Origin of the sequence: Rothia koreensis, from assembly GCF_052232265.1 — a bacterium.
In the GTDB taxonomy this organism is placed as follows: Bacteria; Actinomycetota; Actinomycetes; order Actinomycetales; family Micrococcaceae; genus Rothia; species Rothia koreensis.
Window position 1 is genome coordinate 576715 of the sequence record NZ_CP197643.1, and the last position, 57671, is coordinate 634385.

Here is a 57671-nt window from a genome sequence, read left to right on the forward strand (position 1 = left end):
TCGAAGGCCTGGCGCAGGCCGACATTTCCATTGGCGCCCGATTCGCCGAACGAGGCACGTACAAGGCCAAGGGCCCCCGCCGGTGGGCCATGGGAATGCTCGCCGGGATGTTCTCCCGCGTGGCCAAGACCCGACTCACCGACGTCACCAGCGGCTTCCGGGCGGCCAACCGCCGCGCGATCGCCCAGTACTGCCGGTATTTCCCCGCCGAATACCTCGGGGACACCGTCGACTCTCTGGCCATGGCCCTTCGCGCCGGCCTATCGGTCACGCAGGTCCCGGTCGAGATGAGGGAAAGGCAAGCCGGAACACCGTCCAACAACCCGTGGAAGTCCGCGATCTACCTGGTCAGGTCGATGTTCGCGTTCTTCATCTCGATGACGCGCAAACGTATTTCCCTGAACGACGCCGAGGGAGGCCACGAGTGAATACAGCATCCATATTCTTCCTGGTTCTCGGGCTGATCCTCGTCATCGCCGTGATCCGCCTGGTCAGGAACCTCAAGCTGCGTGAGAAGTATGCGGCCCTGTGGCTCCTCACGGCGGTCGTGATTGCGGTCCTGATGATTTTCCCCAGACTCCTGGACTCTCTCGCCTCGCTCGTGGGCGTGGTAACGCCCGTGAATCTGCTGTTCCTCATCGGACTGGTTCTGCTCCTGGGGGTGTGCCTGCACCTCTCCCTCGAGATCTCGAGGCTCGAGGACGAGACCCGGGTCCTGGCCGAGGAGGCCGCGATCCAGCGTTCCCTGCTCAACCGCCAACTGGAGAACGTGGAGAGGAATCGCAACCCGACGTCGTCGATGCCGATCATCCAGGTGGACGCCACCGGGGAGCCCCACACGATAGAGACCCACGGGTCCAGCGCGGCTGGGACCGATGGCCGGAGGGACGAGAACGCGCGTCCTTCGGAACCAAAGACTGACCACCGGATCACCGGAGAACCCCACGACCCGACGGAGAAGCCATGACCGTTGACATTCTGTTCCCCTACTACGGAGACGTCGCCCTGATGAAGCAGGCCGTCCGCTCCGTGCTGCACCAGACCAACACGGACTGGCGGTTGATCGTCGTCGACGACGGCTACCCCGACGACTCGATCCCCGGCTGGTTCGAGTCCCTGAACGACGACCGCGTGACCTACATGCGCAACGAGAAGAACCTCGGAGCCAACGGGAACTACCGCAAGTGCCTGGGCTTCGTGGAGAACGAGCTCGTGGTGGTCATGGGCGCCGACGACGTCATGCTCCCGAACTACATCGACTGGTTCGTGCACGCCGCGGAGGCCCACCCCGAGGCGAATATCTTCCAGCCCGGGGTCTTCGTGATCGACGAGAACAACGCGCCCTCGAACACCATGGTCGAGAAGACCAAGGCGTACTACCGTCCTGACCAGACCACGGTTCTCGACGGGGAGGGCCTGGCGGTCTCGATCCTGCGCGGCGACTGGCTGTATTTCCCCTCGCTCGGGTGGCGTGCGGAGACCATCGTGGGTCTTGGCTTCCGCGAAGGATTCGACGTCGTCCAGGACATGTGCCTGGTCATGGACGTTGCGATGACCGGCGGCGCGCTCTTCTACGACGAGACCGCGGCCTTCATGTACAGGCGCCACAAGGCATCGGACTCCTCCTGGCGCGCACTGGACGGCACCCGCTTCGACGAAGAGCGCCGATTCTTCGAGACCATGGCCGAGGAAATGGGCGCCATGGGTTGGTCCAAGGCGGCCACCGTGGCCCGCCTCCACGTCTCCTCGCGCCTGCACGCGGCGAGCCTCTTGCCGAAGGCGGCGCAGGCCAAGAACTGGGGCGGAGTCAAGAACCTGGCATCCCACCTGGTCAAGTAGGGCATTACATGGTGCGTGCAGGTGAGGGCGAAGCGCCCGAGGTCAGCGGACTCGGTTCGGAAGTCACCGCGGAGAACACGACCGGCCAGAGGTCGGTGACCAAGAAGGAATCCACCGGAATCCTCCTGGCCTCCATGATCTCGGCGGTTTCGGCGTTGGGTGCCACTTTCATCGCCAAGCACGCGCTCGCGGGCGAAGAAGTCACGGAATTCCTGGTCTTCTGGTCCACACTCTTCGGGATCTACGGGATCGTTGCCGGCCTCCAGCAGGAGACGACGCGCGCGGTCGGGGCCGCACAATTGCACGCCGGCGATGCGCGACCCTCACGCCCCGGGGCGCGGGTCATGGCGGTCGCGGGCGGATTCGGCGTCGTCATCGCTCTGCTGGTCGCCGTCACCTCTCCGGTCTGGGCGCATGGGCAAGTACCCACCGGCACCGGGTTCGCCGTGGCCATGCTCTGCATCGGACCGTGCCTGTACGCGATGCACTCGGCCATGAGTGGTGCCGCCGCCGGGCGCGACCAATGGTTCCAGTTCTCCGCCCTGGGCGGCGGTGAGGCCGGATGGCGTCTGGTCGCCATGATCGCGGTGGCCCTGATCGCCGGGTCGATCGGCGGGCTCGAGGCGGCCGCAGTCTCCCCGGTCCTGCTGTGGATGATGATCGCCGCCTTCACCTCCGAAGGCCGCAAAACGTTCTCGGCGAGGGCCGACGTCGGCGTCGGCCGCTTCGTGCAGAACGTCCTGTTCGCGATGGGCTCCTCGGCCGCCTCCGCGGTCCTGATGGTCGGACTGCCGGTGGTCCTGAAGGCCAGCGCCGGCGCGGATGCATCGACGTACACGAAGATCTCCATGGGTGCGCTGATTCTTGCGATCTCCATTACGCGCTCGCCGATCATGATCCCGTTGCAGGCCTTCCAGGGCGTCGCCATTTCGGCCTTCCTCAAGCAACGGCATCGTCCCGTGGCCGCCATGGTCAAACCGTCGGCGGCACTGTTGGGGATCGGCCTCTTCGGGGCGGTTCTGGCCTGGATCATCGGGCCGTGGCTGTTCTTCCTCATCTACGGTCCCAAGCCGGAGGAAGCGGCCGCGTACCACGACGTCATCCACGGATGGCTGCTGGGTACGCTGACTTTCGGTTCGGCGATCATGGCCTTGCTGGTCCTCTCCGGGACGGCCATCCTGGCCCTGAACGCACACCGCATGTACATCTTGGGGTGGGTCGTGGCCGCCGCGATCGCCGTCGGCCTGCTGTTCCTGCCGGTGGGCCTCGTGCCGCGCACGATCATCGCCCTCTACGTGGGGCCGGCCTGCGGGTTCGCGATCCACCTGGCCGGCATGGTCGTGGCGTCGCGGAAATACCGGCTCGAGTGAGGCCGCGCGGGGCGGCGTGTGTCGCCCACGCGTGCCGGCGTGCGTGCGCGAGTGCCGGCGTGCGTGAGTGCCGGCGAGGTGGCAGTTTCGTGCGGAATTCGCGGCCAGAACCGCACCAATGTGCCACCTCGCGGGGGCGCTGAGGCTCGTGGCGCACAAAATTGCCACCTCGCGGGGGTTGTCGACGACGTCGTGCGCCGCCACGGTTCCGTTGGGTGGCGGTTGCCCGATTGGGCGGGGTTTGCCGGCGACGTCGTAGCCCTGAAAGCCTGCCGCGCGGTTCTGTTGGGAGGCGGTTACCCGATTGCGAGGAGTTTTCCGCCGTCAGGTGGTGGTTGAAACCCCACCTGACGGCGGTAACGTCTGCCGAATCGGGGAACCGCCACCTCACTCGGTCGCCCCAGGTGGGGCGCTCGCTCGCCGCAGGTGGGACGCTCGGTCGCCCCGGGTGGGACGCTCGGACGCCGCAGGAACCGGTCATCCATAGGCTTCCTGGTGTGCCTTCCGGAGTCGTCGATACGTTTCGTTGGTCCGGGCCGTGTCCCAAGCCTTCTTGAATATGCGTGCCGACTCCGCCTTCTCGGGGTCCTCGGGGGAGGGTTCCCGCTGCTCACGGCCATGCGCTCCGCTGACGCCCTTCTTGTCCTCCGGCACGGGTCCCTTGTACTTCTTTCCGCCGGGATACTTGGCGTAGCGCCGGGATCGCGTGTAGCCCATCTGCAGGAACTTGCGGGCCATGTCGGCGCCGACGATGTCCTTTTGCTCGAGGTAGTCCTCGAACATGCCGAGGATGGTTGAGCTGGATCTCTCGGCGTCCTCGGGCGTCGCGAATTTCCAATGGGGGAGGATCTCGGACTTGTAGGGTTCGACCTTCAGGACACCCTGCTCGCCCCGACCGATGCGGTACAACTCCGGGTTCTTCCGGAGGTCTTCCTTCTCGACGTCGATCGAGTCGTCGAATCCACGTGCGTTCACGTTGTTTATCCTAGCCACCCGCAGGGTGCCGGTTGGAATGGGCTGGCGGGCGAGGCGGTCGTCGTCGTCCTTGCCTCACCCACCGATCAGGGCGACGCCGGCCACCACCAGCAGCGCCCCGAGCAGGCGCCGCCCCGGTCGGGACTCCTTGAAGACCACCCAAGCAAGCAACGAACCGACCACGATGCTCGTCTCCCTCAAGGGGGCGACCAAGGAAACGGGTTCGCTCTGCATCGCGGTCAGCACGAGGAAGTAGGCCGCCGGCGAAAGGACTCCGATGCTGACGATCACGGGCCAGTTCGTCTTCACCGAATCCCTCATGAGACGACGACGCGAACGATTCAGCCCAAAGGTCATGAAAATCGCCTGGTAGACCGCCGACAGTGAAAAATACGGGATGGGCGATTGTGCCAGAGCGGTGACGGAATGGTCGTCCCACAGGGTGTAACCGGCAATGAATGCCCCAGTGAGGATCCCCCAGCCGAGGCCGGCGACCAGCCGCGACCCGTCCACGGCCCCCGGACTCCTGCCTGGTGCGGCCGTCACCACGATTCCGCCAACGATCACGAGAGCACCCGCCAGCGCCCACCACCCGGGCCGCTCGGACAAGAAGGCGACGGCGACGATCATCGTCAGTATCGGGCCCGTTCCGCGGGCGGCGGGATAGACGACGCCGAGCGGGGCGCGATCGTACCCTGTCTGGAGTGCGAGGTTGTAGCCGATGTGGATGACGGCCGAGACCGCCGGGGCCCAGACGAGTGCGGGACCGTAGGCGGACCAGCCGCCGTGCTGGACGACGCACACGATCCCGACCGGTGCCGTGACAAGGGCCGTGACCACCGCATACCACCAGACGAAGGTGTACGAATCGCCATGCTTCGCCTTCGCGGCAAGATTCCACACGGCGTGGAGCACCGCGGCAGAGAGAACCATGGCCAATGCAGCTGCGCTCATCCGACCAGTCTAAAGAGAGGGAGGCCGGTCCTTCGTGAGGCGTCGGGGCGGGCTTGTTGGTGGCGGGGTTCCCGGGGTGTCCGGGGGTGGGTTCCGGGGTGTCTGGGTGTCCGCACGAGGGTTCCGGAGGGCCGTCCGCACGTGGGTTCCAGGGGCCGTCCGCACGCGGGTTCCCGGGGGAGTCCGCTCGAGGTGGCAATTTCGTGCGGTTTCTCCGCCGAGGTGGCGGATTTGTGCAGGTTTTGGCCTGTTTTGTGCACGTGAGTGCCACCTCGGGCGGCCAGGCGCACGTGGTTGCCACCTCGCGGGGGTGGCGGCACATCATTGCCACCTCGCGGGTCCGGAGCGGGGGCCGACGCCGCCCGACCTCGTCCCACCCCGCGTCGCTTCGCCCGACGACGCCGGAACTCGGCCGCCCCAGCCCGCGAGGTGGCAACCACGTGCGCCGTGCGTGCCGAGGTGGCAACCACGTGCGCCGTGCGTGCCGAGGTGGCAGTTTTGGGACCGAAATCAGCAAAATCAGTCCCAAAATTGCCACCTCGGCGGAGAAGACGCACGTGATTGCCACCTCGGCGGAGAAACCGCACGAAACTGCCACCTCGGCGAAGGAGGTCGCTCGAAATTGCCACCTCGCGCCCGCCTCGCGCCCACGAGGCGCCCACGCGACGCACACACCCCGAGGCGGACCATCCACCGGGCAGGACAACAAATGTTGCCCAGAGCAAAACTCGCCCCGGGCCAGGCTGAATTTCCGGAGGCGGGATGAGTATCCTTGGTCAGGTAAAGACGACCACAACGAGGTGGTCCAGTCTTCCGAGGAAGGTAATTGACGTGCCCTTAAACCAGCAGTCCGATCCCACCGAACCCGAGTCCGCGAGCCCCACCGGCTCGAAGGGGACGCACGGAGCAGACGGAGGGGACGGAGAGTCCTGGATCTCCACGTACTATCAGCACGCAACCCGAGACGATGTCGCCGAGTTCAGCGAGGCCGAACTGGTCGAACGGGCGGAACTGCACCGCAAACTGGCCGAGACCCGCGAACCGAATGGCACCAACATCGAGGTCATCCACCACGGAGCCTCGTGGATCCTCATGGTCGTCACCGACGACATGCCATTTCTCGTATCCTCGATCACCGCAGAGATCGCTGCTTCCTACGGCGGCTCAAACGCACTGTTCCACCCCTTGTTCCTGGTCCACAGGAACAAGGAGACGGGCGTGATCGAGAGTCTGCGGGGTCTGAACCTCAAGCAGCAGGTGGCCAGCGGTGACACCGCCGTGTTGCCCAGCCTGGGGTCTGCCGCCGGTCGCGAGAGCGCGATCGAATCCTGGATTTCGGTGGAACTGCTCGGGTGCGATGACGAAGCCACGGCGCAGAACGTCGTCGAGAGCGTGAAATCCGTTCTGAGGGACGCCCGCCATGCGGATGCCGACGCGGAAGCCGTGCGCGACAAGGTCCTGAACCTCTCCGAACGGGTTGGCAACCTGCCGGTACCCGGTCGGGAGAATTCCCAGAACACCCCCGATGCGGCGGAACACCCCAAGGTGGTCCAGGAGTTCCTGAACTGGGTCGCCCGGGACAATTTCTTGTTCTTCGGGTACAAGGAACGCGACCTCAAGGACGGACCCGACGGTCTGACCATCTCCGACCGGCCGGGCACGGGTCTCGGCATCCTCTCCGATCAGCACGACGACGCCGAGGAATCGGTCCACCACCGGGTCAAGCACCTCACGGGTCTCTCGCAGGACAATGCGCGCGATTCCAAGATCGTCTACGTGACCAAAGCGAATTCCCGGTCGACGATCCACCGCCACGAATACCTGGATTACATCGGGATTCGCGACTTCGACGCGAATGGGCGCGTCGTCGGCGAATACGTGATCCTGGGGCTGTTCTCCCTCCAGGCCTATTCCCTGCCGGCCACGGAGGCCCCCTTGATGCGTGAGAGGGCCCGGGTGATCCGGAACCGGTTGGGATTCCAGCCGGGATCGCACTCGGACAAGACGCTCACGGGCATGATCGAGGACTACCCGCGCCTCGAGATGCTCCAAGCCGATCAGGACTCCCTCACGGAGACCTTCGCCGGGATCATCGGGCTCGAGGAACGACGCCGCACCAGGCTGTTCCTCCGCCCCGACGAGTTCGGGCGCTTCGTCTCCGCCGTCGTGTTCCTGCCCCGCGACCGGTACAACACGGGTGTTCGCATCCGCATCGAGAACGTCCTCCGTGAGGCCATGAACCTGGCGTCGATCGACTTCGAGGTCAAGCACTCGGCGTCGGCCCTCGCGCGCCTCTTCCTGCGCCTGCGCCTGTCCGAGCCGAACCAGATTCCGGACATCGACGTCGCCGAGCTCGAGAAGAAGCTGCAGGACGCGACCCGCTCCTGGCCCGAATCCCTCGAAGCCGCCCTGGGAGGCCCGGGCGCGGCCATCGCCAAGCGCTGGTTGGACGCCGCCCCGGTCACTTACCGTGCCGACTACGAAATTTCCGAGGCCGTCGCCGACGCCGGGATCTTCGAGTCCCTCGAGACCTCCGGTCCGGAGCGCCCGGCCGCTGTGCGCATCGGCCGCCCTCGCGCGGAGTCGGACGGCAACGGCGTCGAGAAGGAATACCGCCTCAAGACGTACCTGCGCGAACCGAAGACGCTGACCGAGCTCCTGCCGATCATGCAGAATCTCGGCCTGACCGTGATCGACCAGAAGCCCTACGACCTCTCGACCGCGGACGGAAGCGACTTCCTCCTGTACGACTTCGGGGTGACCTTCCCCGCCGGCGTGGACCCCGAGGACATCGGAGAGCTCTACGAGGACGCCCTGTGCGCCGTGCTCTCCGGGCGCGCCGAGTCCGACTCGCTGGACCGCCTGGTGCTCGCGGAGAAGCTTCCGTGGCACACGGTGGCCGTGTTGCGCGCGTACGTGCGGTACCTGGTCCAGCTGGGGACGGGGCTGTCCCACGCCTTCATGGCCGACACGCTCCTGGCGAATCCCGGTGTCACACGCCTGGTGGTGCGTCTCTTCGAGTCGAGCTTCGATCCGTCCACGGGGGAGACCGTGGAGCAGCGCAAGGCACGGCGCGCAGAGATCACGGAGGAAATCGAGGCGGCCCTGAATGAAGTGCCCACGCTCGACGCCGACAAGATGCTCCGGGCCCTGGCGGAGGTCGTGGCGGCGACCGTCCGGACCAACGCGTACCAGCAGGGTCCGGCGATCGCCTTCAAGCTCATGCCCCAGCAGATCACGTCGGCCCCGCTGCCGCGGCCCAAGTACGAGATCTGGGTCTACTCGCCCCGAGTCGAGGGCGTGCATCTGCGCTTCGGCGACATCGCCCGCGGTGGCCTGCGCTGGTCGGATCGTCGCGAGGACTTCAGGACCGAGGTGCTCGGCTTGGTCAAGGCCCAGATGGTCAAGAACGCCGTCATCATCCCGACCGGGGCCAAGGGCGGATTCTTCGCCAAGCAGCTGCCCGATCCCGCGGCGGACCGCGAAGCGTGGATGACCGAGGGTCGGGCCGCGTACAGTCTCTTCATTCGCTCGCTCCTGGACGTCACCGACAACCTGGTGACCGCGGCGAACGGAGAGGAATCGGTCGTGACGCCGGAGGGCGTCGTCGCACTGGACGGCGACGACACCTATCTCGTGGTTGCCGCCGACAAGGGCACCGCCGCGTTCTCGGACCTCGCGAACTCGATCTCTCAGGAATACGGATTCTGGCTCGGTGACGCGTTCGCCTCGGGCGGTTCCGTGGGCTACGACCACAAGGCCATGGGCATCACCGCCCGTGGGGCGTGGGAATCGGTCAAGAGGCATTTCGCGGAGCTGGGCATCGACTGCCAGAACGAGGAATTCACGGCCGCAGGCATCGGCGACATGTCCGGCGACGTCTTCGGAAACGGGATGCTGCGCTCGGAACACACGCTCCTGGTCGCCGCTTTCGACCATCGGGACATCTTCATCGACCCGACGCCCGACGCGGCGTCGTCCTTCGCCGAGCGTCAACGGCTCTATGACCTTCCGCGCTCCTCGTGGCAGGACTACGACAGGTCCCTGATCTCCGAAGGGGGCGGGGTCTTCTCCCGGTCCGAGAAGTCCATCTCCCTGACCCCGGAGATCCGGAAGGTCCTGGGGCTGGACGAGAGGGTCACCCAGCTTGCCCCGGCCGACCTGGTCTCGGCCATCCTCAAGGCCCCGGTGGATCTGGTCTACAACGGGGGCATCGGCACCTACACCAAGGCGTCGACCGAAACGAATGCGCAGGTCGGGGACAAGGCGAACGACGTGCTCCGCGTCAACGGTGCCGATATCCGTGCCCGCGTGATCGGTGAGGGCGGCAACCTGGGCCTGACCCAGCTCGGACGCATCGAGGCCGCTCGCCAGGGTGTTCTGGTCAACACGGACGCGATCGACAACTCGGCCGGCGTCGAGACCTCCGACCGCGAGGTCAACATCAAGATCATGGTCGACCGCCTGGTCTCCCGCGGATTGTTGGACCCCGGTGAGCGGGCGTCGTTCATCGAGGCCCAGACCGACGCCGTCCGCAACCTTGTCCTGGAGACCAACCGGGAACAGAACGGCTTGTTGCAGGCAGAACGTATGGGCACCATGCCCACGACGGCGACCGCCGCCCGCCTCATGGATCATCTCGAGGAAGCCGCGGGGCTCAATCGTGCGATCGAGTTCCTCCCGACCGACGACGAGTTGGAAGAACGCGTCGCCGAGGGGTGGGGGCTCACCGGGCCGGAACTGGCCGTGCTCACCGCGTACGTCAAGATCGACATTTCCGACTCGCTGCTCACCAGTGGGTTCGGCAACGATCCGTGGCTCTCGCAGATCCTGGACGAGTACTTCCCGGAGGCCGTGACCGCACGGTTCGGCGAGCAGTTGGACGACCACCCGCTGCGTCGGGAGATCATCTGCACCCGAGTCGCCAACGAAATGGTCGACCTGGCGGGGATCACCTACGCCTACCGGGCGGTCGAAGAAACCGGCGCCTCCGTGGCGACGGTGGCCAGCGCCTTCCTGGTGACCCGCGAGCTCTTCGACATTCGTGATCTCATGGCGGCCCACCGGGAACTGCCGGCGAACATCGAGCCGACCGCTTGGCGTTCCATCGCCCGGGAGATCCAGCGCGTCGTCGACCGCGCGACCCGCTGGCTGATCAACGAAGGCTCGTTGGCAACCGGCGATCTGCGCACCGAGGTCCCGGAGAACCTGCAGATCAAGGCCGTGATCGACCGGTACGCACCAGCGCTCGCGCTCGCCCCGGAGGTCCCCGAGCTACTCGGTTCGAGCGCCCGGAAGCGCCTGGACGAGCGCGAGGAACAGGCCCTGTCCTGGGGGATTCCCGCGGACTTTGCCGCCCGCTGGGCTCGGTTGCTCGACGTGTACCCGCTCATGGACATCGCGACCCTCAACGAGGAGACCGAGTGCGACCTCCGCGAGTCCGCACTGTTGTACTACGCCCTCTCGGACCGGTTCGACATCGACCGGTTGCTCGTCGCCGTCTCCAAATTGTCACGAGAGGATCGGTGGGAGACCCTGGCGCGTTCATCGTTGCGGTCGGACCTGTACGAGACGGTCGCGGCGCTCACGGTCACGGTGTCCCGGGAAGTCACCCAGGGAGAACTCGGCGGGGGAGCCGCGTCGTCGTGGCCAGCGGACTCCGTTGCGGCGAGAAGACTCGTGGACGCGTGGGAGAGCGAACACCCGGTGCACTCCTCGCGGATCGAGCGCCTCATGGGCGAACTGGACCAGGAGCTCGGAGCGGAATCCGCTCCGCGCATGTCGACCCTGTCGGTCGCGGTGCGCACCCTGCGCGGCCTGATCTAACGTCACGGGCGCCCGAGTGGTGCCGCGGGTGCTGCGGGCGCCGCTGGTGCCGTGGGTGACCGAATGGTGCTGCGGGTGCCGAGGTGGCAGTTTTGAGCGGCCGGCCTCGCGAGGTGGCAGTTGTGAGCGGCGGCCCTCGCGAGGTGGCAGTTTTGGGACGCAATCGCGAAGATTCGGTCCCAAAACTGCCACCTCGGCGTGAAGGACGCACGGGATTGCCACTTCGGCGTGAGGGACGCACGGGATTGCCACTTCGGCGTGAGGGACGCACGGGATTGCCACTTCGGCGTGAGGGACGCACGGGACTGCCACCTCGGCGCGAAAGATCAGCCGCGCGTGATCACCACGATCGCGATGCCGGCGAGCGATAGACCCGCGACGGCCGCGGCGGTCGAGAGCACGGCGACCGGGTCCGCCGACAGGCTCTCGTGGCGCACTCCGCGGGAGTGGCGGCCGTAGCGGCGTCGTTGGGTTGCGTGGATCGCGGCGGCGATGACCCATGCGAGAACGGTCAGAAGGACCACCCACCAACCGAAGTGCGGCAGCCACCGCAGGAATCCGGCGCCGACGACGCCGACGGCCAGGAGCGTCCGTCCCCATGACAGGACCGTCCGTTCCGGTTGCAGGCCGGCGTCGGCTGGGGCGTCGGGATGGGGGCGATCGTGAACGCTCACCCCAGGACCATCCCGAGAATCAGGCAGGCCGCCACCGCGCCTCCGAGGCTCAGGAGCGGAACAATCAGGGGCAGGGTCAGAGGCTTGCCTCGTCGAAGCCGATTTTCGGTCTTCCACCACCGAACGGCGGCACCCAGGCTGATCAGGAATGCGATGGCAATGACCAGGATCGACAGAGCGCGGTGGACCCCTTCGGGAAAGACGCCGTCGCCAATGGTCTCCAGGGCGATGCCCCCGGCCAGGAAAGCCAGAGAAGTCCGGATCCACGCGAGAAACGTCCGCTCGTTGGCGAGGGTGAACCGGGGGTCCGGCTCGGAACCACCAGGGAGGACGGTGCGGGAGGCCCAGTCACGGTCCTTGGCTTCTTCGCTCATACATCCTCCGGATCGACGTCGTTCCCACCATATATTGCCCCGTGTGACCCGTCACCGAAACCGGTGGCGGCGTCATGAAATGCACCGAACCGAGGTCGTCTGCGAGCTCACCCACGGGCCCACGGGAGACATCCGCAGCCACGAAGACCAATACTGAGCCTGCGTAACCTCTTTCCACATCTTGGGCTGAGATCCTCAGCAGACCGTCATGGGTCCTAACCTTGGGAAAAAGTAACTTGAGCCATGTTCATGGCCGAAGACCGGAGGGAAGGGGGAGTCGGATGGCTCACCACGAGAAGGCCGAAACCACAGTTGATCGTGTGCGGTACGAGCTCCCGGAGGAGCAGGTCGATGCCTCGATCTTGAAGGACCTCGCGGAAGCGGGCCCCGATCGTCCTGCCGCGACCCGACTGTTCCGCCCTTCGGCGGACGACGACCAGAACAGAATCGCCGAGAAGGAAGTTCGCCTTCGGGTCTACCTGCGTGAACCGCGAGCCCTGTCCGATCTCCTGCCGATTCTGCAGAATCTGGGGCTCCACGTGGTCGACCAGATTCCCTATGACGTGCACACCAAGGACGGCGCAACGTTCGCCCTCTACGATTTCGGGGTCGTGTTCCCCGACGGCGTGGACGTCGACGAAGTTCTTCCCCTCGCCGAGGATGCCCTGTGCGCGGTGCTCGCCGGGCGTGCCGAACCCGGTGCGGCCAACCGGCTGGTCCTGTACGAATCCCTGCCGTGGCGAACTGTCGCCGTACTGCGCGCGTACTGCCGGTATCTGTTGCAGCTCGGAACCGAGTACAGCCGCCCCTTCATGGCGGACACCCTGGTCCAGAATTCGCTGGTGACCAAATTGCTCGTGCAGCTGTTCCGCGTGGGGTTCGACCCCGAGTGGGAGCAGGGGGCGTCGGCCGAGCGCCGCCGCGAAAAGCAGGAGGAAGTTCGGGGAGAGATCCGCGCGGCTCTCGACGACGTCGCCGATCTCTCCCAGGACCGATTCCTGCGGACAATGACGGAGGTCGTGTCGGCCACGGTCCGCACCAATGCGTACCTCGGCAAGGAAACCATTGCCCTCAAATTGCTGCCGCGGAAGATCGAGGAAGCGCCGCTTCCGCGACCGGCCTTCGAAATCTGGGTCTATGCGCCGCGCGTCGAGGGCGTCCACCTGAGGTTTGGCAAGGTAGCTCGCGGCGGGTTGCGGTGGTCCGACCGTCGCAACGACTTCCGCACGGAGATCCTGGGTCTGGTCAAGGCCCAAATGACCAAGAACTCCGTGATCATCCCGACCGGTGCGAAGGGCGGATTCTTCCCCAAGAACGCCCCGGGTCGCGATGAGGACCCGGAGGGTTACCAGAGGGAGGGCGAAGAGTCCTACAGGCTGTTCATCCAGTCCCTGCTGGACGTCACCGACAACCTGGTGACCACGGACAAGGGCGAGCACGAAGTGGTCTCCCCGGAGGGCGTGGTCGTGCTGGACGAGCCCGACCACTACCTCGTGGTCGCGGCAGACAAGGGCACGGCGACTTTCTCCGACTTCGCCAACTCGATCTCCCAAGAGAACGGTTTCTGGCTGGGGGATGCCTTCGCCTCGGGTGGTTCCGTGGGCTTCGATCACAAGGACATGGGCATCACCGCCAAAGGCACGTGGGAGTCCGTCAAGCGGCACTTCGCGTCCCTCGGGGTCGACTGCCAGAGTGAGGACTTCACGGCCATCGGCATCGGCGGCATGGCCGGAGACGTGTTCGGCAACGGCATGCTGCTGTCCGAACACACCAAACTGGTCGCGGCCTTCGACAGCCGCCACATCTTCCTGGATCCCAATCCCGATGTGGCGACGTCCTTTGCCGAACGACGTCGGTTGTTCGGCCTACCCCGGCCGTACTGGACCGACTACGACGCGTCGCTCATCTCCGAAGGCGGCGGGATCTACAAGCGAAGCGACAAGGCGATCGTCATCACACCGCAGGTCCGTGAGGCCCTCGGCCTGAAGGACGAGGTCGAGCGGCTCTCACCCGCCGAACTCGTGTCGGAAATACTCCGTGCCCCGGTGGACCTGCTCTACACGGGCGGGGCGGGAACTTACGTCAAGGCAACCGCAGAAACCCATCAGGATGCGGGAGACAAGGACAACGACCCGCTGCGGATCGATGCTTCCGAGCTCAGGGTCAGGGTCGTCGGCGAAGGCGGAAACCTCGGACTGACCCAGCGGGCCCGGATCGAGGCCGCCAGAAACGGGGTCCTGGTCAATACGGATGCGGTCGACAACTCGGCCGGCGTCGAGACCTCCGACCGGGAGGTCAACCTCAAGATTCTGGTGGACCGTCTGATCGAGCACGGTCACATCGACCGTGAGGAACGGGCCGGATTCATCGAGGAGCAGGTCGAAGAAGTCTCCGACCTGGTTCTGCGCAGCAACCGGGACCAGAACATTCTGCTCCACGCCGAACGGCTCGGAACCCGGCCGACCAATAGCAGCGCCTCGCGGTTCATTCATTTCCTCGAAGAGCATGCCGACCTCAACCGTGAGGTCGAGTTCCTGCCCTCGGACAAGGAACTCAGGAAGCGCCGTGAGAACGGGGAGAAGCTGACCAGCCCGGAACTGTCCGTGATGACGGCCTATTCCAAGATCGAGCTGACCCACGCACTCCTGGATGCAGGATTCGGCGACGACCCCTGGTTGGAGGAAGTCCTCCACGAGTACTTCCCGCAGCCGGTCACGGAACGGTTTGCCGACTACTTCGGGGAGCACCCGTTGCGGCGCGAGATCATCTGTACGCGGGTGGCCAACGAGATCGTGGATACCGCGGGCATCGTCTTCGCCTACCGCGTCATGGAGGAAACCGGTGCGTCCGTCCTAACGGTCGCCCGCGCCTTCCTCGTGATCCGGGAACTGTTCGATCTGAGGGGCCTCCGGAAGCTCCACCGGGACATCCCGGCGGATGCCGACCCCGAGGCCTGGAGGACCGTCATCCAGGACATCCAGCGGTTCACCGACCGTGCTGTGGGTTGGGCCATCCGCCACGGCGTCGTCGCGCGCAAGGACGAGTCCGAGGGCGGGGACATCATCGCCGGCGCCATCGAGGAGCTCGCTCCCGGTGTGGCGCTGCGGGACGACGTCGCGAGCCTGGTCGGGCAGAAGTCCGAGGCCTCGATCCGCCGGCGTCTCGAACAGGCCGAGGAATGGGGCCTGCCTGATGAGCTGGCCCGCACCTGGGCGCAACTGTGGGAGTCCCTGACCCTGTTGGATGTCGACGTCGTCGCCGAGGAGTCAGGGCTGGCGCCCCGCCAGGCGGCCCTGATGTACTTCGCCGTGGTGGACAGGTACGCGGTCCACGAGCTGCTGGCCGCGGTGACGGAGTTGCCCCGGGTCGGTCGTTGGGAATCCATTGCGCGGGCCTCCCTGAGGTCCGATCTGTACAAGGCCAGCGAGGAGTTCACGAAGCGTGTGCTCAAGGACCTTCCGGACTCCGAGAGGCCCCAAGATCCGGCCGAGGCACGGTCGGCTCTACTCCAGTGGGAGAACGAGCACCCGGCCTATGCTCCGAGCATCGCGCGTCTGACCGACGAGATGAACCTCGAGATCCAGGGCTACTCGGGCGGCTCGCAGCCCGTCGATCTGGCGACCCTTTCGGTTGCCGTCCGGACGCTGCTCCACCCGACGGGAGAGTTCTAGAACACCCCGCCGCGGGGCGCCCGGCGAGGGCACCCCGCGGCCCCAAACAATCAGGAGAGGGCCAATGACGACCCCGCACACAGCCACCGCCAGCGTCGAGCCATTGCGGCAACGTTTGGGGAGCCGGTTCCTCACGTCCGCCGAGGCTCTCCGAGACTTCTCGGAGGACCGGTCATTGGCCGTGGCCGAGGGCCAGCCCCTCGGGGTGGTCCTCGCGGAATCCGCCGACGACGTCTCGGTTGCCCTGGCTTGGGCGAACGAGACGAAGACCCCGGTGTCGGTCCGGGGCGGCGGCTCGGGGCTGTCCGGCGGCGCGGTGTCTTATCCCGGCGGACTCGTGGTGTCCCTGGAGGCGATGAATCGCGTGCTGGACATCGACGTGGCGAACCGACTGGCCGACGTCGAACCCGGAGTCGTCACCTCCGACCTGGACGAGCACGCCCGGAAGCACGGCCTGTTCTTCGCTCCTGACCCGTCGAGCGCCCACCTGTCCACGGTGGGCGGCAACATCGCGACCGACGCAGGCGGCCTCCGGTGCATCGCCCACGGGACCACCGCGGCCTCGGTCGCGGCGCTCGACGTCGTCCTGGCCGACGGAAGCATCATCCATACCGGGGCCAGAACCATCAAGAACGCCACCGGGCTCAACATGACGCCGCTCTTCGTGGGTTCGGAGGGCACACTGGGCGTCATTACCCGGGCGACCGTTCGGCTCAAACCGGTTCCGGAAGGAACCCCGAGGACGTTCTGCGCGAGCTTTGACACCGTCGAGGCGGCCGGTCGTGCCGTGACCTCGATCGTTTCCTCGAATCCGCGTCCCGAGGTGCTCGAATTGATCGATGCAATCTGCGCCCGCCTCATCGAGGAGTTCGAACCCAGTGGTCTTCCGCAGCCCGAGGCGGCGTTGCTCCTGGGACAGACGGTGGGGCCCACGGCGCAGCGGGACGCGGAGATCCTGGTGGCCGCGTGCGAACGCATGGGCGCCACCGTGACCCGGATCCAGGAAGGCAACGACCTGCTCGAAGCCCGGAGGATCGCCAACGGCGCGCTCATGGCGGGCCGCTACGCGGTCCATTGCGACGTCGGGGTGCCGGTCGGGAATCTGGTCGAAATGATGCGGGGTGTGCAGGCCATTTCCGAAGAAGCGGGCCGGGGCGTCTCCATCCTGGCCCATGCCGGCGACGGCAACCTGCACCCGGCTGTCGAGTCCGACGAAACGCCCGAAGACCGCGCCGCGGCCGAGAAGGTCGTGGACCGCATCACCGAACTCGCGATCAGCCTGGGCGGCGTGATCACGGGGGAACACGGCATCGGATCCCTCAAGTATCGCGAACTGCCCCTCCAACTCGACGAGCCGACCCTCCGGGCGCAACGAGCCCTCAAGGCTGCGCTCGATCCGCACGGCATCCTGACGCCCGGCCGCGGGATCTAGCCGGGGTCTCTTGGTGGCTTCCGGCGGCGGGCCAGCGGCGGGCGGCGGCGTCCAACGGCGGCGTCGGTAACCGCCTCGAGGTGGCATTCCTGTGCGTCTCCGGGCCCGAGGTGGCAATCTTGTGCGGTTTTGGCCCCGATTTCCGCACGGAATTGCCACTTCGCGGGAGGAATCGCACGAGAATGCCACCTCGACGGGACGGGACCCTGAGGTGGCAATTTTGTGCAGGAGCGGACCTTCGAGGTGGCAGTTTCCGTCGTTGGGTGGGGGCTAGAGTGCCGCATGTGGTCGGGAAACGCCTCCCCATCGGGCAACCCCCTGCGTAACGGCGTCGTTGAGGGCCATGACGAGCGACGGCGGCGTCGGTAACCGCCTCGAGGTGGCATTCCTGTGCGTCTCCGCGCCCGAGGCGGCAATCTTGTGCGGTTTTGGCCCCGATTTCCGCACGGAATTGCCACTTCGCGGGAGGAATCGCACGAGAATGCCACCTCGCCACCTCGTGCCGCATAGCCACCTCGTGCCACCTCGCCGCCTCGCCGCCTCGCTGCCACACCACCTCGCCACCCCCGGGTGGTGCTAGCCGAGCCGCTCGGCCGCGCGTTCGGCGATCATGATCGTCGGTGCGTTGGTGTTGCCCGTGGGGATCGTCGGCATGATCGACGCATCGACGACGTGCAGCCCCTGGGTTCCCTTGACGGCGAACCGGTCCGGGTCCACGACGGCCTGCGCATCGGTCCCCATCGCGCACGTTCCGACCTGGTGGTGATACGTGACCACCGAGTCGCGGACGTACTCCTCCAGGTCGTCGTCGCTGACGTCGGGGCCGGGCCAGATCTCCTGGGCGCCCCAGGCGTCGGCCAGGGCGGGTTGGCGACCGATGTCCCGACAGTGGCGAACCGAGGCCACGAGGGCGTCGACGTCGGCCTGCTGGCTCAGGGCACCGAGATCCACCTCGACCGGGTCGTCCGGGCCCGCCCCTGTCAGGACCAGCGAGCCTCGACTGACGGGTCGAACGAGCCCGCCGAGCAGGCTGAACGCCTTGTCGGGCCCGCTCATCTCGCCGTTCTTGTACCCCTGCGAATACATCGGGACGGAGAAGAAGATCGGTTGTGTGTCCGGCACAGGAGCGTCCGGACGGGACTTCGCGAACAGGTGGACCTCGGCCGGGGCGACCTCGGGGTCCGGCAACGGGTGGGACTCCTCGGTCGTGAAGATCACGGGGGAGAGCAAATGGTCGTGCAGGTTCTTCCCGACACCGGGAACGTCGGCGACGACGTCGACCCCGACCTCCTCGAGCTCGGCGCGAGGACCGACCCCGGACCGGAGCAGGACCTCGGGGCTGCCCAGGGCACCTGTACACAGAATCACCGTCTCGCCACGAGCCTCCTCGCGGGCGCCATCCCGGTCGTACTCGACGCCGACGGCGCGATTCCCCTCGAACAGGATGCGGCGGACCCGGGCATTCGTCACAAGCTTCAGCGCCTCGTGATCCGCCACCGGCTCCAGGTAGGCCTGCCACGTGTTGAATCGTTCCCCATCCCGGACGTTCAGCTGCATGCGGGACACGCCCTCGGGGTCGCCGAGGTTGTAGTCGGGGTTCAACGGGAAGCCCGCCTCCTGGGCGGCGTCCACCATGGACTCCTGAATGGGGTTGCGCTCGAAATCGGTGCGCACATCCAAGGGGCCGTCCGTGCCGTGCAGGTCCGAGGCCGGACCGTCGAAGTTCTCGATCCGCGTGAAGTACGGCAGAACCTCGTCCCAGGTCCATCCTGGGCACCCGCGGTAGGCCCAGGCGTCGTAGTCCTGGCGTGCGCCCCTGACCCAGATACACGCGTTGAGAGCGTGGGACCCGCCCATGACCTTGCCGCGCGGCAGGTGCAGTCGCCGCGAGGAGCAGCCCTCCTGGGGCACCGTGAAGTAGTCCCAGTCCTGGGGGCTGTGCCAGATCTTGCCCAGATCGAACAGGTGCCTGATGTCGGGGTTTGTTTCTTCGTCGCCCGCCTCGAGGAGGGTCACGGTGTGACCCGCGTCGAGGAGGCGTCGCGCCAGGACGTTGCCGGCAGATCCGGCCCCCACAATGACGTATTCCGTGGCTGACATGATTCTCCTAACCGCTGATGACCTGGGGCAGTCCGAGGCCCTTGAGCCCCTCGACCCCGAACTCGAGTCCGTAGCCTGATTTCTTGACCCCACCGAAGGGAATCCGGGGGTCGACGCCGCCGTGTCCGTTGATCCAGATCGTTCCGGACTCGATCCGGGCGGCGACCTCGCGGGCCCTGTCCGGGTCGGAGGACCAAACGGATGCGCCCAGACCGACATCGACCGAGTTCGCCGCCTCGATCGCCTCGTCCAGGGGGGAGTACCGGATAATCGGCAGGGCCGGGCCGAACTGCTCCTCGGTGACCAGAGGATTGTCGGGGTCGATGTCCGCGACCAGCGTGGTCGGGTAGAAGAACCCCGGTTGGTCGGTGTCCGGATTTCCGCCCACGAGAACCTTCGCCCCGCCGTCCTTCGCGGCCTCGACGAGCCGGTCGACGACGTCGTACTGCGCCTTGTTCTGCAACGGGCCCAACACGTTCTCCTCCTCGAGCCCGACGCCCATCGGCATTTTCCCGGCGACGTCCACGAGTGCGGCGCAGACGTCGTCGTACAGCGAGTCCGGAACGTAGAGCCGCTTGAGCGCGGCGCAGGTCTGCCCCGTGTTGATGAATGCGCCCCAGAAGAGGTCTTCGGCAATCGCGACCGGATCCGCGTCCTCGAGCACGATCCCGGCTCTTCGCAGTTGAGGGGGTAGGTGGCTGAGCGCGTCGGTCGCCGGATGAGGGTCGAGGCCTTCCGATGATGGAAGTTCTCACACTGACCATCTGCCGGAAGACCTCGACGTGCACCACGCTACCTTCGCGACCCCTGATCTGACCGTGTTCTGCCATCTCGACGAGCTCGGCCTCGTGGCCACCGGTCAGCTTTTTGAGCCGGATCGCGCGGTGATCGAGTGCCGCGTCGCCGAGCCGGATCCGTGGTGCCGGGGATGCGGTAGCCAGGCGCTCTCGCGCGGGACGGACACGCGGCGTCTCGCCCACGAGCCGTTCGGTCATCGCCCGACGACGCTGCTGGTCCGGGTCCGCCGCTACAAGTGCTCGGGATGCGGACGGTCCTGGCGTGAGGACCTCACGGCAGCGGCGCCCGAGCGAGCCAAGCTGTCCCGTAGCGGGATGCGGTGGGCGTTGGAAGCGCTCGTGATCGACCACCTCACCGTCGCCCGCGTCGCCGCCGGACTCGGTGTCGGTTGGCACACGGCGAACAACGCGGTCCTCGCTGAAGGGCGTCGAGTGCTGATCGACGATCCCGCCCGGTTCGACGGCGTCGCCGTGATCGGCGTCGACGAGCACGTCTGGCGCCACACGAGAGTCGGCGACAAGTACGTCACCGTCATCATCGACCTCACCCCGAACCGCGACAAGACCGGCCCCGCCCGTCTGCTGGACATGATCGAGGGTCGCTCGAAAGCCGTGTTCAAGACCTGGCTCGCCGCACGCCCGCAGGACTGGCGCGATGGTGTCGAGGTCGTCGCGATGGACGGGTTCACCGGCTTCAAGACCGCCGTCAGCGAGGAGCTCCCGGACGCGCAGGCGGTGATGGACCCGTTCCACGTCGTCCGCCTCGCCGGCGACGCCCTCGACACCTGCCGTCGTCGCGTCCAGCAGTGCCTGCACGGCCGGCGGGGCCGCAAAAACGATCCGCTCTACAAGGCCCGCCGCATCCTCCACACCGGCGCGCAGCTGCTCACTGACCGGCAGCAGACCCGTCTCGAGGCACTGTTCGCGGTCTCCGAGCACGTCGAGGTCGAGGCGACCTGGGGCATCTACCAGCGCGTGATCGCCGCCTACCGCGAACCCGATCGGAAGACGGCGAAGAAGCTGATGACAGCCGTCATCGATTCCGTCTCCAGCGGCGTCCCCGCCGCGCTCGTGGAGGTCCGCAAGCTCGGCCGCACGCTCAAGCAGCGCGCCGCCGACATCCTCGCGTTCTTCGACCGGCCCGGCACGTCCAACGGGCCAACAGAGGCGATCAACGGGCGCCTGGAACACCTCCGCGGCTCCGCCCTCGGATTCCGGAACCTCACGAACTACATAGCCCGATCGCTGCTCGACACCGGCGGCTTCAGGAACCACCTACACCCTCAAATGCGATGAGCCGCATTTCCGCGGCGCTGGCGCCTGACTCGCAGGCCATCGAGAAAGTCGACGAGATTTTCCGCATGACTCCGGCCATGCACGACGCGGTTGAAAAGGAAATTGCTCGTTGCCTCGATGCACAGGGACTGCGCTGGGAGGCCCGGCCGTACCAGGCTCGGAGTGTGCGTTCACTCGCTAGCCCTACTGAGCTGAGCCTCGAGGACGCACGCGTGCGTGGATATGATGCCCGCACCAACCCGGAGGAAGCGGGTGGGCTTCCGCCAGGGAAGGACCAAAGGGTCAACGCAGCCTTTGCCGGAGATCCTGAAAAAGGCACCGTAAGTGTTGACGGGATTCCCGGGGGAGTAGCCAAAGAGGGATGCCTGGCGACTGCTTACGAGAAGGTTTTCGGGTCCGTGGAATCCGGCGTCCTCTTCGAAGGCGGCGCGGAAAACCTGCCCCTCCCCTACGTGAACGCGGCCCTGGACGGCGACAGTATGCGGAAGCTCAACGACGAATGGTCCGGCTGCATGAAGCGAGACGAAATGCTGGACTACGCGACGCCAGACCTGATCCACCAGCCCACCAAGAAGCCTGATATCGCCACTGCTGTGGCCGACGCGAAATGCCGCGAAAAGGTCGACTACGAGAGCCGACTGCGGACACAACTCAACGCATACCTGACCACGTTCCTCAACGAGAAACAGGGGCTGATCGTTCAAGCCAGCGACGCCAAGAAGGCGGCCGAATCCAAGGTCTCCGAGATTCTGGGGCAATAGAACTGGATGTGTCATGAAACGAAGAGGGCTCGTCGTGTTCTCCGTGATCCTCGCGGCGATGGTGGCAGTCACCTGGGCCGCGGCGTCGTCGTTCACCACCTCGGCTCAGAAAGCGGCCGATGCCGAAGCCCCGCCACCGTCGAACCTGACCGCAGTGATCACGCGCGATCAACTGCGCACTACAGTTCCCGTGAACTGCACCGTCGGATACGGGTCGACGTTCACGGTGCAAGCCCCAGCGGCAGAGGACCGATCACAGTACACGAAGATCGCGGTGACGAGTCATGAAGACATTGGCCAAGGATCGTTGCTCGCAGAGGTCAACGGCAAACCGCTGTTCGCCATGGTGGGAGGATTTGAACTCTATCGGGACCTCCGCGCCGAAGACCGCGGTCCGGATGCTCGGCAGCTCAACGACAGCCTGATCGCGTTGGGATTCCAAGGACCGCGTGCGCCGGCGGACCGCGACCTGATCGATGGGCACACTTTCGAAGCCCTGGGACGTCTGTACAAACAGTTCGGGTACGAACCGATCGGGGAGAAAGACACCATCCCCGCCTCGTCCTTCCTGTATCTCGAGCACCCTGGCACCGTCGTGGGCGAGCCCAGGTCGACCGGCCCGGTCTCCCGAGGACCGATAGCGACCCTGTCACCGGACGGTGCTCGATTGGAATGCACGGGTTCCGGAGGGCAGCTGACCCCCGAGGCCAGCGTGGGACAACGAGTTACGGTCCCATCCCTGGGAACCACCGAGTACGCGGTCACAGGAGTCAAAGACAACCAGGCCTCACAACAAACGGGTCGGCCCGACCAGCAAGGGATCTCGTCGAAAGACCAGCGGACACCAGCACCGAACTCCGGCCAACATTCCGTCGCGGACTCCGCGGAAGGGCCTGGGAGGACAGGTGCCTCCCGCCCCACAGATTCGGGGGCCGGCGGAGGTCTTGCCGGTGATTCAGGTGGCGAGGGCGCCGGTGCCGAGCGGGCGGTTCTCGTGGATCTCGGGGCGGATCTCGACCGCATCCAAGGAGTCGTGTCCGGTCAACTGATCCTTGAAGAGTCCCGACCTCGCCAGCTCGTAGTCCCCAGCTCCGGGCTGTGGACCAAAGATGGGCAGACCCGGGTGACTGTGGTCCAAGGCCAAGAAACTCACGACGTCCCCGTTCGTGTGCTGTTCTCCGCCGACGGCAGGAACGCCGTCGAACCGTTGGACGGCGAACAGAACAGGGGCCACCTGGACGAAGGAACAACCATTCGGGTCGGTATCGACCGGGGCGGGGACAAGTGAACGTCGGGGGCAGGCTCCGGCCTTCGGAACACCCAGGCCGTCCCGGAGCGGCCGCCGGAGACCAGGTGCCCCAGGTCTGCATCGATGCCAGAGGCCTCACCCAGGTCTTCGATGACGGGCATCGACGAAACATTGTGCTCGACCACGTGGACCTTCGGCTCGACTTCGGGGAAATGGTGGCTGTCGTGGGACCATCCGGCTCCGGGAAGTCCACTCTGCTCAACATCCTTGGGCTCCTTTCGCCGCCGTCGGAGGGAACGTGCATCCTCGATGGGGTGGACGTCACCGCCATGGACCCCGGAGATCGCGCCCGAACCCGACTCGAAAAAATCGGATTCGTGTTCCAGTCCTTTCACCTGATCGACCACAAGACGGCCCTGGCCAACGTCGAACTTCCCCTCAAATATCTGGGACTGGGCAAACAGGAGTGCAAGGACGCCGCGCACCGCATGCTCGACGAACTGGGCATGGGCCACAGGAGCGACGCCCGTCCGTCGGTTCTCTCGGGCGGGGAGAAGCAACGGGTCGCGATCGCCCGAGCCCTGGTCAGTCGGCCGAAAGTGCTTCTGTGCGACGAACCCACCGGGTCCCTCGACTCACGACGGTCGACCGAAGTACTGGAAATCTTGCGTGAGCAGACCGGGTGCCACCAGACCACGGTGATCGTCACGCACGACCCCTGGGTGGCCGAACAATGCGATCGAGTCCTGACGCTTGCCGACGGGAGGCTCGTCGAGACGAGGGCCACCGACGTCGTCATGGTGGATGGGCGCGGCACCGAGGCCGGCGTCGAGACCGGAATTGAAGCCGGCGTCGACGGCGATGAGGCTGCGACCGGCGCAGCGACCGAAACAATCAGCGTAAGCGGGCCGAACGCCACAAGCACGAGTCCGACGCGAGCACCGGTGCCCGTTCGCGAGCTCAACGGTCGGAAACGCGAGAAGTGGTTTCGCACGAGTCTCGTCGAGGCGGCAGACGCCGTGTCGTGCCGGCTCAGACGGAACATTCTGACGACGCTGGGTGTGGTGCTCGGGGTCGCGACGTTGATTCTGACCTCGGGTCTGAGCACGACCATCGCGGGACAGATCTCCGACGCCTTCGACGTATTCAGGGCCCAGCGCGTGGTGCTGACCCAGACGAACCGAGACGCGCTCACCGCAGATCAAGCCGTGGAGCTGGCCGCGGGCCCGGGATTCGCGGCGCTGGATCGACTCAACGGGGTCACGGCGAAAGCGGTCGTCCGGCCTGTAACGAGCGGCGTCGAGACGGTCACTACCGTGCCGGAGCAACGTCAACAATTCGACGGTCGGGTCCAGGGGCCGATCCTCTCCGCAACCCCGGGGATCTTCGAGGCCCAGAGGCAGAGGATCGAGGAAGGGCGCGGATTCGATGAAGGACACATGGCGCGGCGCGATCGAGTTGCCGTGATCGGTCGAGCACTGCTGAACTCGCTCGGGGTCACCTGGACACCAGGGCTGACACTGTACGTGGGGACGGTGCCGATCACCGTGATGGGAGTGGCCTCGGAGAATCCATCTCTCTCGGACGAGCACGGTGCCGTGTATCTGCCTCTGGGGGTCGGCCTCGAAGGTCACGACGGCGGGCCGACGAGCGTAGTTCTGGCGACGACGCCCGGTGCGGCGTCCCAGGTGGGGCGGGAGGCGCCCACAGCTTTGATGCCGGACAAACCCGGTGCTTTCGCCGCGAGTGTGCCGCCCGAGCCCGAATCCCTGCGACGAGTTGTCGACCAGCAGCAACGATATCTGCTGTTGGGGGTTTCCGGGGTGACTCTGTTGCTTGGCGCCATCGGCATCATGAACACCTTCCTGGTCGCGGTTCTGGAGCGCCGGAAAGAGGTTGGAGTGAGGCTGGCCCTCGGAGCCAGGCCCTTGGGCATCGTGACGCAGTTTTCCGCCGAAGCCGTCCTGACCAGCGCTATGGGCACTGGTCTGGGAATCGCCCTTGCTCTGGATGCGCTGGCGACCATCAGCTTGGTGAATCACTGGCAACCCGTCCTCCGGATGGACACGGTACTCTGCGGGGCCATCGCGGGTTTGGCTGTCGGTCTGCTCGCAGGGTCCTACCCGGCCTGGCGGGCTGGAAGAACAGATCCGGTGGAAACGCTCATGCACGCGTGAAAATCCTTAACTTGTCAGTCGGGGTGTCTAGGCTCGGACTCATCACCACGATCATCGGAAAAGAGGGTCTGACCATGATGAGCGAACACCATGTGGACGAATCGATGTGGGAGAGCATGAAGGACCATTCGCTTGTCCCGCGTGCTGAAATGCTGGCCACGGCTGCGCACGAGGGCCAGAAGGACAAGGCGGGAGAGCCGTATATCGGGCATCCCGCGCGGGTAGCGGCACATGCGGCCCGCCGGTGCGAGGAACGCGGCGTCTTCGGGTATGAAGCGAACCTCGTGATCGCTGCCGCGTGGTTGCACGATGTCCTTGAAGACACCACCGTGACCGAGGCCCAGCTGCGGGAAAGCTTTCCCGACGAGGTCGTGGACGCGGTGGCCGCCGTGACCAAACATCCCGGCGAAAGCCTCGAAACTTACTTCGAGCGTGTGAGGGCAGTGCCCGCAGCGATACTCGTCAAGAAGGCCGATCTGGACGACAACACGGATCCTCAACGAACCGCCCGATTCGGCAAGGAGACCAGGGAGCGGTTGGCCGCCAAATACGGCCGAGCACGCGAGCTCCTGAATGCCTGAGACCCGGGTGGTTGGGCGTGGCCAGATGCAGAAGAGCGGCCCGTCGAGGTGACGGGCCGCTCCATGGATTGACCGGGCGGAACCTGTGGGCAGGTCTGCTGGGTCTACTTCTCCAATTCGATCGTTACGTGCTGGCTCTTCATCAGCGGCTGCTCGGACTGCGTGCTGTAGTCCTCGATTCCGATCAGCACGTTCATCTCCGGCATGTAACCGGCCGCGCTTCCCTGCGGAATATCCTTTGCGAAAGCCCGGTACTTGTTCAGCCGTCGCATGATCCCGAGCTTCGACGTCGAGGTGATCGAGACGAAGTCTCCCTCCTGGATCCCCCGTGCGCGCATATCGTCCGGGTTCATGAACACCAGGGTGCGGATGTTCTTGATTCCGCGGTAACGGTCATTGTTCGAATAGATCGTGGTGTTCCACTGGTCATGGGAGCGCATCGTCTGAAGCACCAGCTTGCCCTCACCGGGATCGACCTGGGGAAGCTCGGCTGTCGAGAAATTCGCTCTGCCCGTCGGGGTCTTGGAGAAGTCCAGTTCCCTGGCCGCCTGGTAGATCCGGAACCCGGCCGGCTGGCGGACGCGCTCATTGAAATTCTCGAAACCGGGCAGAACCTCGGCCATCACGTCACGGATCTCGTCGTAGTTGTCCACGTACTTCTCGAACGGCGTCGTCGAATCGGGCAGAGTCGCGCGTGCCATCCCTCCCAGGATCGCCATTTCCGACAGAAGATGCGGAGACGCCGGCTTCTTCATACCGAAGGAGGCGTGGACCATGGACATCGCGTCCTCGGCAGAAACGCACTGCTCGCCGGAGGCCTGGACGTCCTTCTCGGAACGACCCAAGCAGGGGAGGATCAACGACTTCTTGCCGTGCACAATATGACTGCGGTTCAGCTTGGTGCTGACCTGCACATTCAGATCAAGCTTCCGCATGGCCCTCTCGGTGTACTCCGGATCCGGTACCGCCCGGACGAAGTTGCCGCCCAGAGAAACGAATACCTTGACCGAACCCTCGTGCATGGCTTCGATCGAGCTGACCGTGTCCAGGCCGTGCTCGGTCGGCGCGTTCAGGCCGAAAACGTTGTTGATCTTCTCGATGAAGTCCTTGCTCGGACGGTGGTCGATGCCGCAGGTCCGGTTGCCCTGGACGTTCGAATGTCCGCGCACGGGGGAGGGGCCGACGCCGTTCTTGCCCAGGTTTCCGCGAAGCATGAGGAGGTTGACGATCTCACGGACCGTGTCCACGCCGTGCTCGTGCTGGGAAACACCGAGGCACCAGGAGATCAGCGTCTTGTTGGATTCGCGGTACAGGTTCGCGAGCTGCATGATCTGGCCCTTGGAAACACCCGACTGTTCCTCGATGTCCTCCCAGGAGGTCTGATCGACGAGCGTGCGGTACGCCTCGAAATCGTGGGTGTACTCCTCGAGGAATGCGTGATCGATGGCCTCCGGGTCATTCTCGGAGAGTTCGACCAGACGCTTGCCGATGCCGCGCATCAGCGCCATGTCGCCACCGGGCCGCACCTGGAGATTCAGGGAGGAAGTCCGCGTGACCTTGGCCATCATCATCTGATCGATTTCGTGCGGCACGATTGTTCCGTTGGTCGCGCCCTCAATGATCGGGTTGATGTGAACGATCTTGGTGCCCTTGCGCTCGGCCTCGGCCAACGCCGTGAGCATGCGCGGCGCATTGGACCCGGCGTTCACGCCCATCACGAACAGCAGGTCCGCCTGGAGCCAGTCGTTCAGGTCGGCAGTCCCCTTGCCCGTGCCCAGCGAAGCCGTCAACGCACGGCCGGATGCCTCGTGACACATGTTCGAGCAGTCGGGCAGATTATTCGTGCCGAACTCGCGTGCCCAGAGCTGGTAGAGGAACGTGGCCTCATTGCTCAGGCGCCCCGAAGTATAGAACGTGGCTTCGTGGGGGCTGTCCAGACCCCGGAGAGTGTCCCCGACCATCGCGAAGGCATCCTCCCACGTGATCGGGATGTAGTGGTCGGACTCGGCGTCGTAGGACATGGGCTCGGTGAGCCGACCGACCTTCTCCAGGTCATGGTCGGTCCAGGACTCGAGCTCCGTCACGGAGTGCTTGGCGAAGAACTCGCGCGTCGTCCGCTTCGGCGTCATCTCCCACGTGACGTGCTTGATCCCGTTCTCGCAAATATCCATCGAAACATCGGGATCATCCGGCCAGGCGCACCCTGGGCAGTCGAAACCGCCGTCCGTCTGGTTCATGGTGAAGATCGAACGGGCACCCTCGATCGGTTCGCGCTCCTTGGCCAAGACCTGGCTCACGGAGAGCGCGGCGCCATAGCCGGCCGCCGGGTGGTGGTACGCCTTGTGGGAGAAGGGCCGGTGCGTGCGAGGACCGTAACCGCCCTGGCCCTCCTCGCCATCGGCGTTCCACTCGGTGACGAGCTGACCGGTCAGCCCCCGAAGGTAAGAACTTCCGAGCGGGCCCTTGTGTGCGCCGGGAGCGCTGGCAGTCTCGTCGGACTGTCCCCTGACGTGTGGATGGACGGTCATGCTCTCTCCTCGCCCGGATTATGGTTCCCTCGTCCGGCCGGCCCGGGAGCGGTCGGATCGACGTCTTGTCGCCCACGATACTCCGCCCACGAAATAAGTTGCCAGACGATGGGTTATGGGCCGGGACCAGGGGAAAGATCCTCGCGTCTTCGCCGCGCTGGGGTTCTGGCCGGTCAGGTCGAAGCCATCTCCAGGAGCTCCCGATGGACCGTGGTGTCGCCCGTCAGCTCGGGGTGGAATGAGATACCCAGAACGTTGCCCTGCCGCACGGCGACCACTCGGTCCTCGTGCTCGGCCAGCGGCTCGACCTCCGGACCGTGGCTCGTGACGACGGGTGCGCGAATGAACGCGGCACGGACCGACGGCGATGCCGTGCCCAACCACGTCAACGTGACTTCCGCCGAAGCCACTTGTGAACCGAAGGCATTCCGGGAAACCCCCACGTCCAGCACGGACAGGGACTGTTGCCCCGGCGCGGGGTCATCGATGTGGGAGGAGAGCAGGATCAGGCCCGCGCACGTCCCCAGGACCGGCAGGCCGCCCCGAATCGCATCGATCAAAGGATCTCGCAACCCGAAGATTCGGGTCAGGCGGTCGATCGTGGACGATTCACCACCGGGAAGTACCAAGGCATCGATGGCGTCCAACTGCTCGGGCTTGCGCACCAGTACGGTCTCCGCCCCGAGGTGGCCGAGCATGCGCTGGTGCTCGGCCACCCCGCCCTGGAGCGCGAGAACCCCAATCGTCGGGCTGCTCATCGCCGCCTTACCAGCCGCGTTCGGCAAGGCGGTGCGGCGCGGGCAGATCACCCACGTTGATACCGACCATCGCCTCGCCCAGACCGCGAGAAGCCTCGGCGACCGCCGCGGCGTCGTCGTAATAGGCGGTGGCCTTGACGATGGCGGCCGCGCGCTGTTCCGGGTTCCCGGACTTGAAGATGCCGGAGCCGACGAACACGCCATCCGCGCCGAGCTGCATCATCATCGCCGCATCGGCCGGCGTCGCCACACCGCCCGCGGTGAACAGAACCACCGGCAGCTTCCCGGCGCGAGCGACCTCCAGAACGATGTCGTACGGGGCCGAAAGTTCCTTCGCCTTGACGTACAGGGCATCGGGCGACGCCGCGTACGCGGCCTGCAGATCCGCGATCTGCGCCCGGATCGTGCGGATGTGCTTGGTCGCCTCGGACACGTCGCCGGTTCCGGCCTCGCCCTTCGACCGGATCATCGCCGCACCCTCGGCGATGCGGCGCAAGGCCTCGCCGAGGTTCGTGGCGCCACAGACGAACGGAACCGTGAACTTCTGCTTGTCGATGTGATTGACATAGTCGGCGGTGGAAAGAACCTCGGACTCGTCGATGTAGTCCACCTTCAGGGACTCCAGGACCTGGGCCTCCACGAAGTGGCCGATGCGGGCCTTGGCCATCACCGGGATGGACACGGTGTCGATGATCTGGTCGATCAGGTCCGGGTCCGACATCCGGGCGACGCCGCCCTGGGCGCGAATATCCGCCGGCACACGCTCCAGAGCCATGACGGCGACCGCACCCGCATCCTCGGCGATGCGTGCCTGCTCCGGGGTGACCACGTCCATGATCACTCCACCCTTCAGCATGTCGGCCAGACCCCTCTTGACGAGAGGGGAACCGGTGCGGGCGGAGGTTTCGTTCGTTGAATCAGTCATGGGGTCCATCGTCCACCGAATGGGTGGATCATTGTAAGGGCCAGAATTGCCGAAAATTTTTGGTCCAGTTTCCAGCAGGCTTCTCCACCCCTCGGGGGCGGCATGCGGGTCCCTTGCAGCGGAACTCACGGGCCCGTCGTCTCGAACGGGTGCAGGGGCCTCAGGGTTCCGGGAGGAAGAGATCCTCGATCATGCACTCGAAGACGGAGGCCATCTGGAAGGCCAGGGGCAGGGAAGGATCGTACTTTCCCTTTTCGATCGAGAGAATCGTCTGCCGGGAAACGCCCAGCATGTCGGCCAAGTGCTGCTGGGACCACTCCCGGGAGTTTCGGTACTCCCGCACCCGGTTCTTCATGGTCAGCTCCTGGCTCTGAGGGTGGCGTATCGCAGGGAGAAGTCGAGCATCATCACCACGCAAGCGCCGAGGAAGAACCAGGATATATCGAAGGAGGGCTTCCACCATGTAGTCGCCACCGCCCCCAGTCCCATGATGATCATGAGGTCATGAAAGACCCCTTCTGCGGCCCCGGAGTACCAGGTCGACTCGATTGACTTCTCAGGATCCCGGGTAGCACCCCGTACCGTCTTTCTGTCCACGAGAGCGACCCACCACAGCATGGTCAGCGGTGCCCAGAGAAACACCAGGAAAACAAAGAAGGCCAGAGCGTTGAAGGGGTCGGAAGTCGTGGGGAAGGCTGCGAGTAGGCTCGCCACGCCGTCCGTCACCAATCCGAGCGCGAGAGTCGGTTTCCACGCCGGGATCTTCCGGCGCCCGAGCTTGGTGTATCCCCAGCGGGGCAGAAGGGGAGCGTCGTTGTCCTGTGCCATGAATCCTCCTTGTAAAGCGTCCTTAACGTGTCAAGCAACCTTTACATGTGTGGACGTTGAACGCAAGGCGGCCCCGCGAGGTGGCAATATTTAGCGGTTTTCGACGCCGAATCCGCACAAAATTGCCACTTCGAGCCGATTCCGTCCGGTGCCGCGTCAAAAATCTTCTAGGATTTTTGCATGTCCCGGTCTCCCTTCCTGGCTCACAGTGGCCTTTCGACCCGCCGTCCGCAGGCGGAATGAGCTCGATGCCCAGATACCGTTCCGAGGCCGACCTGCCCCTCAGTGTCATGCGCGGGCAGGGAACCATCCCCGGCCAGATCGTTGACCAGATCCGCTCCTTGGTTGCTGAGGGGCGTCTTCGCCCCGGCGACCCTTTGCCGTCCAGTCGGACTCTTGCGACGCGGATCGGCGTCTCGCGCGGCTCCGTGACCTCGGCGTACGACCAGCTCGCCGTGGAGGGCTATCTCGAAGCCGATCGCGGCAGTACGCGCATCACCACCGAACTCTCCGGCCTGGGGGCGGAAGGTTTCACGGGAAACAACCCCGCCGCGATCACTGTCGGGTCAGCGTCTCTAAGGAGGGGACCCCATGGGGCGTCGTCGCCCGCGTCAGGATGCGCGCGAACCTGGACCGAGAACCGCGACTCGATCGCGGGAGTCGCGAAGGAAAGCCGGGATCTCGCACTCCTCGACCTCCGTCCGGGAACCCCGGATACGTCGTCGCTGGCCAATACGACCTGGCGGGCCGCGTGGCGAGCCGCCGCGGCCGACCCGTCCCTCGGGTACGAACCCCAGGGATCTCCCCACCTCCGGAACCAACTCAGCGAATATCTGCGGCTCATGCGATCGGTGATTCGAAGCCCGGACGATCTGCTGGTCACAGCGGGTGCGCGCGATGGGCTCCGCATCCTGCTCATGACGCTCCATGAGAGGGAAGGGCGACCCCTGGTCGTCGCCGTCGAAGACCCGGGGTACCCGTCGCTCCACAAGGTTCCGCAAGCGCTCGGTCACCGCATCGTTCCCATCCCCCTGGACGACCAGGGGCTCGACCCGGCTCGCCTCCCGTCGGGAACGGACCGCCCCGACGTCGTGCTGGTGACCCCCTCGCACCAGTACCCGATGGGTGCCTCGATGCCCGCCCCGAGGAGGCTCGAACTCATCCAGTGGGCCGCAGAGAACCGGGCGATCCTCGTCGAGGACGATTACGACTCCGAACTCCGCTACGTCGGTGACCCGCTGCCGGCACTTGCGGCCCTCGACGAGCAGGGAACCTCCGTCGTGACGCTCGGCTCCTTCGCGAAGGTCCTGACCCCGGGGCTCGGCCTGGGATATCTGCTCATGCCGAGCCACGTGAGGAAGGAGGTGGTCAGACTCAAGGGCGACGCCGGCCCGCCGATCTCCGGGATCCTCCAGGACGCGATGACTCGGTTCATGGCCGACGGGGGCCTCCAGAGGCACACCGCGCGCATGCGGAGGAGCTACCGGCGCAGGCGGGACATGCTCGCCACGGCCTTCGACACGGCGAAGGACCACCCCGGCGTCGAGGTCCTGCCCATGGACGGCGGTCTGCACGCAGTCATTCGCCTGCCCACGGCCGCCGCCGAAGAACAGGTCATCGACGACGCCCGACGGCGCGGCGTCGCGGTGGGCGCACTCGGCACCTACTGGAGCGGTGGCAGCGGGCGGGCCGGGGTCGTCGTCGGCTTCGGAGGGCTCTCCGAGCAACGCTTCGAGCGGGGCCTCACCCTGCTCCGGGAGTCGCTCGAGCGCTGTATCGGAGAAGCCTCACGTTTCCGGTGACCGAACCGGGCGGTAAGCTGAAACCCTGCGCCGAGCCCCTCTCGTGCGCCGTCGCGACACCCAATTTGCGAAAGGCACGCCGCCGAATGCCCGCTCAGGAAATCCGCCAGACGGTTCGGGAGCTTCGCGCTCTGTTCGGACCGGTGCTGGTCCGCTCCCTCATCTGCCTCGTGTACGGCCTGATCACGGTCTTCTGGCAGGAGCCGAGCCTCATGCTCGTGCGCTGGGTCCTGGGTCTCTACCTGATCGCTCAGGGCATCGGGCTGATCTACATGCAACGCAGCCTCAACGAACACGTCTACGGCAGTCGAGGATCCAGCAGCTCCGTGATCCAGTCGTTCGCGATCCTGTACTTGCTGGGCGGCGTGCTCACGGTCGCTTTCGCGGCATCACTGCCGATCCTTGTGCTCATCGCGGGCCTTATCCTCACGGTCTGCGGAATCACCGAACTGCTCCAAGGAATGCGAACCACCTCGACCTCCGCGATGTCCAAGGACTGGAAGATTGCGGGATTGGTGACTTTCCTAACGGGAGCGGCCCTCTTCCTCGTCGGTGAAATTGGCCCCAAGGCGAGCTTCGGCGTCACCGGCGGAGGAGCCATCATCGTCGGCATTTTCCTGCTTCTCGCGGCGCTGACCTTCCGGCACGACGCCGTGGCACTGGAGCAACAGAACCCCGGCGACTAGTCCCCGGAGGGCGAAACCTTGGCGGGCTCGGACGGCGCGATCCTGCTTCGGGACGTAGACTGAAGGGGCATCCGCAGACACCAGGAGGAACACACGTGGCACAGCGCCCCAAGCGCGGAATCAAGGCCGACATCAAGGGACCGCTCATCATCGCGGCCGTCCTGGCCGTCGTCGCATTCGTGTGCATCCTGATCTTCGCCACGGGCGGTACCAACAACGCCCCCGAATTCCGTCTCGCTCTGTCGGTGGCCGGTTGCGTCTTCGTCGGGACCCTCGTCGTCTGCGCGACCCTGATCATCGTCGAGAAGCCGAATGACGAAGAGCTGGGTCAGGGCACAGGCATCAACAAGAGATCGGCCGATCTTTACGCTCAGGCAAAAGCGCGCAAGGATGCACGCGAACGTGAGGCTCGCGAAGGAGGCGGCTCGGAACAGTCCGGCGGCTCCGCGTCCGGCGGCTCCGAGGACGGCCCCGACTACGGCCAACGCGCACATCCGGAAGAACACAACTGACCCCAGGAGATCCTGGGACCACACGCAAGAAAATCACCGCCGAGCCGTGGACAGGCTCGGCGGTGATTTTCTTCTGGGTCCCCGAACAGACCGGCCGAGGGGGCTACCTGCCGAACCCCTTGAGCCGCAGGGCGTTCAGGATCACGAAGACCGAGGAGAACGCCATGGCGGCACCCGCGACCATGGGGTTGAGCAGGCCGAGGGCCGCAACGGGAATCGCCACGACGTTGTACCCGAAGGCCCAGAACAGGCTGGACTTGATCACGCGGAGCGTGGCCCGGGACAGCCGGATGGCTTGGGCCACGGCCCCCACCTCGCCGCGAACCAGGGTGATATCCGATGCCTCGAGGGCCACGTCGGTGCCCGCGCCCATGGCGACACCGAGATCGGCCCGTGCCAGTGCGGCCGCGTCATTGACCCCGTCGCCGACCATGGCCACGACCTTTCCCTGACCCTGCAGCCGTTCGACCTGTTCCACCTTGCCGCTCGGGCTGACTCCGGCGATCACGTCCGAGGGGTCGATGCCGACCTCCGTCGCGACAGCGCGTGTCACGGGGGCGGCGTCGCCGGTCAGGAGGACGGGCCGGAGTCCCATCTCGCGAAGCTCCGCGATGGAGGAGGCGGCGTCGTCCTTGGGCCTGTCGCGGAGGGCAAGCATCCCGGCCGATGCCCCGTCCACCGCGACGAGGATCGACGTTTCGCCACGCTCCTGGGTCCGGGACACGACATCGAGATGGTCGGAGGGTACATCCACACCGACGTCGGCGAGCCACGACGCCTGCCCGATGGCGACGTCGTGCGCGGAGCCGTTCACGACGACGCGCCCCCGCACGCCGCCACCGGCCGCGCTCGTGAAGTCGTCGACCCGAGGCAGCGAGCCGTGCGCCCGCCGGGCGGCATCGGCTATGGCGCGCGCGATCGGGTGCTCGGAGGCGTCCTCGACGGCGCCGGCCAGAACCAACAGGGAATCGCCATCCCGGACGGCGGCCGACGACCCGAGCACCCGGGTGCCCTCCACGGAGAGCTCCCCGCTCGTGACCGTTCCCGTCTTGTCGAGCAGGACCGTGTTCACGCGTCGCGTGTCCTCCAGGACCTGGGCCGACTTGATGAGGATCCCGAGTTGGGCACCGCGGCCGGTACCGGTCAACAGCGCGGTAGGGGTCGCGAGGCCGAGGGCGCACGGGCAGGCGATCACCAGGACCGAGACGCCGGCAACGAACGCCGGTGTCAGAGCGCCGCCGATCGTCCACCACAGAATGAACGTGAGGGTGGCCAGGACCAGCACGACCGGGACGAACACCGCCGAGATCCGATCGGCGAGGCGGGCGACCGGGGCCTTGGACGCCTGCGCGTCCGCGACCAGGCGACCCATCTGCGCCAGCGTCGTTCCTTCTCCGACTCGCGTGGCGCGCACCAGGAGGCGACCGTTGGCGTTGAGGGTCGCACCCGTGACATTGCTCCCCGGGCCGACGTCGACCGGTACGGACTCGCCCGTCAGCATGGACTCGTCGACCGCGGAGTCGCCATCGACCACGACGCCGTCCGTCGCGATCTTTTCACCCGGTCGGACCACGAATTCTTCGTCCACACGCAACTCTTCCACCGGGATGCGGACCGGTTCGGCGCTTCCGGAGCGAACGACGTCGACCTCGCGGGCGCCCAGATCGAGCAGCTTGTGGAGCGCCTCGCTGGATCGGGACTGCGCCCGGGTCTCGGTGTACCGGCCGATCAGCAGGAAGAACGTCACCACGGCGGCGGTCTCGAAGTAGACCTGGTGGGAAGACATGTCCATGTGACCACCAGGGTGGGCGCCCGCCGTCATGCCCGGCTCGGCGATCAGTCTGCCGAGGGAGTACAGGTAGGAGACGACGACGCCGAGCGAGACCAGCGTGTCCATGGTCGACGCGCCGTGACGCGCGGCCCGAGCAGCGGTGACGTGGAACGGCCACGCCGACCACGTGGCCACGGGCAGGGCGAGAACCGCCGCGGCCCAGGCCCAGTGCGGGAACTGGAACCACGGGATCATGGATATCGCGAACAGCGGCACCGTGAAAATCGCTGAGACCCAGATGCGCCGGATCAGGGACGACTCCGGAGGCATGGCCATGCCGTGGCCGGCGTGGTCGTCGTGACCGTGGCCCTCACCGTAACTGTTCTCCGTACCCTGCTCTGTTTCGGGGGCGTGGTGTCCGTGCTGCGCGTGGACGGGCGTGGAACCGCTGGCGTCCTTCGAGCGGTGGCCGGTGGGAGCGGCGGCAACGGTAGGGGCTGCGGCGTCGGCCGGTGCGGCGGCGTCAGTCTTCGCGGACGCGCCGGCAGGCGCACCCGTCCCCGTGTCGGACCCGCGTTTCCCGGTCGCGCGGGTCGCGAGGGAAGGCGTGTAACCGGCCTTGCGCACGGCCTCGAGCAGGTTCTCGTCTGAGATGTGCGCGGGGGCGGTGACCTTCGCCGTACCGAGCGGAAGGTTCACGCTGGCCTCGACGCCGTCGAGTTTGCCCAGCTTGCGTTCGACCCGCCCGACGCAGGAAGCGCAAGTCATCCCCTCGACGGTGAGGTCGACGACGCGGTCGCCCTCATCGGTTGACGGGTTGTTCGCTGACGGTGTTGCGGTGGGCATGAGTCCTTCTCGTGCGAGTAGTGATGGTTGGGGTCAGTCGACCAGGGTGTACCCGGCTTCGGCGACGGCGTCGTTGACCGCCGCCGGGTCCAGTTCTCCCTCGTGGGTCACGCGAACAGGGGAGTCCCCGCCCGCTTCGAGCGAGACCTCGACGGCCTGCACGTTCCCGATCTCCTGGAGTTCCTCGGTCACGGATGCAACGCAGTGCTGGCAGGTCATGCCGCGGACCGTGATGTCTGTGGTGTTCATGTGCTGTCCTTTCGGAGAGTGGTGTTCGGTCCGGGCCGCGAAGGCCGGGCTGCTAGCTCCGAACGAGTCGTGAAATGGCCGCCGTCGCCTCCGAGACCTTGTCCCGGACGATCGCGGGATCGCCCCCGCCGGCGGCGGCCTCGGCCGCGCCCACCACGCAATGGTTGAGGTGTTCGTCCAGCAGCCCGATCGCGACGGCGTGCAGTGCCTTGTTCGCGGCCGAAATCTGGGTCAGCACGTCGATGCAGTACGTGTCCTCCTCGACCATGCGCTGCACACCGCGGATCTGGCCCTCGATGCGACGGAGTCGCTTCAGGTAAGCCTCCTTGTCATGGGTGTACCCGTGGGGAGGCTGATGGGGGTCCGCGGCCTGGTGGCTCGATGTCTCGCTCATGGCACCGAATGTATACCCCCTAGGGGTATAAGACAAGGGGTTGGTTGTGAGAATTGAAGCGTTTGACGCCGAAGGGGCGAACGCTCGGGCCTGTTTGTGCGAGAGTTGACCTATGGCTTCGAAGATTGAGGACTATGCCCTGCTCTCCAACATGAGCACTGCCGCACTGATTTCGCGGGACGGATCCGTGGATTGGTTCTGCGCACCCAGGTTCGACTCCGAGGCCGCATTCGCAGCACTCCTGGGCTCCGACGATCACGGTCGTTGGCTACTGGCCCCCGCCGCCGCGGTATTCCCGGACACGGTGACCGGCGCACCGGCAGAGGACACGGCCCAGGAGGACGCGCCCGCCAAGGTTGCCGAGCGCTTCTACGGCGAGAACTCCTTCGTGCTCCACACCATCTGGTCCACCAGTACCGGGTCGGTCAGGGTCACGGACTTCATGCCGCTGGGCAACAGGACCGAGATCGTTCGTCGCGTCGAGGGGCTCACGGGCGAAGTCACCATGCACCAGGAACTCGCCCTGCGATTCAACTACGGCCGCACCGTCCCGTGGGTCACCCGATACGACGGCGCCCCCGACCCGCAGACGGGATACCCCGACCCGGCCGACGGGATGCTCGTCGCGATGGCCGGGCCCGACGCGCTGGTGTTCCGCGGCGACCCCATTCCCGACGTCGCTCATCGCTGCCATGCCGGTCAATTCGACATTTCCGCCGGTCAGGTGAGGGACTTTTCGCTCACCTACTTTGCCTCCCACCGGAATCCGCCGGCGCCGGTGGACTTCAACGACTCGTTGCACCGGACCGCCGACCAGTGGAGCGAATGGTCCGATCTGTACAACGATCCGAGCGAACCCGTTCCCACCAGCACCGGACCGGTCCCGACCACCACGGCGATGCCCGTGGTCGACGGCCATTCCGGGGCCATCCCGCTCGGCGCTGTGCCGGGCGGCGAGACCGAGGAAGAGGAACAGCAGGACCCGCAGCTCGAGACCTATCGCGAAGCGCGGCGCCAGTCCCTGCTCGTGATCCGCGCGCTCATGAACCGCGAGACAGGCGGCATGGTTGCCTCCCCGACCACCTCATTGCCCGAGGTCATCGGCGGCCAACGCAACTGGGACCACCGGTTCTGCTGGTTGCGCGACGTCGCCCAGTCGGTCGGAGTCGCGATCGGCCACGACCACGACCGCGAGGCGACCCAGCTGCGGAACTGGTTGCTCCGGGCCATCGCCAACGACCCGACCCGGTTGCACAACGTGTACGGTCTCGCCGGGGAGAGCGACGACTTCGAACGGAAGATCGATCTGCCCGGCTATGAAGGCTCCGTGCCCGTTCGCCGTGGGAGCGGCGCGGCCATGCAGCTGCAGGGAGACGCCATGGGCCAACTCATGGTGACGTTCGAAAAGCTGCGCCGCCTGGGCTACGCGGAAGACCACCTCTCGTGGCCCCTTCAGCAGGCGCTTCTCGGGTCCGCCGTGGACCACGTCGGCGAAGAGGACCAAGGCATCTGGGAAATGCACGGGGAAACGCGCATCTACACCCACTCCCAGATCATGCTGTGGGCCGCGCTCGATGCCGGGGTTCGCGGCGTCCGGACCCACGGCTTGTCCGGCGACGCCGACCTCTGGGCGGCCGCCCGCGACCGACTCGCCGAACAGATCTGGGCCCACGGCTTCAACCGGGAACTCAACTCGTTCGTGCAGTACTACGGCGGAACGAGCGTCGACTCCGCACTGCTGAATGTCGCCCACACCGGGTTCGTCTCCTTCGATTCGCCGGAGATGCGCGGCACCGTGGAGCGCATCGAGACCGAACTCGATGCCGGCGGCGGACTGATCTACCGCTACCGCAACGCCGACCGGCTGGACGGATTCGAGGGGCAGGACAACGCCCACTTCGCGTCCTCGTTGTGGCTTGCCGAGCAGCACATCCGGTCCGGGAACATCGCCCGCGGCCGCGACATCCTGGACGGAGTGCTGGAGAAGGCCAACGACGTCGGCCTGCTCTCTTCCGAATACTCCCTGGCCCGCTCGCGCATGACCGGGAATTTCCCCCAGACGCTCGCGCATATCGCCCTGGTCTCCGCGATCGACGCGATCCTGCTCTAGACGTTTCTCCGCCCGCTTCGCGCAGAGGGCGGCGTCATGCGTCCAACGGCACGGTCCGGTCGATGCGAATCCGGTCCAGGAAGTCCTCGTCGTGGCTGACCACCAGGAGCGCGCCCCGGAATCCGCCCAGGGCGTTGACCAGCCAGTCGACCGTGCCCATGTCCAGGTTGTTGGTCGGCTCGTCGAGCACCAGGAGCCTCGGCGCGGGCGCCGAGAGAAGGATCCTGGCCAGTGCGACGCGGAAACGCTCACCGCCGGAGAGCGTCCGAACCTTCGCGAATACCGTGTCGCGCCGGAACAGCAAACGCGCCAAGTCGTCCCGGAGCCGCTGGTCGCTGGCCCCCGGGTTGCTCGCGGCCACCGTTTCGAGAACCGTTGCCTCCGGGTCCAGCCGGATCCGCTGGGGAAGGTACCCGACGCGATCGGTCCTCCCGATCACCTCGTAGATCCGGCCCATGCCAGGCGCCGATACGAAAGCCATGGGAGCGCCGGTCACCACACGCTCGAGCAACGTGCTCTTGCCCGAACCATTGCGTCCTGAGATCCGCAGATGCTCGGGCCCGGAGACGATGACGTGGGTTTCGTCCGTCGGCAAGGGAACGACGTCGTCCTCGGGCTCCTGCGCGGAGCCGACCACCCCGGCGTCCTCGAGAAGTTGTAATTCCACGATTCTCGTGCCGTTGCCGACCGCAGTGTCCGGGAGGTCCAGGTAGACGTCCTCGCTCCGGCGGAGCGAGTCCTCCGCCGCGGCGAGCCTGTCGTTGGCGGCGCGCTCGCGGTCGGCCATCAGGGCACGCGCCCGGGCGGAGGACTTCTCCGAATTCTCCTTGTCCCCGCCCATGGCGATGGGAGGTTTGCGCTTGGTCTCCGCGAATTTCTTGCCGCGCCGTTCGTCCCGCGACTGCCTGATCTGCTGATTGATCCGGTCGCGCTTCTCCCTGTCCGCGGTCGCCCGGGCATCGCGAATGTCGCGACGCTTGGTCTCTTCCTCGGCGTCCACGGTGGCTTCCCACGCGGAAAAACTTCCCTCGAACCGTCGCAGGGTCGACGCCGGGTTTCGCGGGTCGACCTGCCGGAGCTCGCTGATCGAGTCGCATCGTTCCAGGAGCGCCTTGTCGTGGCTGATCACGAGTACCGGTATGCGATGTCGCAAGCCGTCCAGGAGGCCAGCCAATTGCTCGCGGGCCTCAGCATCGAGATTGTTGGTGGGTTCGTCGAGTATCAGCGCTTCCGGCAGTGCAAGCCGGATCCCGAGCAGCGCGGTCCTGACGGCTTGGCCCCCGGACAGCGTGCCGACCTCGCGGTCCAGGCCGATGCCGGGCATTCCGGCTCGGTGCATCGCTGCCTCGGCCCGGTCGCGGAGGTCCCAGTCGTCACCGATCACGTCGAAGTGCTGTGGATCGACGTCGCCCTGCGTCACCGCGTCGATCGCGGAGAGAACAGGGGAGATGCCGAGCAGGTCGGCGACCGTCGTCGCGGTCTCCAGGCCCAGATCCTGCCGCAGGACATGGGTCCTCGGCGGGGCCGTGGCCGAGCCGTGCGCGGGGTCGAGGCCACCCGTGATGATGTCGACCAGGGTGGATTTGCCGGACCCGTTGGACCCGATGAGGCCATGCAGGCCGGCGTCGTACACGACGTCGACATCAGTCAGGCACGGGGTCCCGTCCGGCCAGGAAAAGCCGATTCCGACGAGGGAAATGTTGTGTTGGATAGGCATAATGGCGTCCTCTCAGCGTGATGGCAGGCCGAGCGGACGCGGTGGTCCTGCTCAGCCGATGGGGGCGAGAGGTGCACTGTCCAATGCATTTCCTTTGTTCGGGGGCAGAAGCGAGATGAGCGTAGCATGCGATGCGAGTCGATGGGAATGGCGGGAGACTGACAGATGCGCGAAGCGCCCCCTGCCTTCACGAGGCAGGGGGCGCTTCGCGCGATACCGCAGTCCGAATCAGTCGTTCTCGGGCGGGCGCGGGGTGTCTCCCGAAGAATCCGGCGAATCGCGGGTCTCAGGAGGGGCCTGCCGGTGCCGGTCACCGGGTTCGGGGTCAATGCCGTATCCGCTCGAGCGTCGGGGGCGGGCCGAATCGTCGTCCGCGGAACCGGTGGTACCGGTGGGCCCGTTCGGGCCGGTCTGGCCTTCCGGTCCTGCGGGGCCGTTCGGACCGCAGAATCCGCGCCGACCGGGGCCCGCCCAATAGATGTCCAGCAGGTCAGGGATCACGCGGTCGCGGCGGTCGGCGACCTCCTTGTCGGAGACAACGTTGACGCCCCAGTGCGCATTGCCCGGCTTCTCCGGGTACGTGCCCAGGAACTCGGTGCTCTGGAGCGGGTCCGGCCAGGAGGCCGCCGGTTCCGCGGCGGGAACCATGGAGAGCGGGTTGTTCGCCGGGTTGAGTCGCGGACGCCAGATGAGGCGGCCGGGACGGGAACGATCGCGCAGGGCGTGAGCGCGCCACGTCGTCGCCGGATGGGACATGTTGAGGTTGGCGAGCCACGTGAACAATCCGCGCTCGTAGACGGCGCGGTCGGCCAACTCCTGGAAATTCACGTCCTTGTTCAGGTACTTGCCGGCCGCCAGGGTACGGATCGTGCCTTCCGAACCGCGCGGGCAATACCGGTAACCGAAGTTGTCCGCGGTGTACTCCTGTGCCCTGGAGAGGATCGAGGCCAGGAACGGCACGTTCTGGAAGGCCGAAACGCCCAGGAGCCGGAAGTACGAGGTGTGGCCGGCCGCAATGTGGCCGACCTCGTGGCCGATGATGAATCGCAAAGCGTCCGGGTCACGGGCCTCGCCGCCGACCTCGAACAGGTCGGAGTAGATCGCGACGAAACGACGGTGACCATGGCCCGAGGCGAAAGCGTTGATCGTGCCGTTGCCCAGCACCACGTAGGCGTCCGGTACACGGCGCAGACCGTGGGCTTTGGCTGCGCCCACGAGCATCTCGTAGGCCTCGGGGAATTGTGTGGGGGTGATACGGACGCCGCTGAGCCGCATCTGGCCGTACAGCATGCCGCGACTGATGAAAATCGCGATCGGAACGATGCACATCAGGGCCAGCAACTGGTCGAAGGTCGACGCGGTGTCGGCCTCCGTGTATGTGGTCGGCGTCGTGATCATCGGCATGAACGTACGGATGAAGAGGACCCAGAAAGCGAAGGTGTAGGCCGCGATCGTGAAGCAGATCCCTACAATGAGCCACGGGATCTCCCCGGGGTGCCGCAGCTTGCCGCGCAGTCCTTCCCCCAGGAGAGACTGCGTCGAGAACAGCGAAGGCCCCGGCAGAGGGCTGCGGGCTCGTTGACGGGAGTCCTCGGGGACCCAACCGTTGCTGACGTCGTCGGCCAGCGGCTGCGACGGCAACGCGGATTCCGGCGGATGGACCCCGGGCGCCCCGTACTTGTGGGCGTCCCTCTCGAAATCGGGGCCCGGAGGCGGGCCGTACGGGTTCTGGGGCATGAACGTCCTCTCGGTGGCTCATCTCAGCGAGGTGTGTTTCGGTCGCTGCGGCAACACTTCGCTTCCCAACTGTACCCAGCGAGGCTGTGAGATGGGCGAATCCCGATCGACGCACACCGCGGTGAACGCGGACAGGCGCCGGTCTCCGACGGACGGAAACCGGCGCCTGTTCTGGCCGAACTCTCACCGGCTCACTTCCGGTGGGAGATCACGGTCGGAAACTCAGACCGTGTAGACCCAGGGAGTGTTGCCCTCGGCCGACGTCGTGATGATGTTGGTCAGCTGGGTCTCGGTGGCCTGGTAGGACTTCTTCGAGGTCTTCAGAGGGTCGTTGACCGTGAAGGTTCCCTTGTCCTTGTTGTAGCCGGAAATGTAGACGAAGTGTCCGTATCCCGGCGCGGCGTCCTCGCCCTCAATGACCCCGGTCTGCGTCAGGACCACGGCGCCCTTGCCGTCCTTGATCTGTTCGATCGAGTTGGTGGCCTCGCCGTTCACATGGGCCGTGCCCTTGACGCCGTGGTTGCTCAGGATCGTGGCGACGTCGTCACTCTGGAGGAACTCGGAGTTGCCTCGTCCGGCTTCATCGCGGATCTGGCTCATGGCGGCACTCTGATCGGAATCCGAGTAATTGCTCGGCAGCTTGCCACCGCCCTGCAGGAGAGCCATCAGGATGCTCGCGGGGCCGCAATCGTTGTACTGCGAGTCCTGGCCCTGGACCTGGCTGATGTACTGGAACTTGTGCTGTGCCTGGGTCGACGCCTGGGCGGTGTCGGCACCCTCGGGGTCGCGGTGGTCGCGTTCGCGGCGCCAGCCATGGCACCGGTGGCCAGGGAAGCGATAGCCGCACCTGCAACGAACCTGCGCTTGAAGTTATTCATCGTCGAATGTTCCTTACCGTCTGTTTCTACTGTTTCGGGCAGAACTGAGCGTAGGAAGGCGGTGTGTTCCGAGTCAATGACGTCACTCAAAATGTTTGAATACCGCGGCAAACCCCTTAATGAGCAATTTGTAATAGATGACACCTGCATGCGATGACGCCAGGCGCGGCGTCGTTCGGGAGGTGTGAGGAGAAAACGGAGCCCTCGTGAAAGATTCCGCGAATGGTTGATTATGCATCAATGCATAGGTATATGAGTGCCGTTACGACAGTTCGGGAAATGTTCACCAGAACTTTCGCGCACGGTGGCTCTTCGAAGGAGATATGTGGCTCATCGCATTTGAGGGTGTAGGTGGTTCCTGAAGCCGCCGGTGTCGAGCAGCGATCGGGCTATGTAGTTCGTGAGGTTCCGGAATCCGAGGGCGGAGCCGCGGAGGTGTTCCAGGCGCCCGTTGATCGCCTCTGTTGGCCCGTTGGACGTGCCGGGCCGGTCGAAGAACGCGAGGATGTCGGCGGCGCGCTGCTTGAGCGTGCGGCCGAGCTTGCGGACCTCCACGAGCGCGGCGGGGACGCCGCTGGAGACGGAATCGATGACGGCTGTCATCAGCTTCTTCGCCGTCTTCCGATCGGGTTCGCGGTAGGCAGCGATCACGCGCTGGTAGATGCCCCAGGTCGCCTCGACCTCGACGTGCTCGGAGACCGCGAACAGTGCCTCGAGACGGGTCTGCTGCCGGTCAGTGAGCAGCTGCGCGCCGGTGTGGAGGATGCGGCGGGCCTTGTAGAGCGGATCGTTTTTGCGGCCCCGCCGGCCGTGCAGGCACTGCTGGACGCGACGACGGCAGGTGTCGAGGGCGTCGCCGGCGAGGCGGACGACGTGGAACGGGTCCATCACCGCCTGCGCGTCCGGGAGCTCCTCGCTGACGGCGGTCTTGAAGCCGGTGAACCCGTCCATCGCGACGACCTCGACACCATCGCGCCAGTCCTGCGGGCGTGCGGCGAGCCAGGTCTTGAACACGGCTTTCGAGCGACCCTCGATCATGTCCAGCAGACGGGCGGGGCCGGTCTTGTCGCGGTTCGGGGTGAGGTCGATGATGACGGTGACGTACTTGTCGCCGACTCTCGTGTGGCGCCAGACGTGCTCGTCGACGCCGATCACGGCGACGCCGTCGAACCGGGCGGGATCGTCGATCAGCACTCGACGCCCTTCAGCGAGGACCGCGTTGTTCGCCGTGTGCCAACCGACACCGAGGCCGGCGGCGACGCGGGCGACGGTGAGGTGGTCGATCACGAGCGCTTCCAACGCCCACCGCATCCCGCTACGGGACAGCTTGGCTCGCTCGGGCGCCGCTGCCGTGAGGTCCTCACGCCAGGACCGTCCGCATCCCGAGCACTTGTAGCGGCGGACCCGGACCAGCAGCGTCGTCGGGCGATGACCGAACGGCTCGTGGGCGAGACGCCGCGTGTCCGTCCCGCGCGAGAGCGCCTGGCTACCGCATCCCCGGCACCACGGATCCGGCTCGGCGACGCGGCACTCGATCACCGCGCGATCCGGCTCAAAAAGCTGACCGGTGGCCACGAGGCCGAGCTCGTCGAGATGGCAGAACACGGTCAGATCAGGGGTCGCGAAGGTAGCGTGGTGCACGTCGAGGTCTTCCGGCAGATGGTCAGTGTGAGAACTTCCATCATCGGAAGGCCTCGACCCTCATCCGGCGACCGACGCGCTCAGCCACCTACCCCCTCAACTGCGAAGAGCCGGTATCCGCATGTCGTGGAAAAATTTCTACGACGAAGACACCCCGATGTTCACCCCGGAGCAGACCTACCAGATGGAGCCCAAGCCGTGGGTGGTCACCTACCAGTAGTCCCTGTCGGTCAGGTCCGATCCCGGCGTCGCCCGTTTGCTACTTCTGCGTCGCCTTCAGCACCCCTGGCTGGAGTGGCCTGTCGGCGTAGACCAGGCGTATCGCGGACGGGTCCGGGTTTCCCGCGTCCGGTCCGCGGTGGCGGAGCGTGAGCCCCAACTTTTCGGCCACCGCGGCCGACGCCCGGTTGTTCTCTAGCAGGTAGGCCACGATCGGGGTCTCCGGGCGAAGCGTCGTCGCCCGATCGAGGGCTCGACGCGACAGCTCCGTGGCCAGTCCTCGCCCCTGGGCCTCGGGCGAGAACCGGTACCCCAGGTTCCAGAACACGCCGTTGCGCAGGGCGCAGCCTCCGTGACCGACCACCTTCCCGTCCTCTCGCGCTACCCAGGTTCCGAGGCCGGCGTCCCAGGCCGAAATCCAGCCCGCCAGGACATTGCGGGTGGTCCCGACGTCCGCGAACCTGCCGCTCGGCAAATGCGTCCACACGCGCGGGTCCGAATACAGTCGGTGCAGTTCGTCCAGGTCAGTCATGCGTGGGACGTGCAGGTCGAGCCGCTCGGTGCGGTCTTCGGGCTGGTCGGTCGTTGCCGCCAGGTCGGTGTTCATCGCTGGTCCTCGCCTCCCGGGCGCCGTGATCCCGTCGTTCGGTGGGGTGTCTTCAGTCTATGGCGGGGTGCGGCGGTCGAGGTGGCAGTTTTGTGCGTTTCGGCCCGCGAGGTGGCAATCATGTGCGTTTTGTCCCGCGAGGTGGCAGTTTCGTGCGGAATTTGGGGTCAAAACCGCACGGGATTGCCACCTCGGGAGGATTTCCGCACGGGATTGCCACTTCGCGGGTTCATCGGCTGGGTGGGCGACGACGCCGTGGCCGTGGGGCGGGGCGTTGGGTGGTGGTTACCTGAATTCGAGGTGTTTGCCCCCATAGGGTGGGGGTTTAGCCGCCTCCTGACGAGGGCCAGACGCACCGAATCGGGTAACTGCCACCCAACCGCTACGGAAAACCACCGATAAGAGCGCCATCGAGTCGGGTAACCGCCTCTGAATTGGGTAACCACCACCGAACAGAATCGGGCACCCACCGAAATGGGCAACCGTCGAGGGGACAACCACCACCGAATTGGGTAACCGCCACCGAACCGTTACGGGCAACCACTGAAGTGGACAACCGTCGAGGGGACAACCACCACCGAATTGGGTAATCGCCACCCAACGCGGGGTCGTAGGCGTCTCTAGCTGCGCCCCGAGCCCCTCGACCCGCGCCCGCCCCGACCCTCGACCCCCGAGCCCCTCGATCCACCACCAGCCCGCCCCGAGCCCATCAACCCGACCCGCGCCCGCCCCGCCCCCCTCGCGCCCCCGGCATGGTGGCGGGGTCGTGGCCGTGCGTAGGCTGTAGTCATGGCTGAGCAGACATTCCACGCAGAACACAAGGTGGCCGGGGGCAAGCTCGTGGTCGCGGACGTCGTCGTCGAGGGTGACCGGATCACGAACGCGACGATCTCGGGGGACTTCTTCCTGGAGCCCGAGGAGGCGTTCTTCGAGCTCGCGCCCGCCCTGGTGGGGTCCTCGATCGCCGACGACGGCGCGGCTCTTACCGCACGCCTCGATGCGGCGCTCGCGACCTTCGGCGACGAGCTGGACCTGCACGGGTTCTCGACGGGCGACGTCGCCCTCGTGGTTCGGCGGGCCATCACGGGCGCGAAGGACTTCGGCGACTTCGACTGGAGCATCCTGCGCCCCGGCCCCCTTCCGACCAGTCTCAACGTGGCCCTGGACCAGTACCTGCTGGAGGAGGTCGCGGCGGGTCGCCGGGGGCCGACGCTCCGATTCTGGGACTGGGAGGACAAGGCCACCGTGATCGGCTCGTTCCAGTCCTACATGAACGAATTGCAGCCCGAGGGCGTCGAGCGGCACGGGATCGACGTCGTCCGGCGCATCTCCGGCGGCGGGGCGATGTTCATGGAGGGCGGCAACTGCGTGACCTACTCGATGTATGCCCCCGCTTCGCTGGTCGCGGGGCTGAGCTACGAACAGTCGTACGTGTTTCTCGACCAGTGGGTGCTCCAGGCCCTCGGCGAACTGGGGGTCAACGCCTGGTACAAACCGATCAACGACATCACGTCCTCGGGCGGGAAAATCGGGGGCGCCGCCCAGAAGCGAGTCAGCGGTGCGATCCTCCACCACGTGACCATGTCCTACGACATCGATGCGGACAAGATGACCGACGTCCTCCGTATCGGCCAGGCCAAGATCTCGGACAAGGGGATTCGCAGCGCGAAGAAGCGTGTGGACCCGCTGCGCCGTCAGACCGGTGAGAGCCGGGAGGGGATCATCGCCACGATGGGGCGCACCTTCGAGGCGCGCACGGGTGCGACGTGGGCCGAGCTGTCCGAGGCCGACCTCGAGGCGGGACGCCGGCTCGTCGACGAAAAATTCGGCACCGAGGAATGGACCCACCGCGTCCCGTGACGGGCCGGGCCACGGTCGATCCGACAATCGACCGCGGCCCGATCTCGACGCCGATGCGTCACGTCAGCCGATCCGCAACGATCACCAGGGATCGCCGTACAGGTGGAGCTCGGGATCATCCGGGTACATGTCCGGATCCGCGACGCTGAAGAAGACCTGTTGGCCCGTGCGGTTCTGCACATCGTGGATGAGCAGGGCATAGCGACCAGTCGGCAAGGTCTTGAAGTCCTTGCTTTCGATCTGCAGCTGCCCGTGCTCGTCCTTGGTGATCTGGGCGTCCAGGTTTATCGTTTCGCCCTTGCCCGTGGGGGCATCTCGGTACGTCACGTCCACCTGGTAGTCACCGTCCTCCGAGAGGGGGAGGGTGCTCTGCGGGTTGATGGTCATGGAGTCGAAACTTCCCGCCCGCATGGCCGGAACACCGTTCGGATAACCCCAGGAAACCTCTTCCTGGGTGGGCATCACCGCGAGGGTGTTCTCGGCCGGTGAGTAGGTGGCCCCGATCCTCAGGCTGGGCTCGTCCGAGGGCTCCCCGGTTTCGGGGCTCACGTAGGCGGGGTTCTCGGGGTCGGTCTCGTCGTCGGCAACCCGACCCGGAACTTGGACCATGAGGTTGCCGGGCAACTGGTCGAAGGATTCGGCACCGGAGAGGTCCAGGATCCCGCCCTTCGACTCGACGAGCATGTTTTCGCCGCACAGGCCGTTGCCGATCTTGACCTGGTACTTCCCGTCGGGTGCGGGCTTCTGCTCCGTGCCCGTGCCGGGGATCGTCAGCTTGTAGTCGGTCGAACCCTGATTCTGCTGGACCAGTTTGGGCTGGCCGCCGGCTCCGCGCCACATGTCGTAGGCCCGGGGCGCCGTGCCGTGCTCCTCGAGCCAGGCGTCGGCGTGGGTCTGGGGTGCGTCCGGGTTGCCCGGAACCTGCCGGTTGCACAGGCTCGAACCGTCAGTGCCTTCGGCCTGTGCGGGTGCCGCCAAGGACAGTGAGCCGAGTGCCAAAGCTCCTGCGGCCCCGAGTGCGGCGCATGTCCGGATATTCGTGTTCGTCATCATCGCGGGTCTCCGATCCGTGAAGTGGTGGTGATTCATCGAACACTTCGGACGCTACTGAAGCAGACGCCGCGGCAGGTTAAGTTTTGGCCTCAATTCTGAAGCAAACAGTCGCGGTATGGTCACGGCCTCACCTCTCTCATGGGCCCGCCGTGCCGCGGTGGGCCCATGGGCGGTAGGTCGGTGCCGAACAAGCCGGGCAGACCGATGGATCGTCAGCGATCGTGGAGCAGGGAGACGGGAAGGGCGTCCAACGCGGCCCGGACCAAGCGGTGGTCGCGGGCCCCGCGGCGCGTCGCACTGAAGATCCGGCGGCTCGGCGTCGGATCCCCGTGGAGCGGGATGCGTGCCACCGGCCAGTCCTCATGGAGCCTGGCCAATTGCGGCACCAGAAAGACGCCGAAGCCGTGGGCCACCAGAGCCGTTCCCGTTTCCCATTCGTCGCCCTGGTGCGCGACGTTCGGCGAGAAGCCTGCGCCCAGGCAAGCTGCCATCACGAGCTGGTAATAGGCGCTGTCCGGGCGGCCGACGATCCACGGCTCGTCGGCCGCCTCGGCGAGACGCACCGACGGCTTGCGGGCGAGGGGGTGGTCCCGGGGAACCACCAGTTCGAGGGGGTCGTCGGCCAGGTACACCTGGTCGAAACGCGGATCGGAGGAGGACGGGGTCATCGACGTCGCCGTGTACAGGGCCAGGTCCGCGTCCTCCGAGAGCAACAGGTCGAAGCAGCGCGAGGGTTCGGCCTCGATGACCCGGACCGTGGTCTCCGGGAAGTTCTCGCGCAAGTGGGCGGCGGCCTGGGGCAGGAGCCGGGTTGCGGCCGTGGAGAATCCGCACATCGTGAACGAGCCGGTGACGTGTTCGGGGTCGGCGGCGAGTTCGGCCCGGGCTCGCTCCTCCTGGGCGAACATCACGGCCGCGTGGCGCAAAACGGTGTGGGCCGCGCTCGTGAGCCGGACGCCTCGCCCCACCTGGGCCAGGAGCGTCACGCCGAGTTCCTCCGAGAGCTGGCGCAATTGGTGAGAAACGGCCGATGGCGTGTAGTTCATGGCCTTGGCCACGGCGGTCACCGTTCCGTGGTGGGCCAACAATTGCAGGACTCTCAAACGCGCATCGATCATACAAAAAACATACAAGGTAGCGTCAAAAAACGTTTGCTTTTATTCAGCAGTCCGGCGTTCGATAGTGGAAGCATGCTGAATCATCGTGTGCTTTCCCCATCAGGCAAGCCTGCCGTCCGTCGGCGTCGGAGTCTCGCAGTGCCCGCTCGGGGCGCTCGGACCGAGCACGTGACCACGACCAGGGGGCAGGTGGCCACCGGCGTCGCACTGCTCATCGTCCTGACCGCTGGGGCCTACATCCCGTCCCCGCTCTATCCCGGGTACCAGGCACAGCTGGGGTTCAGCGACCTGACCATGATCTTGATCTACGCTACGTTCGCGCTGGTCAGCATCCCCGCGCTGCTCCTCTTCGGCCCGGCCTCCGACGTCCTGGGCCGTCGGAAGGTGCTCCTGGCCAGCATCGTTCTCTCCGGGGCGGGATCGTTGTGCTTCCTGCGGGCGGGAAGCACGTTCTCGCTGTTCCTGGGCCGCGCCTTCCACGGTCTGGCCCTTGGCGCCGTGACCGGCCCTGCGACCGCGTGCGTGATCGAGACGTCGGCAGCGCACGCGAACAAGTACAAGATCTGGGCCTCTGTCCTTGCGAGCTCGGCCTTCGTTGCCGGCACCGCGGCCGGCCCGTTCTTCGCCGGAGTCCTGGCCGAATGGGCTCCGCTGCCGGGGGCGCTGCCCTATCTCGTGCACCTGGGGCTCCTGGTCGTGTGCTGGGTCCTGGTTCTGGGGCTCCCGCGCGTCGGCGCCGCCTCGTTGCGCACGTGGCGCCCGACCGCACCGCGCGTCCCGCGAAAGATCCGGCACCTGTTCCTGGCGGCCGCGACCACCGGCTTCCTCTCCTGGACCGGGGCCGGGATCTTCCTGGCCACGATCCCGACCGTTCTCGAACGGACCCTCCCGGACGCCACGACCGCGATGACGGGGAGCGTCCTGGGTGCGATGCTCCTGTTCTCGATGGCGACCCAGCCCCTGATCGTGGGCATCTCCCCGATCCGGATGCAGATTCTCGGTCTCGGGCTGATCGGTGCGAGTCTGGCGGTTCTGGCCCTCGACGGAGGCGGAAGCATCGACGTCGTTCTCGGATCCGCGGTGTTCGCGGGCGCGGGGCACGGTCTGGCCTACGGAGGCGCGACGGCGATGCTCGACGGCGTCACCCCGGCGGAATCCCGGGGAGGGGTCAACGCCTCGCTGTATCTGGTGTTCTACCTCGGTGCCGGGGTCCCGGCGATTGCCGTCGGCGTGCTGACCTCCTGGTGGTCCATGGAGACCGCGGTGTCCTGGATGAGCGCCGTCGCGGCGCTGGCGAGCGTCGCGGCGTCGGGCGGCATCGCTTTGGTATGGACAAGGCGGCGTCGCGCCCGAAGGCACGACGCCGCCACGTCCGAACTCGCTGCTACCTGACCCCGAATTCGACCGAGTCGGTGGTCCAGGCTCGTGCCTGGTCGCTCAGAGTCACGCCCAGGCCGGGACGGTCGGGAACGATCATCCGTCCGTCCTTGGTCTCCAGGCGCTCGTTGAACAGGGGATCCAACCAGTCGAAGTGCTCGACCCACGGTTCCCTCGGATACGTCGCGGCCAGGTGGAGGTGGATCTCCATCGCGAAATGCGGCGCGAGATCCAGTCCCGCCTGATCGGCCAAGGCCAGGAGCCTCTGGAACTGGGTCACGCCGCCGACCCTCGGGCAATCGGGCTGGATGATGTCGCACGCGCGGTTGTCGATGAGCCGCTCGTGCTCGGCCACGGAGGCGAGCATCTCGCCCGTCGCAATCGGGGTGTCCAGTGAGCGGGCCAGATCCGCGTGGCCTTCGACGTCGTAGGCGTCCAGCGGCTCCTCGATCCACGTCAGGTCGAATTCCTCGAGACGCCGACCCATGCGCAGTGCCGTCGCCCTGTCCCACTGCTGATTGGCGTCCACCATGAGGGGAACGTCCGGACCGATGTGGTCGCGAACCGCCGCGACCCTGCGCAGATCCTCGGCCGAATCGGGAAGACCGACCTTGATCTTGATCCCGCCGATTCCTTCCTCGATCGACTGGCTCGCACGGTCCTTGACCTCCTCGATCGAGGCGTTCAGGAAACCTCCCGAGGTGTTGTACGTCCGCACCGAGTCGCGATGGGCGCCCAGTAGCTTGGCGAGGGGGAGCCCCGCACGCTTCGCCTTGAGATCGTGGAGAGCCAGGTCGATCGCGGCAATGGCCTGGGTCGCGACGCCGGAACGCCCCACCGATGCGCCCGCCCAGACGAGTTTGGTGCCTATCCGGGCGATGTCATTGGGGTCCTCGCCCAACAAACCCTCGCCGATCTCCTTGGCGTGGGCGTACTGGGCCGGGCCGCCGGCCCGCTTCGAATAACTGAACCCGACTCCCTCGAAGCCCTGCTCGGTCGTGATCTCCGCGAAGAGGAACACCACCTCCGTCATGGGCTTCTGGCGGCCGGTGAAGACCTTGGCGTCGGAGATGGGGACCGAGAGCGGAAGCCGCGCGCTCGAGAGGGCGACGTGTCGGATCGAGTCCCGAGTCGTGGTGGTCATGATGGTTTCCTATCGGTCGAGTGCCGGACGCTTGGGATCGAAGGTCCACCCGGGCACGAGGTACTGCATGGCCGCGGCGTCGTCGCGCGTCCCGAGTCCGTGGTCGAGGTACAGCTGGTGGGCTTCCTCGAGTCGGTCCCGGTCGATCTCCACGCCCAGACCGGGCGTCTGCGGGACGTCGATCTGTCCCTCCCGGATCTCGAAGGGGCGGGTGGTCAGGTGCTGACCGTCCTGCCAGATCCAGTGGGTGTCGAGGGCCGTGATGCTGCCCGGGGCCGCGGCACCGACCTGCGTGAACATCGCGAGGGAGATGTCGAAGTGATTGTTCGAATGCGAACCCCACGTGAGCCCGAAGTCGTGGCAGAGCTGGGCGACGCGGGTGGATCCGCACATCGTCCAGAAATGCGGATCGGCCAGCGGAATGTCCACGGAGGCCTCCCGGATCGCGTGGGCCATCTCCCGCCAGTCCGTGGCGATCATGTTGGTCGCCGTCCGCAGGCCGGTGGCCCGGCGGAATTCGGCCATGACCTCGCGCCCGGAGAACCTGCCTTCGGCGCCGCAGGGGTCCTCGGCGTACGCGATGTACGGGGCCATCTCGCGCCCGTACCTGATCGCGTCGTCGAGCAACCAGCCGCCGTTCGGATCGAGGGTGATGCGGGCGTCCGGGAACTCCTTGCTCAACGCCTTGACGGTCTCGACCTCCGCCTCGCCGGGCAGCGCGCCGCCCTTGAGCTTGAAGTCCTTGAACCCGTACTTTTCGGCGGCTGCCTTGGCAAGATCGACGACGGCCTCCGGGGTCACGGCTTCTTCCCGCCGCAGCCGGTCCCATCCGCTGGCCCCGGGCTCCCGCAGGTACGGAAGGTCGGTCTTGTCCGGGTCGCCGACGTAGAACAAATACCCCAGCATGGGGACGCTGTCCCGCTGCTGCCCGTCACCCAGGAGCTCGGCGACGGGAACACCGAGAAACTGCCCGTTGAGGTCCAGCAGCGCCGATTCCAGGGCCGTCACGGCGTGGATCGTGACGCGCTGGTCGAACGTCTGGTTCCCGCGTCCGGCCACGTCCTGACCGGCGAAACGGGAAGAGACCTGCCGCAGCAGGGACTTGTAACGGGTGACCGGTTGACCGGTCAGGAGGCCGGCGGCCTGTTCGATCGTCGATCGGATCGGCTCACCACCGGGGACTTCACCCACCCCTGTGCGACCCTCGCCATCCGTGATCACCACGATGTTTCGGGTGAAAAACGGGGCGTGGGCGCCGGAGAGGTTGAGCAGCATCGAGTCGTGGCCGGCCACCGGCACGACCTCGATGCGTTCGATCCTGGGAACGGATGCGGACGTCATGGCATGTTCTCGCTTTCCTCGGGCCTACTTGCCGTCGACCGACTGGCCGACCGACCACGGATTCGCGTCCGAGACCGGCGCAGGCAGAAGGTCCTCGGGGAAGTCCTGGTATGCCACGGGCCGCAGGAATCTTTCGATCGCCAACGTGCCGACGGACGTCGTGCGCGCATCGCTCGTGGCCGGGAACGGCCCGCCGTGGACCATCGCGTGTCCGACCTCGACGCCGGTCGGCCAGCCTCCGTAGAGGATCCGGCCGGCCAGCCGCTCGAGACGCGGACGCAGGGCGGCGACGTCGTCCCGATCCGAGGGCGAGGCCTGGACGGTGACCGTCAACTGGCCCTCGAGTGCCGCGACCAGTTCCTCGAGGCTCGCCGGTTCGGCGTAACGAACGATCAGGGACGCCGCGCCGAAGATCTCCTTCTGCAGCTCGCCGTTCGCGAGGAAGGTCTCGGCGTCGGTCCGGAACAGCACGGGACCGGGGGCATTGGCCCCTTCTCCGGCCGAACCGCGGGCGATGACGTCGACGCCGTCCTGACCGGACAAGTTCTCCACGCCCGACGCCCACGAGCTCGCGATCGAGGGTGTCAGCATCGTCTGCCCGGTCGAGGCGTCGATGTGCTCGACCGCGCGGGAGACGAACTCGTCCCCTTCGGGGCCTTCGGGCACGAAGACGAGTCCGGGCTGGGTGCACAGCTGGCCCGATGACCCCGTCGCCGAACCCACGAAGGCTTCAGCAAGGGAGGACGTCGCCGAGCCCAGGGCCCCGGGGAGCACGATCACGGGGTTGATCGAGCTCATCTCGGCGTAGACGGGGATGGGGGAGGGGCGCTCGAAGGCGGTGCGCGCGATGGCCAGCCCGCCCGATCGGGATCCGGTGAAGCCCACGGCGGTGATCCTGGGGTCCGCCACGAGCCTCTGGCCGATTTTCGCACCGGGCCCGTAGACGAGCGAGAACGTGCCACCGGGCAGGCCCTCCTGCGTCACGGCGTCGTGGATCGCCTGGGCGACCAGTTCCGCGGTTCCCGGGTGGGCGTTGTGGGCCTTGAACACCACGGGGCAGCCCGCGGCGAGGGCGGAGGCCGTGTCACCGCCGGCCGTCGAGAAGGCCAGCGGGAAATTGCTGGCCCCGAAAACGGCCACGGGACCCAGCGGAACCATGCGCTGGCGGATGTCTGCCCGCGGAGCCGGTTTCCGGTCAGGCTGCGCGGGGTCGATCCGGACCCTGTGGAACGAGCCCGAGCGGACCACTCCGGCGAAGAGTCGCAACTGGTTTGCGGTTCGCGTCAGCTCGCCGTTCAGACGGGCCTCGGTCAGGCCGGTCTCCCGCCGGGCACGATCGACCACGTCCTCCCTGAGTGCCTCGAGGTTGTCCGCGATGCGATCGAGGAACCGCGCTCGCGCCTCGGGGTCGGTCGCGCTGTATTCGGGGAACGCCTGCTCGGCGGCCCGGGTGGCGTCGTCGAGCTGGTCCGGGCCGATGAGGGTGAACACGGGATCGAGGTTCTCCTCCGTGCTCGGGTCCAGAGCCCTGATGTCTCCCTCGGTCCCTTCGATCCATTCACCGTTGATCAAGGACTGTCCGTTGAGAGTGGTGGTCATCGTGTTTCCCCTTTCTGGGTGGTGGGAACGTCCGCAACGTTCGCCGCGCGGACGAGCTGTTCGAGGTCGTGGTAGTCCTGCTCGCGCAGGTCGTGCAACGGGGGCCGGACCGATCCGCAGTCGTGTCCGACGATGCGCAGGCCGGCCTTGATGATCGAGACGCCGTAGCCCTTGCCGCGGTCCCGGATGTCGAGATAGGGCAAGACGAACCTGTGAAGTTTCTCCTGGACGGCCGCGTGGTCGAGGCGTCGGACGTCGGCGTAGAACTCCAGCGCGAAGTCCGGGACGAAATTGAACATCGCGGACGAATAGGTGCTGACTCCCATCTGGAGCAGCGGGAGCGCATAAGTCTCCGCCGTCGGCAGCCCGCCGAGGTAGAAGAGACGGTCCCCGTTCACCGCGGTCACGCGCGCCAGATGCTCGATGTCGCCCAGGGCATCCTTGAACCCGACGAGGTTGGGGTGCTTCTCGGCCAGTCGCGCAATGGTTTCGGCCGAGTAGATCGCGTTGGCCCGGTTGTAGACGATGACGCCGATGTTCACCGCGGAGCACACGGCGGAGGCGTGCTCGAGCAGCCCGTCCTGATCGCATTCGGTCAGGTACGGAGGGAGGAGAAGGATGCCTTCGGCCCCGGCCTGCTCGGCGGCCCGAGCGCACCGGATAGCCTGTTTCGTGGAGCCGGAAGCCGACCCGAGAACCGGGACCTCCGGCCGAGTCGAGCCGACGGCCCACTCGGTGACCAGCGCATTCTCTTCGGGCGTGAGGCTGAAACCCTCACCCGTGCCGCCCGCGGCGAAGAGCCCGGCGACGTCGAACCCCGACTGCCACTCGATGTGGTCCCGGTACGTGGTCTCGGCGAGTTCGCCCTGGGCGTCGAACGCGGTCGCTGGGAAAGAGAGCAAACCGTCCTTGAGACGATCCGCCAACTCGTGGGGTGAGAACTGCGCCATGGGAACTCCTCGAATGATTCGCGCGTCTGGAAGTGGGACTTCTCGGAGTCTATGAACTGCCTCTCATGCTCGTCCAAGTGCAATTCCGCATCCAGTGATGCATCAGGGGTATCATTATTGGGAGGTCAGCCCGCCCATTCGGCGGGGGCGGCGTCCAGAAGCTCTTTCAATCGCGATGCCGTGGGGGTCGCGTTGTCCGCCGAGGTGATGAGCTGGAGTTCGACGATGTCGCGGCGCAGGTCGTCGAACTGGCGGTAGCCCACGCCGGGGAAGTTCAACTTGGTCGCGGACTCCGGAACCAGGGCGATGCCGTGCCCGGCGGCCACCAGGCTGATCATCGTGGTGATCTGGCTCAGGGAGTGGGAGACGTCCGAGTGGTCGATCGAGAAGTTCCGGACGACGAGGTCGTAGAAGTACCGCGCCCCGTCCGCCGAGTGCATGATCAGCGGATGCCCGGCAACATCCTCGCGATGCAAATGGCGTCCGGAAAGCAACTCGTGGCCCGTCGGGGCGGCCAGGACGAGACCCTCGGTGTGGATCAGATCGGCCCGGAAGTCCTCGGAGGCGCTCGAAAGGCGGCCGAGACCGGCGTTGATGCGTCCGTCCTCGAGGGCCTCGAGCTGTCGCGAGGTGACCATCTGATGCAGCTCTACCGTGACATCGGGCATGCGCTCCTTCGCCAGGGTGAGGATCGGCCCCAGGAGTGTGAGTCCGGCCGCGGCGGTGTATCCGAGACTGAGCCGCCCGCGGAGGCCGCGCGATGCCTGGACGGCCGATTCTCCGGCCCTGGTCGCGTGCGAGAGGACCAGGCGTGCCTGGTCGAGGAACGTGGCGCCGGCCGCCGTGAGCTCGACCTTCCTGTGGGTGCGCCGAACCAGTTCGGTTCCCAGGCTCTTCTCCAGCTTCTGGATCTGGCGGCTCAGGGGAGGCTGCGTCATCGAGAGT

Annotated in this window: 43 protein-coding genes and 1 pseudogene (2 of these 44 only partly in view); 18 read left to right on the forward strand and 26 right to left on the reverse strand. The window is 66.2% G+C overall.

The window, feature by feature from the left end; genetic code table 11:
- The 4 genes in view from ACTSLZ_RS02530 to ACTSLZ_RS02545 are tightly spaced (at most 8 nt apart) and all read left to right on the forward strand, a layout consistent with a single transcriptional unit that may run on beyond the window.
- On the forward strand, positions 1 to 428 hold the 3' portion of the coding sequence (locus ACTSLZ_RS02530; protein ID WP_238692467.1) for a glycosyltransferase family 2 protein. The gene continues 328 nt to the left of window position 1, outside the view; the window shows 428 of its 756 coding nt (coding positions 329–756); its start codon lies off the left edge, out of view; the stop codon is at positions 426 to 428.
- A complete protein-coding gene (locus ACTSLZ_RS02535) occupies positions 425 to 967 on the forward strand; it encodes a DUF2304 domain-containing protein (RefSeq protein WP_129316517.1) in 543 nt (180 codons plus the stop codon). Before ACTSLZ_RS02530 ends, ACTSLZ_RS02535 begins: the two co-directional genes overlap by 4 nt.
- Entirely contained in the window at positions 964 to 1839 is an 876-nt protein-coding gene (locus tag ACTSLZ_RS02540; RefSeq protein WP_129316519.1) for a glycosyltransferase family 2 protein, read from the forward strand. The genes ACTSLZ_RS02535 and ACTSLZ_RS02540 overlap by 4 nt, the downstream gene beginning before the upstream one ends.
- An 8-nt stretch (positions 1840 to 1847) precedes the next feature.
- Positions 1848 to 3209: a hypothetical protein gene (locus ACTSLZ_RS02545; protein ID WP_443095609.1), complete on the forward strand. Its 1362-nt coding sequence runs from the start codon at positions 1848 to 1850 to the stop codon at positions 3207 to 3209.
- 477 nt (positions 3210 to 3686) lie between these two features.
- Here ACTSLZ_RS02545 and ACTSLZ_RS02550 read toward each other — a convergent pair whose 3' ends face one another.
- Complete coding sequence (locus ACTSLZ_RS02550) at positions 3687 to 4184, reverse strand: DUF4385 domain-containing protein (RefSeq protein ID WP_443095610.1); 498 nt, start codon at positions 4182 to 4184, stop codon at positions 3687 to 3689.
- Between the two features lie 75 nt (positions 4185 to 4259).
- The gene (locus tag ACTSLZ_RS02555) at positions 4260 to 5138 is read right to left on the reverse strand and encodes an EamA family transporter (protein WP_443095611.1); all 879 of its coding nucleotides are present in this window, start codon (positions 5136 to 5138) and stop codon (positions 4260 to 4262) included.
- A gap of 831 nt (positions 5139 to 5969) precedes the next feature.
- Between ACTSLZ_RS02555 and ACTSLZ_RS02560 the strand changes: the two genes are divergently transcribed.
- Complete coding sequence (locus ACTSLZ_RS02560; RefSeq protein WP_443095612.1) at positions 5970 to 10964, forward strand: NAD-glutamate dehydrogenase; 4995 nt, start codon at positions 5970 to 5972, stop codon at positions 10962 to 10964.
- Positions 10965 to 11290: 326 nt separating this feature from the next.
- Here the strand turns inward: ACTSLZ_RS02560 and ACTSLZ_RS02565 are convergent, their stop codons facing one another.
- Complete coding sequence (locus ACTSLZ_RS02565) at positions 11291 to 11638, reverse strand: DUF202 domain-containing protein (protein ID WP_178980510.1); 348 nt, start codon at positions 11636 to 11638, stop codon at positions 11291 to 11293.
- Complete coding sequence (locus ACTSLZ_RS02570) at positions 11635 to 12012, reverse strand: YidH family protein (RefSeq protein WP_129316364.1); 378 nt, start codon at positions 12010 to 12012, stop codon at positions 11635 to 11637. Before ACTSLZ_RS02570 ends, ACTSLZ_RS02565 begins: the two co-directional genes overlap by 4 nt.
- A 281-nt stretch (positions 12013 to 12293) precedes the next feature.
- On the opposite strand from ACTSLZ_RS02570, the gene ACTSLZ_RS02575 reads away from it, so the two are divergent.
- On the forward strand, positions 12294 to 15683 hold the full coding sequence (locus tag ACTSLZ_RS02575; RefSeq protein ID WP_443095613.1) for an NAD-glutamate dehydrogenase domain-containing protein: 3390 nt from the start codon (positions 12294 to 12296) through the stop codon (positions 15681 to 15683).
- A gap of 64 nt (positions 15684 to 15747) precedes the next feature.
- On the forward strand, positions 15748 to 17115 hold the full coding sequence (locus ACTSLZ_RS02580; protein WP_443095614.1) for an FAD-binding oxidoreductase: 1368 nt from the start codon (positions 15748 to 15750) through the stop codon (positions 17113 to 17115).
- 576 nt (positions 17116 to 17691) lie between these two features.
- On the opposite strand, the gene ACTSLZ_RS02585 is transcribed toward ACTSLZ_RS02580, so the two are convergent.
- Positions 17692 to 19215 (reverse strand): GMC family oxidoreductase, encoded by a 1524-nt coding sequence (locus tag ACTSLZ_RS02585; protein ID WP_443095615.1) that lies wholly within the window; start codon positions 19213 to 19215, stop codon positions 17692 to 17694.
- Between the two features lie 7 nt (positions 19216 to 19222).
- Positions 19223 to 19888, reverse strand: a pseudogene (locus ACTSLZ_RS02590) (aldehyde dehydrogenase family protein); the annotation flags it as partial.
- Positions 19889 to 19997: 109 nt separating this feature from the next.
- Between ACTSLZ_RS02590 and ACTSLZ_RS02595 the strand changes: the two are divergent.
- From ACTSLZ_RS02595 to ACTSLZ_RS02615, 5 genes are all read left to right on the forward strand, one after another.
- Positions 19998 to 21308 (forward strand): ISL3 family transposase, encoded by a 1311-nt coding sequence (locus tag ACTSLZ_RS02595; protein ID WP_179628043.1) that lies wholly within the window; start codon positions 19998 to 20000, stop codon positions 21306 to 21308.
- A 212-nt stretch (positions 21309 to 21520) separates the two neighbouring features.
- Positions 21521 to 22069 carry a hypothetical protein gene (locus tag ACTSLZ_RS02600; protein WP_443095616.1) on the forward strand — a complete coding sequence of 183 codons (549 nt, stop codon included), beginning with the start codon at positions 21521 to 21523 and terminating at the stop codon, positions 22067 to 22069.
- A gap of 13 nt (positions 22070 to 22082) precedes the next feature.
- Positions 22083 to 23357, forward strand: coding sequence for a hypothetical protein (locus tag ACTSLZ_RS02605; protein ID WP_443095617.1), 1275 nt, complete (start codon positions 22083 to 22085; stop codon positions 23355 to 23357).
- Between the two features lie 65 nt (positions 23358 to 23422).
- Positions 23423 to 25495 carry an ABC transporter ATP-binding protein/permease gene (locus tag ACTSLZ_RS02610; protein WP_443095618.1) on the forward strand — a complete coding sequence of 691 codons (2073 nt, stop codon included), beginning with the start codon at positions 23423 to 23425 and terminating at the stop codon, positions 25493 to 25495.
- Positions 25496 to 25569: 74 nt separating this feature from the next.
- Positions 25570 to 26076: an HD domain-containing protein gene (locus tag ACTSLZ_RS02615; RefSeq protein ID WP_443095619.1), complete on the forward strand. Its 507-nt coding sequence runs from the start codon at positions 25570 to 25572 to the stop codon at positions 26074 to 26076.
- Between the two features lie 104 nt (positions 26077 to 26180).
- On the opposite strand, the gene ACTSLZ_RS02620 is transcribed toward ACTSLZ_RS02615, so the two are convergent.
- From ACTSLZ_RS02620 to ACTSLZ_RS02640, 5 genes are all read right to left on the reverse strand, one after another.
- Positions 26181 to 28604 (reverse strand): FdhF/YdeP family oxidoreductase, encoded by a 2424-nt coding sequence (locus ACTSLZ_RS02620; protein ID WP_129316131.1) that lies wholly within the window; start codon positions 28602 to 28604, stop codon positions 26181 to 26183.
- Positions 28605 to 28777: 173 nt separating this feature from the next.
- On the reverse strand, positions 28778 to 29362 hold the full coding sequence (gene pdxT / locus ACTSLZ_RS02625; protein ID WP_178979171.1) for a pyridoxal 5'-phosphate synthase glutaminase subunit PdxT: 585 nt from the start codon (positions 29360 to 29362) through the stop codon (positions 28778 to 28780).
- A gap of 7 nt (positions 29363 to 29369) precedes the next feature.
- Positions 29370 to 30287, reverse strand: a complete 918-nt coding sequence (pdxS, locus tag ACTSLZ_RS02630) for a pyridoxal 5'-phosphate synthase lyase subunit PdxS (protein ID WP_443095620.1) — start codon at positions 30285 to 30287, stop codon at positions 29370 to 29372.
- A 160-nt stretch (positions 30288 to 30447) separates the two neighbouring features.
- Positions 30448 to 30642, reverse strand: coding sequence for a helix-turn-helix transcriptional regulator (locus tag ACTSLZ_RS02635; RefSeq protein ID WP_443095621.1), 195 nt, complete (start codon positions 30640 to 30642; stop codon positions 30448 to 30450).
- Between the two features lie 2 nt (positions 30643 to 30644).
- Positions 30645 to 31115: a hypothetical protein gene (locus ACTSLZ_RS02640; RefSeq protein ID WP_443095622.1), complete on the reverse strand. Its 471-nt coding sequence runs from the start codon at positions 31113 to 31115 to the stop codon at positions 30645 to 30647.
- A 248-nt stretch (positions 31116 to 31363) separates the two neighbouring features.
- Here ACTSLZ_RS02640 and pdxR point away from each other — a divergent pair, with 248 nt between their 5' ends.
- From pdxR to ACTSLZ_RS02655, 3 genes are all read left to right on the forward strand, one after another.
- A complete protein-coding gene (gene pdxR / locus ACTSLZ_RS02645; RefSeq protein ID WP_443095623.1) occupies positions 31364 to 32917 on the forward strand; it encodes a MocR-like pyridoxine biosynthesis transcription factor PdxR in 1554 nt (517 codons plus the stop codon).
- Positions 32918 to 33003: 86 nt separating this feature from the next.
- Entirely contained in the window at positions 33004 to 33603 is a 600-nt protein-coding gene (locus ACTSLZ_RS02650; protein ID WP_129316125.1) for a DUF308 domain-containing protein, read from the forward strand.
- Between the two features lie 95 nt (positions 33604 to 33698).
- Entirely contained in the window at positions 33699 to 34115 is a 417-nt protein-coding gene (locus ACTSLZ_RS02655) for a hypothetical protein (RefSeq protein ID WP_443095624.1), read from the forward strand.
- Between the two features lie 103 nt (positions 34116 to 34218).
- Here the strand turns inward: ACTSLZ_RS02655 and ACTSLZ_RS02660 are convergent, their stop codons facing one another.
- Genes ACTSLZ_RS02660 through ACTSLZ_RS02670 form a run of 3 tightly spaced genes read right to left on the reverse strand, consistent with a single transcriptional unit; the run spans position 34219 to position 37375 of the window.
- Entirely contained in the window at positions 34219 to 36732 is a 2514-nt protein-coding gene (locus tag ACTSLZ_RS02660) for a heavy metal translocating P-type ATPase (RefSeq protein WP_443095625.1), read from the reverse strand.
- 33 nt (positions 36733 to 36765) lie between these two features.
- Positions 36766 to 36981, reverse strand: coding sequence for a heavy-metal-associated domain-containing protein (locus ACTSLZ_RS02665; protein ID WP_129316123.1), 216 nt, complete (start codon positions 36979 to 36981; stop codon positions 36766 to 36768).
- Positions 36982 to 37033: 52 nt separating this feature from the next.
- Positions 37034 to 37375 (reverse strand): metal-sensitive transcriptional regulator, encoded by a 342-nt coding sequence (locus ACTSLZ_RS02670; RefSeq protein ID WP_129316122.1) that lies wholly within the window; start codon positions 37373 to 37375, stop codon positions 37034 to 37036.
- 112 nt (positions 37376 to 37487) lie between these two features.
- Here ACTSLZ_RS02670 and ACTSLZ_RS02675 point away from each other — a divergent pair, with 112 nt between their 5' ends.
- Positions 37488 to 39485 carry a glycoside hydrolase family 15 protein gene (locus ACTSLZ_RS02675; protein ID WP_129316121.1) on the forward strand — a complete coding sequence of 666 codons (1998 nt, stop codon included), beginning with the start codon at positions 37488 to 37490 and terminating at the stop codon, positions 39483 to 39485.
- A 34-nt stretch (positions 39486 to 39519) separates the two neighbouring features.
- Here the strand turns inward: ACTSLZ_RS02675 and ACTSLZ_RS02680 are convergent, their stop codons facing one another.
- The 5 genes from ACTSLZ_RS02680 to ACTSLZ_RS02700 form a co-directional block, all read right to left on the reverse strand.
- The gene (locus ACTSLZ_RS02680) at positions 39520 to 41202 is read right to left on the reverse strand and encodes an ATP-binding cassette domain-containing protein (protein WP_443095626.1); all 1683 of its coding nucleotides are present in this window, start codon (positions 41200 to 41202) and stop codon (positions 39520 to 39522) included.
- Positions 41203 to 41430: 228 nt separating this feature from the next.
- A complete protein-coding gene (locus tag ACTSLZ_RS02685; RefSeq protein ID WP_443095627.1) occupies positions 41431 to 42939 on the reverse strand; it encodes a M48 family metalloprotease in 1509 nt (502 codons plus the stop codon).
- Positions 42940 to 43161: 222 nt separating this feature from the next.
- Positions 43162 to 43665, reverse strand: coding sequence for a C39 family peptidase (locus tag ACTSLZ_RS02690; RefSeq protein WP_443096083.1), 504 nt, complete (start codon positions 43663 to 43665; stop codon positions 43162 to 43164).
- Positions 43666 to 44147: 482 nt separating this feature from the next.
- A complete protein-coding gene (locus ACTSLZ_RS02695; RefSeq protein ID WP_179628043.1) occupies positions 44148 to 45458 on the reverse strand; it encodes an ISL3 family transposase in 1311 nt (436 codons plus the stop codon).
- 259 nt (positions 45459 to 45717) lie between these two features.
- Positions 45718 to 46284, reverse strand: a complete 567-nt coding sequence (locus ACTSLZ_RS02700; protein WP_443095628.1) for a GNAT family N-acetyltransferase — start codon at positions 46282 to 46284, stop codon at positions 45718 to 45720.
- Between the two features lie 789 nt (positions 46285 to 47073).
- Here ACTSLZ_RS02700 and ACTSLZ_RS02705 point away from each other — a divergent pair.
- Positions 47074 to 48144 carry a lipoate--protein ligase family protein gene (locus ACTSLZ_RS02705; RefSeq protein WP_129316408.1) on the forward strand — a complete coding sequence of 357 codons (1071 nt, stop codon included), beginning with the start codon at positions 47074 to 47076 and terminating at the stop codon, positions 48142 to 48144.
- An 81-nt stretch (positions 48145 to 48225) separates the two neighbouring features.
- Here ACTSLZ_RS02705 and ACTSLZ_RS02710 read toward each other — a convergent pair whose 3' ends face one another.
- Positions 48226 to 49233 (reverse strand): hypothetical protein, encoded by a 1008-nt coding sequence (locus ACTSLZ_RS02710; protein ID WP_443095629.1) that lies wholly within the window; start codon positions 49231 to 49233, stop codon positions 48226 to 48228.
- Positions 49234 to 49409: 176 nt separating this feature from the next.
- Positions 49410 to 50315, reverse strand: coding sequence for a LysR family transcriptional regulator (locus ACTSLZ_RS02715; protein WP_129316406.1), 906 nt, complete (start codon positions 50313 to 50315; stop codon positions 49410 to 49412).
- 72 nt (positions 50316 to 50387) lie between these two features.
- Here ACTSLZ_RS02715 and ACTSLZ_RS02720 point away from each other — a divergent pair, with 72 nt between their 5' ends.
- Positions 50388 to 51707: an MFS transporter gene (locus ACTSLZ_RS02720; protein ID WP_443095630.1), complete on the forward strand. Its 1320-nt coding sequence runs from the start codon at positions 50388 to 50390 to the stop codon at positions 51705 to 51707.
- Here the strand turns inward: ACTSLZ_RS02720 and ACTSLZ_RS02725 are convergent.
- The 5 genes from ACTSLZ_RS02725 to ACTSLZ_RS02745 form a co-directional block, all read right to left on the reverse strand.
- A complete protein-coding gene (locus tag ACTSLZ_RS02725; protein WP_443095631.1) occupies positions 51700 to 52836 on the reverse strand; it encodes an L-talarate/galactarate dehydratase in 1137 nt (378 codons plus the stop codon). The two genes, ACTSLZ_RS02720 and ACTSLZ_RS02725, sit on opposite strands and share 8 nt — an antisense overlap.
- Before the next feature lie 9 nt (positions 52837 to 52845).
- The gene (locus tag ACTSLZ_RS02730; protein WP_129316403.1) at positions 52846 to 54177 is read right to left on the reverse strand and encodes an enolase C-terminal domain-like protein; all 1332 of its coding nucleotides are present in this window, start codon (positions 54175 to 54177) and stop codon (positions 52846 to 52848) included.
- A 24-nt stretch (positions 54178 to 54201) separates the two neighbouring features.
- Positions 54202 to 55776 carry an aldehyde dehydrogenase (NADP(+)) gene (locus tag ACTSLZ_RS02735; RefSeq protein ID WP_443095632.1) on the reverse strand — a complete coding sequence of 525 codons (1575 nt, stop codon included), beginning with the start codon at positions 55774 to 55776 and terminating at the stop codon, positions 54202 to 54204.
- On the reverse strand, positions 55773 to 56726 hold the full coding sequence (kdgD, locus tag ACTSLZ_RS02740) for a 5-dehydro-4-deoxyglucarate dehydratase (protein WP_397555292.1): 954 nt from the start codon (positions 56724 to 56726) through the stop codon (positions 55773 to 55775). The genes ACTSLZ_RS02735 and kdgD overlap by 4 nt, the downstream gene beginning before the upstream one ends.
- A gap of 125 nt (positions 56727 to 56851) precedes the next feature.
- Positions 56852 to 57671 carry the 3' portion of a LysR family transcriptional regulator gene (locus ACTSLZ_RS02745; RefSeq protein WP_129316400.1) on the reverse strand. Its footprint extends 74 nt past the window's final position, so the window shows 820 of its 894 coding nt (coding positions 75–894); the start codon falls outside the window, past its right edge; it ends in the stop codon at positions 56852 to 56854.

Bases quoted from the DNA above. Each gene is read 5' to 3' on its own strand.
- ACTSLZ_RS02540 (WP_129316519.1), top strand. From the start codon at position 964: ATGACCGTTGACATTCTGTTCCCCTACTACGGAGACGTCGCCCTGATG.
- ACTSLZ_RS02545 (WP_443095609.1), top strand. From the start codon at position 1,848: ATGGTGCGTGCAGGTGAGGGCGAAGCGCCCGAGGTCAGCGGACTCGGT.
- ACTSLZ_RS02555 (WP_443095611.1), bottom strand. From the start codon at position 5,138: ATGAGCGCAGCTGCATTGGCCATGGTTCTCTCTGCCGCGGTGCTCCAC.
- ACTSLZ_RS02570 (WP_129316364.1), bottom strand. From the start codon at position 12,012: ATGAGCGAAGAAGCCAAGGACCGTGACTGGGCCTCCCGCACCGTCCTC.
- ACTSLZ_RS02575 (WP_443095613.1), top strand. From the start codon at position 12,294: ATGGCTCACCACGAGAAGGCCGAAACCACAGTTGATCGTGTGCGGTAC.
- ACTSLZ_RS02580 (WP_443095614.1), top strand. From the start codon at position 15,748: ATGACGACCCCGCACACAGCCACCGCCAGCGTCGAGCCATTGCGGCAA.
- ACTSLZ_RS02585 (WP_443095615.1), bottom strand. From the start codon at position 19,215: ATGTCAGCCACGGAATACGTCATTGTGGGGGCCGGATCTGCCGGCAAC.
- ACTSLZ_RS02605 (WP_443095617.1), top strand. From the start codon at position 22,083: ATGAAACGAAGAGGGCTCGTCGTGTTCTCCGTGATCCTCGCGGCGATG.
- ACTSLZ_RS02615 (WP_443095619.1), top strand. From the start codon at position 25,570: ATGATGAGCGAACACCATGTGGACGAATCGATGTGGGAGAGCATGAAG.
- ACTSLZ_RS02620 (WP_129316131.1), bottom strand. From the start codon at position 28,604: ATGACCGTCCATCCACACGTCAGGGGACAGTCCGACGAGACTGCCAGC.
- pdxT (WP_178979171.1), bottom strand. From the start codon at position 29,362: ATGAGCAGCCCGACGATTGGGGTTCTCGCGCTCCAGGGCGGGGTGGCC.
- pdxS (WP_443095620.1), bottom strand. From the start codon at position 30,287: ATGACTGATTCAACGAACGAAACCTCCGCCCGCACCGGTTCCCCTCTC.
- ACTSLZ_RS02635 (WP_443095621.1), bottom strand. From the start codon at position 30,642: ATGAAGAACCGGGTGCGGGAGTACCGAAACTCCCGGGAGTGGTCCCAG.
- ACTSLZ_RS02640 (WP_443095622.1), bottom strand. From the start codon at position 31,115: ATGGCACAGGACAACGACGCTCCCCTTCTGCCCCGCTGGGGATACACC.
- pdxR (WP_443095623.1), top strand. From the start codon at position 31,364: ATGCCCAGATACCGTTCCGAGGCCGACCTGCCCCTCAGTGTCATGCGC.
- ACTSLZ_RS02650 (WP_129316125.1), top strand. From the start codon at position 33,004: ATGCCCGCTCAGGAAATCCGCCAGACGGTTCGGGAGCTTCGCGCTCTG.
- ACTSLZ_RS02660 (WP_443095625.1), bottom strand. From the start codon at position 36,732: ATGCCCACCGCAACACCGTCAGCGAACAACCCGTCAACCGATGAGGGC.
- ACTSLZ_RS02665 (WP_129316123.1), bottom strand. From the start codon at position 36,981: ATGAACACCACAGACATCACGGTCCGCGGCATGACCTGCCAGCACTGC.
- ACTSLZ_RS02670 (WP_129316122.1), bottom strand. From the start codon at position 37,375: ATGAGCGAGACATCGAGCCACCAGGCCGCGGACCCCCATCAGCCTCCC.
- ACTSLZ_RS02675 (WP_129316121.1), top strand. From the start codon at position 37,488: ATGGCTTCGAAGATTGAGGACTATGCCCTGCTCTCCAACATGAGCACT.
- ACTSLZ_RS02680 (WP_443095626.1), bottom strand. From the start codon at position 41,202: ATGCCTATCCAACACAACATTTCCCTCGTCGGAATCGGCTTTTCCTGG.
- ACTSLZ_RS02685 (WP_443095627.1), bottom strand. From the start codon at position 42,939: ATGCCCCAGAACCCGTACGGCCCGCCTCCGGGCCCCGATTTCGAGAGG.
- ACTSLZ_RS02700 (WP_443095628.1), bottom strand. From the start codon at position 46,284: ATGAACACCGACCTGGCGGCAACGACCGACCAGCCCGAAGACCGCACC.
- ACTSLZ_RS02705 (WP_129316408.1), top strand. From the start codon at position 47,074: ATGGCTGAGCAGACATTCCACGCAGAACACAAGGTGGCCGGGGGCAAG.
- ACTSLZ_RS02710 (WP_443095629.1), bottom strand. From the start codon at position 49,233: ATGAATCACCACCACTTCACGGATCGGAGACCCGCGATGATGACGAAC.
- ACTSLZ_RS02715 (WP_129316406.1), bottom strand. From the start codon at position 50,315: ATGATCGATGCGCGTTTGAGAGTCCTGCAATTGTTGGCCCACCACGGA.
- ACTSLZ_RS02720 (WP_443095630.1), top strand. From the start codon at position 50,388: ATGCTGAATCATCGTGTGCTTTCCCCATCAGGCAAGCCTGCCGTCCGT.
- ACTSLZ_RS02725 (WP_443095631.1), bottom strand. From the start codon at position 52,836: ATGACCACCACGACTCGGGACTCGATCCGACACGTCGCCCTCTCGAGC.
- ACTSLZ_RS02730 (WP_129316403.1), bottom strand. From the start codon at position 54,177: ATGACGTCCGCATCCGTTCCCAGGATCGAACGCATCGAGGTCGTGCCG.
- ACTSLZ_RS02735 (WP_443095632.1), bottom strand. From the start codon at position 55,776: ATGACCACCACTCTCAACGGACAGTCCTTGATCAACGGTGAATGGATC.
- kdgD (WP_397555292.1), bottom strand. From the start codon at position 56,726: ATGGCGCAGTTCTCACCCCACGAGTTGGCGGATCGTCTCAAGGACGGT.